Here is a 54,838-nt window from a genome sequence, read left to right on the forward strand (position 1 = left end):
TCAGGATCGCCACCACCGCTTCTGATACCGGCATCTCGATGCTTTGCGAAGATGCGAGCTCGATCAGCACGGGCGCGGTGAATTCGCCTTCGGCGAGCTTGCCGGCCGGCGGCGTCTCGCCGCGCCCGAGTGCGAGCCCGAGCGCGAAGTTGCGCGATTGCGGGCTCGAACAGGTCAGGATCAGGTCGCCGAGGCCGGACAGGCCTGCAAGCGTCTCGCGGCGCGCGCCGAGTGCGCGGCCGAAGCGGGCAAGCTCGGCAAAGCCGCGCGTGGTCAAAGCGGCCTGTGCGGAGGCGCCGAGCTTGCGTCCGACCGCGATGCCGACCGCGATCGCCAGCACGTTCTTGGCCGCGCCGCCGATCTCGACGCCGCGCACGTCAGTGGAGTGATAGGGGCGGAAGGTCGGCGAGCCCAGCGCCTGCACCAGGGAGCTGGCGAGCTGCTCGTCTTTCGCAGCCAGCGTCACGGCCGTCGGCAATCCGCGCGCGACGTCGTCGGCAAAGCTCGGTCCCGACAGGATCGCAGGCTGCGCGAGGGGCGCGGCTTCCGCGATCACGTCGGTCATGAATTTGTGCGTGCCGTGCTCGATTCCCTTGGCGCAGGCGACGACCGGAGTTGGCTTGGTCAAATGCGGCGCCAGCGTGTTGGCCGCGCCGCGCAGGTGCTGCGCGGGCGTCACGATCAACAGGATCTCTGCGCGCGCCGCGAGCGCCAGCTCGCTCGTCACCACGATGTCGGGAGACAATTTTACACCAGGAAGCCGCGGATTTTCGCGCGACGAGGCAATCCGGCCTGCGTGCTCGGCATTGCGTGCGCACAGTGTCACCGTTCTTCCCGCCCGTGCAGCGACCATTGCCAACGCCGTGCCCCAGGCGCCCGCGCCGATCACTGCGACGGACTGGAAGTTTGTCATCGCTAGAATCCCGCGCGCGTGTTGGCGTAGCCTTTGGGCGCCGTCGCGGATGCATCGAGCAGCCAGCGGGCGCGGGGCTGGGCGTCCATCGTGTCGGTCAGGCCGAGCGCGAGACGCTCGGCGCCGGCCCAGGCGATCATCGCGCCATTGTCGGTGCAGAGTGCAGGCGGCGGCATGATCAGTCGCGTCCCGGCTGCGTTGGCGACGTCCTGCAAAGCGCCGCGGATCGCCTGATTGGCGGCAACGCCGCCGGCGGCGACGAGCGCCTGCGGCGCGCCGAACTGTTCGCGGAACAGCCTCAGGCCCATGCTCAGGCGGTCTGCGGTCGAGTCCAGCACGGCGGCCTGAAAGCTCGCACAGAGATCGCTGATGTCCTGTTGTTCGAGAGGAACGATCCGGCTCGCTTCGTTGCGCACCGCCGTCTTCAATCCCGACAGTGAGAAATTGGCGTTCGGCCGCCCCTGCATCGGTCGCGGAAACGCGAATCGGGTCGCATCGCCATTCGCGGCGGCACGCTCGACCTGCGGTCCGCCGGGATAAGGCAGCCCGAGCATCTTCGCGACCTTGTCGAAGGCTTCGCCGATCGCATCGTCGACGGTGGTGCCGAGCCGAATATATTGTCCGACGCCGACCACCGCGACGATCTGGGTGTGGCCGCCCGAAGCCAGAAACAGGCAATAGGGGAATTCGAGGTGATCGGTCAGCCGCGGCGTCAGCGCATGCGCCTCGAGATGGTTCACCGCGACGAGTGGCGTGTCGTGCACCATTGCAATCGCCTTTGCCGTGGTGAGCCCGACGATCACGCCGCCGATCAGTCCCGGTCCGGCGGCCGCGGCGACACCCGACAATTCGGCGAAGCCGACGCCGGCCTCCTTCATCGCGCGGTCAATAATACCGTCGAGCAGGTCGACATGGGCGCGCGCAGCGATCTCCGGCACCACGCCGCCGAAGCGGGCGTGTTCCTCGATCTGCGAGCGCACGATGTTGGAGAGAATCCTGCCGTCGCCGTCGTCCGCGCGCGCGATCACGGCCGCGGCGGTTTCGTCGCAGGTGGTTTCGATGCCCAATACCAGCATTGGCGAATTGTTATCCAATTTGCGCCCTTGCGCTCTTCCGCAAAGCAGAGTTCTGGTACGTCCGGTAGCATTCCGGGGTCGCCGAAGGCAATCGCGCCTTGCAACGTTCCCGAAAGCATGGTCGCGGTGCGCCGGAGAATAGAGATCATGGCCATTCTTGTCACACGGCCGCATCCCGACAATGAGGCCACCGCGGCAGACTTGCGTGCCCTGGGCTATGTGGTGCTGCTGGCGCCGGCCCTCAAGTTCGAGCCGGTGGCGTTTCGCGACGAAAGCGAGGCAAGCTACAGCGGCATCATCGTTACGTCGGCGAACGCCATCCGCGCCATCGCGCCGCAATTGCGGGAGCTTCGTCTGTCGAAGCTGCCGCTGTTCGCGGTCGGCGAGCACACCGCGAGCGCCGCGCGCGAGGCCGGCTTCACCGAGATCATCGTCGCCGGCGGCGACGCGGCCGCGTTAAGGGACAAGGTGCTGCAAAGCGCGCGCGACAAGGTCGTGAAGAAAAAGAGCACGCTGCTTTATCTCGCGGGCGCGGATCTGTCGCGCGATCTGTCGGGCGAACTCGGCGCCCACGGGTTCGACGTGGTCACGCAAACCGTCTATCGCATGGTGCCGGTCAAGCATTTGCCCCGCGAGGTCTGCGAAGGCTTTGCCGCGCTTGGCATCCGGGCGGTGTTGCATTATTCGCGGCGCAGCGCGCGTGCCTTCCTGGATGCGGCGCGTGACGAGGGCGTCGAGATCTCCGCGCTGTCGATTCCGCAATGCTGCCTGTCCGAGAGCATCGCCGGCGTGCTCCGCGAGGCCGGCGCGACGCAGGTTGCGGTCGCGGCCACGCCGGACCAAAATGCCTTGTTCGAGACCTTGGCGCGTGCTTTGCGCACCCGTTTGGCGTAAGAGAACGGGCCGAATCCTTCAACTTTGGGGTCCGGTCCGAGTACGTCGCTTGCAAGTGTGAGGAAACGTCACGATGGCCGAAGACAAGCCTGAAGACGCAGGATTGGCCCCCGAGTCCGGTCGTGCCAAGCGCACTCCGCCCACCATCGATCTCGAGGCGACCGAGGTGTCCACCCAGCCGCAGCAGGCGGCCGACGAGCCGGAGCCGGCTGAGCCCGATGCGGCCAAAGCCGAACCGGTCGCGGCCGAGGCAGCCAAGCCCGAAGCAGCCAAGCCAGAAGACGAGCCTGAACGCGCCGAGGCCAAGGCCGCGGTGCCTCCGACGCCTACGCCAGTGTCCCCCTGGGTCATCGCGCCGCTGTCGGGCGCCGTCGCAGCCGCGCTCGTGATCGCGGTCGGCTGGATGCTGGGCTGGCCCCAAGTCGGCCAAGAACGTGTGCAGGCGCCATCAGCGGCGCCGCAGGTCACGACTGCGACGGTCGATGCATTGAGCGGGCGCCTCGCCACTGTCGAGACCAAGGTCAACAAGCCGGCGACACCTGCCGCAGATCCGGCCGCAGCGGCGAGGCTTGACGCGCTGGACAAATCCGTCACCGCCTTGCGCAGCGACATCGCGAGCCTGCGCACGCAATCGGACAAGCTCGGCAGTGCGCTGAACGACGTGAAGTCGGCGCCGCGCGACGCGGCTGCCACGCCGGATCTGTCAGATATCAACGATCGCATCGCGCAGCTTGAGCGCACCATCAAGGCCGAGCGTGCCGAGCTCGCGCAGCAGGGCGAGAAGATCGCCGATGCGAAGTCCACCGACGACAAGGCGCTGCGTCGCGTCGTTGCGGCGGCGCTGCTCGACGTCGCCGTCCGTCACGGCGATGGCTATGCAGCGCAGCTTGCGACAGCGAAATCCTTCGCGCCTGACCCGCAGGCGTTGAAGCCGCTCGAGACGTTCGCATCCGCAGGCGTTCCGAGCCCGGTCGCGCTGAGCCGCGAGCTCGTCAACATCGTGCCAAAGTTGTCGCCGCCGGCGGAGGCGCAGACCAGCGGCGGCGGCATTGTCGACCGTCTTCAGGCGGGCGCTTCGAAGCTCGTCCGCATCGAGCGCACCGACGGTGTCGGCAATGATCGCGGCGCGATCGTCGCGCGGGTGACCGCGGCGGCGCTGCGCAACGATTTCGACACGGCGCGGCGCGAGCTGAAGACGTTGCCGGAGGCCGATCGCGAAGCCGCAAAGGCCTGGCTCGACAAGACCGATGCGCGCGACGCCGCGCTCGCCGCGTCCCGCAAATTCGCCGACGATGCCATGGCGGATCTCGCCAAGCCTGCTCAATAAGGTTCGCGCAACAACTAGCGCGTAATAAGGGATCGCCATGCTTCGCATCGTCCTCTTCCTCTTTCTGATTGCGCTGGCGGCGGCCGGCGCGGCCTGGGTTGCCGACCAGCCCGGCGATCTCGTCCTGACCTGGGGCGTTTTCCGCGTCACAACGACGTTTCCCAGGTTCGTGTTTGGGCTTGGCGTCTTTGCCGCGGCGACCGTACTCGTCTGGAGTATCCTGACGATGATCTGGCGCACGCCGGGTCGTCTGCGCCGCCGCCGTCACGACAAGCGCCACGCCCGCGGCCGCCATGCCATCACCCACGGCCTGCTCGCGATCGGCCATGGCGACACCGCGCTCGCCCGCCGCCACGCGGATGCCGCGCGGCGGCACGCGCCGGACGATCCGCTGGCGCTGCTCCTGCATGCGCAGTCGGCGCAGCTCGACGGCAATCGCGACGATGCGCAACGTGCCTTCCGCGCCATGGCTGAGCGTCCCGACACCCGGCTCCTCGGCCTGCGCGGTCTCTTCATCGAGGCGCAGCGCGCCGATGACGCCGTTGCCGCGGTGATGATCGCGGAGGAGGCGATCAAGCTGGCGCCGTCCTCGACCTGGGCTTCGCAGGCGGTGCTCGGTTTCCGCTGCGCGCGCAGCGACTGGAGCGGCGCGCTTGCGATCCTCGATTCGAATCTCTCGGCAGGCCTGATCGACAAGAAGGCCTGGCGCCGGCAGCGCGGCGTGCTGCTCACCGCGCGCGCGCTCGAGCTCGAGACCATGGACCGCGATGTCGCGCGCGAGAGCGTGATGGAAGCGGTGAAGCTTGCGCCGACGCTGGTGCCGGCTGCAGCCCTCGCCGCGAAATTCGAGAGCGAGGCGCATCAGGTGCGGCGCGCCATGAAGCTCGTGGAGGCCGCCTGGCTTTCGCATCCGCATCCCGATCTTGCGGACGCCTATGCGCATGTGAAGCTCGGGGATTCCGCGCGGCAGCGCCTGCAGCGCATCGAGACGCTGGCGGCCAAGACGCCGGGCCATGTCGAGGGCCAGCTCGCGCTCGCGCGCGCCGCGATCGACGCATCCGAATTCGCCCGCGCCCGCGAGGCGCTGGCGCCGCTGATCAATGATCCGACCCAGCGGGTTGCGCTCCTCATGGCGGAGATCGAGCGCGCCGAGCATGGCGACAGCGGCCGGGCGCGGGCCTGGACCCTGCGCGCGGTGCGCGCCCGTCACGACCCGGCCTGGACGGCTGACGGCTATGTCAGCAACCGCTGGCGCCCGGTTTCGCCGGTCACTGGCCGGCTCGATGCGTTCCAATGGCAGACGCCGGTGGCGAGCCTGCCCTCGGACAGAGGCACGACGATCGAGGCCTCCCCGTTCGAGGAGGCCATGCTGGCCGCCCCGCCGCCGAAGCGGATCACCGTGAGCAGCGAGGCGCTGGAACCGGTCCAGCCGGCGCCTGTGCCAGCCGCGCAGGACAATCTGCCGCCCGCGCCGAAACCTTCGGAGGCCAAGTCTGCCGAGACCAAGGCTTCGGAGACCAAGGCTTCGGAAGTCAAGCCTTCGGAGGTCAAGGCGCCGGAAGCCAAGAGCGAAGCGAAGACACTCGACGTGAAGGCACCCGAAGCGCCCGAGCCGGTTACGGTGGCAACGGAGGCCAAACCGGCCCCCGAGCCCGCCGAATCGGCCCCCATAGCCGCGACGCCCGTGTTCCGCGCCCGTGCTGACCTCGGCAAGCCGGCGTCTTCGCCGATTCCCGCCGTGATTCCGATCATCCGCGCGCCAGATGACCCCGGAATCGATGACGAGGGGCCGAGCGACGAATTTACAGAACAAATCGGCACGCCCAAGGCCCAGGCCGGCGGCTGGCGCGGTTTCTGGTCCCGCTGGGGCCGCTGATCGCCAAGTTCGGCCCGGCTTGTCCTTGCCAATTCCGGCCATGCCCGATATCAGGGGCGCACGTATTTGGGGCCGCTCAGCCGGCCCCTCATTGGTCCGCCGCAATAGCTCAGTTGGTAGAGCACGTCATTCGTAATGACGGGGTCGGGGGTTCGAGTCCCTCTTGCGGCACCAGCCTGTTCATGGCGTCGTTCTCTGCTTTTCCTGGCGCCAGCGCCTTGAAGGCGCGACGGGTCGATCCATATGGTGGGACCAGCGCCAGGGAGATCAGGAGATCCACGTGCTTACGCTCGACAATCTGCCGAACACTGTCCCCTCCAAACATCAGGACAATGACCTCGGAGGGGCGCCCAATGCCGCTGATGGGTCTACCCGGAGCGACCGGGGCCCGGGCGAGCGCAGCGCTTATTTTGTCACGTGGCCCGCGCATGAGGGCACCCGCTTCGTACCTGTCAGGGTCGGCACCGAAGAGCTGGCGCGCATTTCGGGCGAGGCGTTCGTGATCAACAGCGAGAAGATCACGGCCTCGCTGGTGAAGCACCGCGCCCTTATCGAGCAGCGCGCTAACGAAAGGCTCGCGGCGCAGCCGGGCGCCAGCGAGATCACATTAGACATCGGCAGCCTCGGCTAAGGGCGTTACACTTTGCTCGCGTCCTACGCTGACTAGGGCCAAGCTGAAAACATAAGGCTGCCAAATCAGGAGCCTTTTACACTACTTGCCCGGAATGCCGAGCTTTTGCAGCTCGCTCTTGATGTAGCCCTTTGCGATTTCCTTCACAAATTCGAAAGTCCAGCTCCCGACCTTATCGGTGGCCTCTTTCGTCTTGTGCCAAATTTTGGGATCGCGAACCGCATCGAGACAGTCACGCCCCTGCCACGACCGCCGCGTAAACGTAATACCGATCATGGTGCGAGTCAGGCACCTCGACCAAACCGCGCTCCTGCAACAACTGCAGATGATAGGCGATGTCCTCTTCGGAATAGCCCTCGACTGCAATACGCGGATCGTTCGGCTGGATTGTTTCCGCGCCGTACATTTCCATCGGCAGGGCTTCGAGCTTCAGCAAGCAGCTCCCTCACCAATCCAAGATCGCGCTTCATCCGTTGCTCCTGTTATTCGTCGTAAACGAGCCGGTGCAGCCGATCTAGCGACAAGTTCAGCCGTTCTATGTGATCGCAAATCTGCCCGGCTCTGTGTTGCCGCTCTTCGTTCGTCAGCTCATCGTTCAGGAACAATTTTATTTCGTTCCTGATATTCTGCTTCCCGAAATCCTCGTGGTTGAGAACGTCGTCAATGGCTCTGGCGATCGCGCCGCCGCCGAGCTTGTTCCGTAGCTTCTTCAGCAAGACGATAGCGGCAGTGGCCTCGTCCTCGCTGTTGCGAAGTTTGCTGCGAAGCGATTTGTAAGTTTGTGACGTTCCTTTGCCATCAGCAAACACTCGCAATTGTTCCAGCATGCCGTCTTTCCAGAACCTCAGCCGCCCGGATTGTTTCGCCGCGCCTCGTTCGTCACGTGTGGCCCACAGCCCCATGACAAACTTCAGCAGCGCATTCACCTCTGCCTTGTCAGGCTCAGGCATTTCTAGCCCCCTTAAAATCCGACTTTCCGGGGATTGCACCATAGCTACCCGACAACTTACAAGGTTTTAAGCCGCTCAAACGGGAGGTTTTCGTGGGACGGATCGCTATCACTGCTATTGTTCTCGCAATTCTGCCGACCGGTATGGCCACATCCGCGGCGCCCCTGAACTCCTGCGCGAACCTCGACATTCTAGGCAGCTACGATCGAAGCGGGCTTCAAGAAAGCGACTACGGTATCTCGGCCGTCGGGACGTTCAGGATACAGAACGAACCGGACGAGAACTCGCAGCCCAACTTTAATCTCACCATGGTCAACTGCGATAAGCAGACCGATGAGAACGGTCGACAATCCCTTACATGCCACGTCGTAAAGGCCGTGACATGGGCCAAGGAAGAGAAGCCCAATACCGACAATCCCAACTGTTCTCTTGATCTAGACACGGCCGACTACGCCATGCACCAGCTGCAAAAAGGCGTATTGGTCGGCGCCGAAGATTCCACCAACTGCTTTCAGAGTATGCTCACGATCGATCGGAATACGAAGCGTGTGTACATGAATTTCACAAGAACGAAGTACGCGGACAACTTCGATAAGATAAAGCCGGGCACATGCGGTCAACCGCCACGCACGCAGGTCTTGATGAACTGCACCTATTGGGCGAAGTCTCGCAAGAACGTTGCGACACCGTCACGCTACTGCGACTTCAGCGGAGCGGGAGACAAATAAACGCCGTCACCGTTCTCTCGCGAGTGGTCGAATCCATTCGAGTAGGGGTGCGACCGTTGGCACAGGTTGCTCGCTGGGCTCCGCCGAGAAAAAAGAGCGGTGCAAGCGCCCTGTCCTTCATCCTAGCAGGCTGGGCCTGGGGCCACGGCTGAGAATGGTTCGACTCAGCTATAACGCCGCGATGCCGAAGGAGCCGAACCACCACTATATCCCCGAGTTCTATCTGCAAGAATGGGCTGACCCGCAAACGCGCCAGCTCATCGAATTTTGCCGCCGGCACAAAGGCGTAGTCGCCGCGCGGCCGACTGCACCGGCCGGTACGGGCTACGTGCCAGGGCTCTACAAGGACCGGGACGCGCCCAAGGGCGAAGAATACGTTATCGAAACGAAGCTCATGTCCTCGATCGACAATTGGGCATCCAAGGCGTTGCAGCAGTTCAGGACGATGGGCTCGCTGCCCGGTGCTCTCGAATCGCAGGAAGCGCTCGGCTGGTGCCGTTTTCTCTATTCGCTCATCGTCCGCAACCCCGACCATCTGGAGGTGATCAGGGAGAAGTTGCGAACCCTGGACCGAGCAGAAATCCTCGAATACGTACGCGACGACTACCCGCGCATTCGCCGGCCGGAAGACCCAGAGAGCTTCGACGAGTACAAGGAAACATTCCTCAAATCGCCGCCCGATCTGGACCCGGTTAAGGTGCTGCCCACGCTCATGAGGAGCAAGCGCGTCTTCCGCGTCATCGCGTCGTTCAAGTGGCACACGATGACGATGAATACGCCTAAGTATCCGCTCCTCACGTCCGACAGGCCAGTGATCATGACCAACGGCCTGGTGAGCGATGATGCGCATTTTGTTCTGCCGATTGCACCGCGTCGGCTCTTCATCGCGACCAAAACGATGTCGACGTTCGAATCGTTCAAACAACGACACCCCGAGGAGTTCGCAAGGGCGATCAATGATCGCGTTTGCTTGCAGGCCCGCAAGTACGTCTACGGCTCGGACAAGAGCCAGCTCCGTTTTGTCTCCAACCGGCTCGGTAAGAAGGTTTGGTCCAGCCCCGTCGGGTGATCGCCGTTGTCCACATGCGGATAACCGCATTGAAGACGTGCTGCGCGCCGCCAGAATCGCCGTGCACTCGATGTGTGATGCATATCACATAATCCGGTGCCAGCTTCTCCTAGCGTTCCTCCACGCTTGCAAACGGGAGACACCCACATGCGCAAGATCATTCTGGTTGCCGCCATGGTTCTGGCCTCCGCGTCCGCGCAGGCCGCTGGTTCGCGCGGCTTGACGCTCGCTTCCGCTGATGATCCGGCCCCGCAGCCGGCCACGACCACCGCGGCGCCGCAGGCCGCCAAGCCAGCTGAGGCTCCGAAATATGTCGACCGGCCCGCGGCGGTGTCCGCGACACCTGCGACGACGGCGACCACAGGCTCAACGCCCGCAACGACGCAGGCGCCTGTAGCCACGACCAAGACGACGGCGAGGGCCGACAAGCCGAAGCGCAAGCCTTACTGGACTGAAGGCCGCATCATCGGCGAGCTGCATCGCCACGGCATTTACTGGTAGGCGGCCGTCTCTCCGCTGGCCCGGTCATTCCGGGGCGATGCGAAGCATCGAACTATGGTGCGCAGTTGCGCACCTGAGAATCTCGAGATTCCGGGTTCGCCCTGCGGGCGCCCCCGAATGACGGAGCAAGAATACGAATGGCCGGGACAAGCCCGGCCATGACGTAAATCGTAGCGCTCAATCGGTGGCGAGAATTACTGCGAAACCGTCTGCACCACGCTCGAGATCGGGCGCGCGCTCGACGTCGGCACCTTCAGATCCTTGAGCAGTGCCTCGTCATATTCCGGCAGCGTCTGGAACGTCGTCTTGGCCTTGATCTGCACGACCTTGTAGCCACCGGCCTTCAGGCGCGCGAGCAGCGTCGGCAGGGCTTCCGCCGTGTGCTTCTGGAAGTCGTGCATCAGGATGATGCCTTTGCCGAGCTTGTCGAGCTTGGTCATCACGTTGCTGACGATCTTGTCCGGCGTGCTTTCCTTCCGGAAGTCGAAGGAGTCGAGATCGGTCGAGAACATCGCGACGTTGCGGGTGCCGAAATAGCTCACGATCGCCGGATTGTGCTGAAGCTGGGGAAAGCGGAAGAACGGCGCGGGGTTGGTGCCGAGCGCGAACTTCACCGCGCTAAAACCCTTCTCCACTTCGTCCTTGGCCTGTTGCTCCGTCATCTTCTTGCTGTTGAGATTGACGTGCGACCAGGTGTGGGTGCCGACCGTGTGGCCCTGGGCCAGCACCTGGCGCAGGATTTCCGGATGATAGGTGGCGTGCTTGCCGACCGCGAAGAACAGGCCCTTGGTGCATTCGTCGGCGAGCGCCTTCAGCACCGCGGGCGTGTTGTTCGGCCACGGACCGTCGTCGAAGGTCAGCACGACCTCCTTGTCGGCGAGGAAGTCGAACTGCTTGAAATGCTCGAAGCCAAAGCCCGGTCCGCCGGTGGTGTCGATCTCGACCACGCGGGCAACCCCAAGCGCATTCGGATTGGCACAGGTCGACTTCTGCTGAACCGGCATGGCCTGCGCCGATACAGCCGCAGGCGGCGCGGCAGATGCCGCAGCCGCGGCCGGCTTGCCGGACAGCGCCGCCGTGGTCTCGACGTCGTCCTTGGCCGCAAGCTTCGCCGAGGCCGGGAGGGGCTCCGGCGCGCGGGCGGCCATTGTCTTGGGAGCGGCCTGTTCGGCGCGCGAGGAATAGAAGAACCAACCTCCGGCGATCACGACCGCCGCAATCACACTGGCCACCATCAGGCCCAACGCATTACGCATGGCTACTCTTTCCAAATACGCAACCAAACAAGCGGTTTTTCCCCGCGCCGAGCCATTAATGCGAAGGAACAGTTAACGTGACACCAACACGACAGCGGTTGCGGTGGATTTTCAGTGGGTGCGCCAAAGTGACCCGTGTCACAGTCAGCGGGTCGGTCGTGACCGTCATCACAGTGGAAACGGTTTTGCCGGAGCATCGTAGCTCCCGTTAACAACGCACCCCGCCTGACGGCGGCGCCAATGGGAGCCTCAAATGACCACCTCGTTCTCGTCCAAAATCCGCGACGCTGGCCTGGCGCTGGGTTTTGCCGCTTTCGTTTCGATCCTGTCCTCGACGACAAGCTTTGCCTACACCGCCGAGGCGCAGCAGATGTGCACCGGTGACGCCTTCCGCCTGTGCTCGTCGGAAATCCCCAACATCCCCGCGATCACCGCCTGCATGATCAAGCACCGCACCGATCTCAGCGCCGGCTGTCGCGCGGTGATGGACAAGGACCTCGCCAAGGCGCCGTCGCGCAAGGTCGCCGACGTCCAGGAAAGCGCGCAATAGGACAAGCGCTGTTTGCGTGGTGATGATGCCATCATCGCGCGCTTGAGCTCCCTCGCGACGTGCCCCGGTGTCAGGCCGGGGCCGCTCGCCTCTCGCCGGCACCGTTCATCAACAAAGCCGTTGCGGCGCGGGAACCATCGCTTTAGCTTCGCCGCCTATCGTTTCGGGTATGAGGCATTACGCGATGAGCAGATTTCTTTTCATTCTTCCATTGGCCCTGATCGCATCGCGTGCGTCGGCGCAACAGCAGCCGGGACACGATGCCTGCGCCCGCGACGTCTCGCGCTTCTGCCGTTCCGTGATGAACAATGGCGATTCGGTCGTGCTCGCCTGCCTCAAGCAGAATCGCACCCGCCTCAGCAAGGCCTGCGACAAGGTGCTGACCGAGCACGGGCAGTAACGCCTTGTCATTCCGGGGCATCGCGCAGCGATGAACTATGGTGCGCAATTGCGCACCAGGGAATCCCGAAGTTGTGACGCGAGATTCCGGGTTCGCGCTTCGCGCGCCCCAATTGCGCAATGGGGAATGACGTGGTGAGATTTTACGTGCTGCTCCCCGCCGCGGTGGCAACGACCGGCAGCACCTCGCCGCTGCTGCGGTCCGGCGTCTCTTCCTTCCAGCGCACCGAGCCGAATGGACGCTCGAGCATGCGGCGGATCCGCACCGGCTCGGGGCCGATGTGGAAATCGATCGCCTGCTGATGCAGCGCGCGCTCGGACTGGGTCGAGCGGTTGCGCTGGCGCAAATAATCGAGCCAGGTCGGGCAGTGATAGCGCTCGGTCCACAATTCCGGATCGGCGATGTCGCGCGCGATCGACCAGCCATAGGCGCCGTTGCGCTGCCTGGAGAGCTGCACGTCCTGCATCACGTTGTGGAAGGCGCGCGCGTTCTCCTGCGCCACGCGATATTCGATCTCGACCACTAGGGGACCGCTGCGCCCGGTCAGCGACAGCCTCACCTCGGGATCGGCGAGCACCTCGGCGTCCTCGTTGCGCGCACCGACGCGCGGCATTGCCAGCCACAGGCCGAGCAGCGGCGAGACCAGCATCAGGCCGGCGGCCATCAGCAGCGCCGTCTCGACGCCGGCATAGTCGGTGAGATGGCCCCAGCCCCAGGCGCCGATCGCGATGCCGCCGGAGATCGAGGCCTGGAATGCGGCGAGTGAGCGGCCAGCGACCCAGCGCGGCGCCGAGAGCTGCACGCCGATGTTGAACAGCGCCACCGCTGCCATCCAGACCGCGCCCGCCAGCACCAGCGCGGCCGCGGTCAGCACCGGCTCGGAGCTGAGCGCAATCGCAGCCATCGCAAACGCCATCGAGATCGTGCAGGCGCGGATCGCCGATTCGCCGCTCATGCGCTTGCGCAATTCGTGGATGTTGAGCGCGCCGACCACGGCGCCCATGCCGAAGGCGCCCAACATGATACCGTAGGTCTGCGCGCCGCCATGCAGGAGGTCGCGCGCGACCAATGGCATCAGCGCCATGATGGCGCCGCCGATCAGGCCCATCACCAGGGTGCGCGTCAGCACGATCTTGATCGCCGGCGAATTGGTGATGTAGCGGAAGCCCGAGACCATGGCGCGATTGAGCTTCTCCCGCGGCAGGCGCGAGGGTTCGTTGGTACGACGCCACAGCAGCACCACCACGAGCAGCGGCAGATAGAGGATCGCATTGCAGGCAAAGGCGGCCACTGCGCCGAGCGCGGCGACGATGACACCTCCGACCGCGGGACCGAAGCTACGCGCGATGTTGTAGCTGATGCCGTTCAGCGCCACCGCCGACGGCAACGAGTCCGGCGGCACCTGCTCGCTGACCGAGGACTGCCAGGCAGGCCCAAACAGCGCATTGCCGCTGCCGACGACGAAGCAGAAGGCGAGCAGCGTTTCCGGGGTGATGAGCTTGAGCCCAGCCAGGATCGTAAGCGCGGACGCACCCGTCAGGGCGATCGCGAGCGAGACCAGGGTCACGATGCGGCGGTCATACATGTCGGCGATGGCGCCGGCCGGCATCGAGATCAGCATGATCGGCAGCATGAGTGCGGTCTGCACCAGCGCGACCTTGTCGGCCGAAGCCGCCATCTGCGTCATCGCCCAGGCCGCGCCCACGCCCTGGATCAGGAGCCCGAGATTGGAGAGCAGGCTGGCGAGCCAGATGCGCCGGAATACGGTATACCGCAGGGGTGCGGTGATGCCGTCATTGGCAAATTTCTGGCGTTTCGGCTGCTTGGTCATATCCCCTTCCAAATGACTTGCGAGAAATGGCTCGGCGATTCCTGCTGCCAAGTGATGCCTGCGAAAGTCCTTCGCTGTCCAGTGGTTAGACGGTTATAAGCGGTGCAACCAATTGGTTTGCCGGGGAGGAACGACATGAAACTATCGCGACGGACAATCTTGCAGGGCGCCAGCGCGCTGCCTTTCGCGGTTGCGAGCTTGCGGACGTCTGCATTGGCGCAGGGCGCCACAGCAGCGCCGCCCGCCGCAGAGGTGCCGCCGATCCTGTTCGTCCACGGCAATGGCGACTACGACGCGCTCTGGATGACGACAATGTGGCGGATGCAGTCGAACGGTATTCCGCGCGAGCGCATGTTCGCGATCAATTTCACCAATCCCAATGCGCGCGACGACAACTCGGTCGAGCAGGCGAATCGGTCTTCCACCGAGGACGAGCGCCGCGAGCTGGCCGCTGCCATCACCGAGCTGAAGCGCCGCACCGGCGCTGCGCGTATCGCCCTGGTCGGCAGCTCGCGCGGCGGCTACGTCATCCGCAACGTCATCAAGAACGGCGGCGCCGGCGATGTCAGCCATGCCGTGCTGTGCGGCACGCCCAATCACGGCGTGTTCGCGATCGACGATTTGCTGGGGAGCGAGTTCAACGGCCGCGGCGCCTTCCTGCGCGGCCTGAACGAGGGCGAGAGCGAGGTCACGCCGGGCCCCGCCTTCCTCACCCTGCGCAGCGACGGCATGGACAAATATGCGCAACCCGACGGCCGCTTCATCGGCAGGCCCGGCGTGCCCACCAATGTCACCGCCGAGGGCCCGGAGCTCAGAGGCGCTACCAATCTCGTGCTTGGCGCATTGGATCATCGCGAGGTGGCGTTTCATCCACGCGCATTCCGCGAGATCTTCAAGTTCATCGCGGGCCGCGAGCCGGACCGCATTGCGATCACGCCCGAGAGCAGCGTCAAGTTGAGCGGGCTGGTGACGGGAACGCCCGGTGGCGTGCCGACCAATCGCCCCGTGGACGGCGCGACCGTCGAGGTGTTTCGCGTCGATCCGGCGAGCGGCGAACGCCAGGGCGCCGCGCTGTACGGCGCGAAGACCGCCGCCGATGGCCGCTGGGGGCCGGTGCAGGCCGATCCGACCTGGCCGCTGGAATTCGTCCTGACCTCGCCGGATGCGCCCACGACGCACATCTACCGCTCGCCATTCCCGCGCTCGTCCGACGTGGTGCACTTGCGCGCGGCGCGCCCGCTCGGGCCGCCCGACGCCGGTGCCGGGGCAGTCCTGATCATGTCGCGACCGCGCGGTTATTTCGGCCTGCCGCGGGACGTCGTGCTGTTCGACGGCAAGGAGCCGGCCGACGTCAAGCCGGGCGTGCCCACGGATTCGGCAGCAACCCTGCGCCTTTCGGCCGCGGAGGCCGGGCGTAACGTTGTGGTTCAATTCAACGAAGAACGGATCGTGGCCCGGGCCTGGCCGGCCGCCGAGAACAGGATTGCGATTGCCGAGCTGACTTACTAGCTCTGTGGGTGCGGTGGATATGCGGGGAGAGAGCCCATGAATGTCGCCCAGATGCGCCGGCCCATCATTCCGCCGACCCCGCCGCGCGCGCCGGAGGGGATGTCGTTCCTCCGCCGCGTTGCGGTGATCCGCAAGAACATGATCGCGACGTGGGGACAGCGCGCCTACGAGGAAGACGTCATCCAGGGCCGCTTCTTTCTCCACAACAGCTTCATCCTCAACCGGCCGGATGCGATCCGGCACATCCTGCTCACCAATTACGAGAACTATACGCGCACGCCGGCCGGCATCCGGATGCTGCGCCCGGTGCTCGGCCAGGGTCTGCTCATCGCGGAAGGCCAGCCGTGGCGGCACCAGCGTCGAACGCTGGCGCCCGCGTTCACCCCGAATGCGACGGCCAATCTCGTTCCGCACATGACGGCGGTGCTCGACGAGACCATCGCAAAGCTCAAGACGAAAACCAGTGAGGTCGTCAACCTCCGCGAAATCATGCAGCGGATGACGCTCGAGATCGCCGGGCGGACGATGTTCTCGTTCGGCATGGACAAGCACGGCGCGACCTTGCGCAATTTCGTCATGGAGTACGGCCAGCGCCTGGGCCGGCCGTATTTCCTCGACATGCTGCTGCCGGTGTCCTGGCCGAGCCCGATGGATTTTGCCCGCGCCCGTTTCCGCAAGCGCTGGACCGCGTTCGTCGCGATGCTGATTGCCGAGCGGCGGGCCGCCGGCAAGAAGGAGGGCGCGCCGCCGCGCGATCTCTTCGACCTCATGGACGAAGCGCGTGATCCCGAAAGCGGCAAGGGCTTTTCGGACGAGCAGCTCATCGACGAGGTTGCGACCATGATCCTGGCGGGTCACGAGACGACCGCCACGGCACTGTCCTGGGCGCTCTATCTGCTCGCGCTCGATCCGGAAACCCAGGAGGAAGTCGCCTCCGAGACGCGCGGCGAGCACCTCGACAGCATCGCCGATATCGACCGGCAGAAATTCACCCGCGCCGTGATCGAGGAGACCATGCGGCTCTATCCGCCGGCCTTCCTGATCGCGCGCGCGGCACTCGACAAGGACAACGCCGCGGGTGTCGAGATCGGAAAGGGCGATATCATCATGATCGCGCCGTGGCTGCTGCACCGGCATGAGAAGCTCTGGGAGCAGCCCAACGCCTTCATCCCCAAGCGCTTCATGTCGGCGACCCCGTCCGACCGCTTCGCCTATCTGCCGTTCGGCGCCGGCCCGCGCGTCTGCATCGGCGCGCCTTTTGCGCAAGCCGAGTCGGTGCTGGCTTTGGCCCGGCTGATCGGAGAGTTTCGTGTCGAGCTGGTCGACACCGGGCCCGTCATTCCCGTCGGCGTCGTCACGACGCAACCGGACCATTCTCCGATGTTCCGTATCACGCCACGGTGACGAGCCGGTCCTTGGGATGGTCCTTGGGATCGCTGCGCCGACACACTAGATGAAGCGACATGACCGACATACAGGCCCAGTTTTCGGTTCTCAAGCAGACCGCCGAGCCCAAGGTGGTTGACCAGATTCAACGACTGATCGATGGCGGCGAGGATCACGAGCTCAATCGCATCAACGCGATCGATTTCTCCAGGCAGTACGGCTTCGACGAGGAGCGGGTCATCTCCGCCTTCCTGCATTCGGCGCGGCTCGGACTGTTCGATCTGAGCTGGAACGTCTTGTGCCCGGGGTGCGGCGGCGTGCTGGGCGCCCACACGACGCTGAAGGCATTGCGGCCCGACGACTATCACTGCGCGCTCTGCGCCTGCGGCTACAAGGCGTCGGTCGACGAGGCGGTCGAGGTCTCCTTCACCGTCAGTCCGCGCGTGCGGCGTATCGCGGCGCACGACCCCGACTCGCTTTCGGTGTGGGACTATTTCAAGCAGATGTTCTGGAGCTCGGGGATCGACTTCAACAAGGAATCGTTCGCGACGCTCGCCGATGAGGTCACGCTCGACACGCTCGAGCTTCCGGCCGGCGAAAAGGCGACGATGTCGCTACAGCTTCCGAACGATTTCGTCATCGTGTTCGAGCCGGTGACGCATGCCGCGCATTTCATCGATGTCCAGGGCGAGCCGACCAGGGAGCGCCAGCAACTCGCGATCATGTACAACAAGGTCCAGGCTCCGACGGGGACCACGACCTTGCGGCCCGGACCGTTGCGGCTGTCCCTGGACAACCAGGCCGGCGTGCGCGTGCTGCCGACCGTGTTCATCGCGGCCGAGGCGCTGCATCACCTGATCGGCAAGCGCAAGCCGTTCCTCACCGCGAAGCGGATGCTGTCCAACCAGACCTTCCGCGACGTCTTCAAGGCCGACAATCTCAACATCGATCAGCGCCTGCAGATCACCTCGCTGACCTTCCTGTTCACCGACCTGAAGGGCTCGACCGCGCTCTATGAGCGCGTCGGCGATCTCGCCGCCTTCGACCTCGTGCGCGCGCATTTCCATGCGCTGCTCGAGATCATCGCCTCCGAGAAGGGCGCGGTGGTGAAGACGATCGGCGATGCCGTGATGGCGACGTTCGTCAAGCCAGAGGACGCTCTTGTTGCCGGCTTGCGCATGCGTTCGGCAATGGAGGAATTGAACAAGAAGCGGGCCTCGGAAGATCTCGTTCTCAAGATCGGTATTCACGAGGGGCCTTGTCTTGCGGTCATGCTCAACGAGCGGCAGGACTATTTCGGCCGGACCGTCAACATTGCCGCGCGCGTGCAGAGCGTGTCGATGGCCCAGGAAATCCACATCACAGGTCCCGTGCTGGACGCGCCGGCGGTCGCCCGGATCCTGGAGCAGTGGTCGATCAAGCCGATCCAGAAACAGGCCGCGCTCCGCGGCATCGCCGACAAGATGGTGGTGTACGAATTGCCGTGAGGGGCAGGCGAGGGCGCTGCCATAATTTCCGTCATTGCGAACGCCGCAAAACGTTTCCCCAATGTCGTCCTGGCGAAAGCCAGGACCCATACCCACCGGCCGCGGTTCGCGCGAAGACTGGTAGTTGGCAGTTCCGCACAAGACTTCTCCCTGGGGTAATGGGTCCTGGCGTTCGCCAGGACGACTCGGAGAAGTTGCTCTGACAGATTGCCGAAACGTAATGCAGCGCGGGGCATAAGCGCGCATTGCGCGGTGCGAATTTCCCGCTCATATAAAGGGGAGAGGCCGCCGTGGCGGCGCCACCCATTGCGGCAGGATTTCATGCTCGACGGACTGCGCCAATTCATTGCCGACATCGTCGCCCCCGAGGCGCAGGACCGCGCCTTTGGCGACAGCGATTATCGCCTGGCGGCGACCGCGCTGCTGATCCATGTGATCTCGCTCGATGGTGAGCCGACGGAAGCTGAACGGCGCAAGCTGCACAGCCTGATCGAAAGCCATTTCTCGCTGGATCGCGGCACCGCGGACCGCCTGATCGCGTCGGCGACGCAGGTCGAGGGCGAGGCAGTCGACCTCTATCACTTTACCAGCGTCATCATGCGCTCCCTCAATGAAGACGGCCGCAAGCGCATCGTCGAGATGATGTGGGAGCTGGTCTATGCCGACGGCCAGGTGACCGAGTTCGAGGACAACGTCCTCTGGCGCGCGTCCGATCTGCTCGGCGTATCACAGCGCGACCGGATCGACCTCAAGCATCTCATCGCCAACCGCAGCACCGGTCAGGTCAAGGACGGCGTCGCCAGCACTTGAGCGCATCGGCGCGACAAGGTCGCTCGCGGCCACATGACGAAACTTTAATGTATCGGCCGACTACGGTTTAGCCGAATACCCCTGCAAATCAGCGTTTTTTCCGCGTTCTTGATCGAACGCGCGCCCCGCCTTGCACGCGTGCGGCTTGCGTCCCGCACGCGGCCTATGCTCTCGTCCTTTGGTTGTCGCCCTAATTCCGCTTGCATTGAAGAGACGTCGATCGTGGCTGAGCGTGTGACGCTGATTACCGGTGCCTCGGCGGGCATAGGCACAGAGCTGGCGCGCGTGTTTGCCGCGAACGGTCACCGCCTGGCATTGGCGGCGCGCCGCGCCGACCGGCTCGATGCATTGGCGAGCGAGATCGCAGCCAAGGGCGGCACGGCGCCGATCGTGATCGCCTGCGATCTGGAAGAGCCTGGTGCGGGCGAGAAGATCGCGGCGGCGCTGGCCGCTGCCGACGTCGAGCTCGACCATCTCGTCAACAATGCCGGCTTCGGGGTGTTCGGCGACGCGATCGAGTGCGATCGCGCGGAGCAGCTCGGCATCATCGACGTCAACATCCGCGCGCTGACCGATCTGTCGCTGCGTTTCGCGGATCAGCTCGTCAAGAACAAGGGCGGCATTCTCAACGTCGGCTCGGTCGCGGGCTTCCTGCCCGGCCCCGGCATGGCTGTCTATTACGCCTCCAAGGCCTACGTCATCTCTTTCACCGAGGCGCTGCGCGGCGAGCTCGGACCGCGCGGCGTCCGCGTCACCGTACTTTGCCCGGGTCCTGTGGCGACCGAATTTCAGACGCGCGCCGGTTTTACCCCGGGATTCGATTCCGCCGTTCTCGACGTCTCTGCCGCTGACGTTGCGCGCGTCGCCTATCGCGGGCTGATGGCCAATAAGCGGGCGGTGTTGCCTGGTCTCGGCATCAAGATCGTGCCTTTTCTGCTGCGCTTCTTCCCGCGCGGGTTCATTTTGGCCGCTGTCGGCCGATTCCAGAGGCGCCGGCGCTAAAGCATGATCTGGAAAAGTGCGAAGCGGTCTTCCGGAAAGATCATGCGTAAACAACAGCCTAAAGCGCGATGACGATTCGTCCTGTCTCATCGCGCTTTAGCCGTTCGCTGAGCGGCGATCTTGGCCCGGCGCTTGCTTTCTCTGCTTCAGTTCAGTGTGTGCGCAGACTCACGCGAAATTAACGATCGCTTAGTTATGCTGGCGGTCTGAACCGAAAGCTTTCGAAAAGGGCAATGTCGTTCCGGACGGACAGGTTTGGTGGCGCGGAGGTGGTCCCCTTCAGGAGAAGGGCGCCAGACGCCGCCGACCCCAAGCCGCCGCTGCCCGTTCTGATCGTCCTGCATCAGGAATCCTCGACACCCGGCCGGGTCGGCAATGCCTTGCGAGCGCTCGGCCATCGCCTCGACATCCGCCGGCCGCGCTTCGGCGATCCCTTGCCCCGGACGCTCGAGCATCACGCAGGTAGCGTGTTTTTCGGCGGCCCGATGAGCGCCAATGATTGCGACGACTACATCCGCCGCGAGATCGACTGGATCGAAATTCCGCTCCGCGAGCAGCGCCCGTTTCTCGGCATCTGCTTAGGTGCGCAGATGCTCGCGATGCAGCTCGGCGCCCGCGTCGCGCCGCACCCCGATGCGCTCACGCAGATCGGTTACTATCCGATCCGGCCGACAGCGGCGGGCCACGCGTTGTGCCCGGACTGGCCGGGCAAGGTCTATCACTGGCACCGCGAGGGGTTTGAGCTGCCCAGTGGCGCGGAGCTGCTCGCAGAGGGTGACGATTTTCCGGTGCAGGCGTTCTGTGCCGGCAATGCCTTCGGCTTCCAGTTTCATCCTGACGTGACCTACGCGATGATGCATCGCTGGACCACGCGTGGCTATGACGGCCTGAGCGCGCCCGGTGCGTGCGCCCGCCACCATCATTTCGCGGACCGCGCGGTCTACGACGTTGCCGAGCGCGCCTGGCTGAAGAATTTCGTCGACGGCTGGCTGGCGCGCAGGCCGGTCATGGCGCAGGCCGCCGAATAAGATTCAGCCTTGGCGCTTCCAACTATTTTTGACTTGAGAAAACAGTCCGTCTTCGCCCTTTGGGCTGCGCCGGACACCACGCTTCGCCCTTCAGGCTCCTTGCGTGGCTGCGCCACGCGTAGCCCGAAGGGCGAAGCGTGGTGGAGCCAGGCGGGATCGAACCGCCGACCTCGTCATTGCGAACGACGCGCTCTCCCAGCTGAGCTATGGCCCCGTCGCGGGCCGCTCTGGTAAATGCGGCCGACAACCGGGCGCCATTTAAGTCCCCGCCAAGGTCAAGTCAAGGACGGGCGTAGCCCGGTTTTCGCCCTGTGGGTGCTGGGACTTCCCTTGTTTGGGCCGGAGGGAACCGATATCTAGCAAAAGGCGTCCATCCCCACCGGAACCAGAGTTTTCACAGCCATGCGTGCCGTTCTCGACATCGTCATCATCGTGCTCGACCTCTACGTCTGGCTGCTGATCGCCTCCGCGATCCTGTCCTGGCTGATCGCCTTCAACGTGGTGAACACCCGCAACCAGTTCGTTTCGGCGGTGGCGGAGTTCCTGTTCCGCATCACCGAGCCGGTGCTGGCGCCGATTCGCAATTTCCTGCCCAATCTCGGCGGCATCGACATCTCGCCGATCATCCTGATCCTGATCATCATGTTCCTCGAGCGGGTGATCATGTACTACATCTACCCGAACGTGATTTAGGCGAAGCAGGCGGGCCTTGGCTTCGACAAAGCCCTCTACAGAACCTTGGCGCTATTCCACCTCGGGCATCAGTATCCCGCTGCGGGTGACGCCGCGCGGCGGCCGCGACGCCATCGATGGTGTCGAGACGCTCTCCGACGGCCGCACCGTGCTCAAGGTGCGGGTGCGCGCGATTGCCGATGGCGGCGAGGCCAACCGCGCGGTCTTGCAACTGATTGCGAAATCGCTCGGCGTGCCGAAGGCGAACGTGCGGCTGCTCTCGGGCGCCACCTCGCGGCTGAAGCAGATTGCGGTCGATGGCGACCCGGTACGCCTTGGTGAGGCGCTGCGCCGGCTCGCCGCGGCCAAATCGACGGACAAGGATTAGGACATGACGGCCAGGATCATCGACGGAAAAGTCATTGCCGCGGAGCTGCGCGCCCGTGTCGCGGACGAGGTCGCCCGCGTCAAGCGCGAGCACAATCTGGTGCCGGGCTTAGCGGTCGTGCTGGTCGGCAGCGATCCCGCCAGCGAAGTCTATGTCCGCTCCAAGCACACCCAGACGCAAGCCGCCGGCATGGCCTCGTTCGAGCACAAGCTGCCGGCCGACGTCTCGCAGGGCGATCTGCTGGCGCTGGTCGCCAAGCTCAATCGCGATCCCGCCGTGCACGGCATCCTGGTGCAGCTGCCGCTGCCGAAGGGCCTCAACACCGAGGCCGTGATCAACGCCATCGATCCCGCCAAGGACGTCGACGGGCTGCATCCGAACAATGCCGGCCGGCTCGCCGGCGGCTTCCAGGCGCTGTCGCCCTGCACGCCACTCGGTTGCATCATTTTGACCAAGAGCGTGCACGCCTCGCTCGAAGGCATGAACGCCATCGTGATCGGCCGTTCCAACCTGGTCGGCCGCCCGCTGGTGCAGCTGCTGCTGAACGAGAACGCCACGGTGACGATCGCGCATTCGCGCTCGCGCGATCTGCCTGGCCTCGTCAAACGCGCCGACCTCGTCTATGCCGCGGTCGGCAAGGCGGAAATGGTGCGCGGCGACTGGCTGAAGCCGGGCGCGACCGTGATCGACGTCGGCATCAATCGTATCCCGAAAGAAGACGGCAAGACGCGCCTCGTCGGCGACGTCGCCTATCAGGAAGCGCTTGGCGTCGCCGGCGCAATCACGCCGGTTCCCGGCGGTGTGGGCCAGATGACGGTGGCGTGCCTGCTGGTCAACACGCTGCGCGCGGCGTGTGCAATCGCCGGCCTGCCGAAGCCGGCGGTGTAACCATCCTCTCCTGTCCCGGACGCGTTGCGGCATGCAATGACGCGACGCAGAGCCGGGACCGATGTCTCCGGATGGACCCCGGATCAGCAGCGCATCACGCCGCAAGAGGCGGCGCGCTGCGCAGCATCCGGGGAACGCCGGAGGGATTGGGTAGAAAGATCAACCCGCCGTATTCTCGATCAGTCGCCGATAGAAGCGGATCATGTCGGCGTAGCCTTCGATGCTGAGGCGCTCGTTCGTGCCGTGAAACCGTTTCAGGTCCTCACTGTTGGCGCGCACCGGCGAGAAGCGGAAGATGTTGTCGGCGATGCCTGCGTAGTGGCGTGAATCGGTCGCCGCCACCATCAGGCCGGGCGCGACCACGACATCGGGGAAGATCTCGCAGATCGTGCGGTTCTGAACCCGCTCATCTCCGGCGCCAGCGTGTCGAACATCTCGGCGACCGCGCCGCGGATGTGCATCGGCAGCCGGTGATCCTCCAGCCGCGCCAGCGCCACGCTCATCATGCCGATCGCGGTCTCGCGGGGCGGCATCGAGGAATGGCTAGGCGTGGCGTGCGCCGTCAGCACCAGCGTCGCATAGCCTTCTTCTGAGAAACCGGCGCATCGAGGAGCCCCAAACCGATGCCCGTGCCCCGCACGCTGAATGCTACTTCGCTTTCTTCGCGCGCTCGATGCCTTCGAGGATCAGCTTGTGCGCGTCCTCCGGGCCGCCCCAGCGCAGCACTTTCACCCATTTGCCCGGCTCGAGATCCTTATAGTGCTCGAAGAAGTGCTGGATCTGCTGCAGCGTGATGTCGGGCAGGTCGCTATAGGCTTTGACCTTGTCGTAGCGCTGCGTGAGCTTTGACGACGGCACCGCCAGAATCTTTTCGTCGCCGCCGGCCTCGTCCTCCATGAACAGCACGCCGACCGGGCGCACGCTCATGACGGCGCCGGGGATGATGGCGCGGGTGTTGACGATCAAGACGTCGCAGGGGTCGCCGTCATCCGACAGCGTGTGCGGGATGAAGCCGTAATTCCCGGGGTAGCGCATCGGCGTATAGAGGAAGCGGTCGACCACCAGCGTGCCGGCTTCCTTGTCCATCTCATACTTGATCGGCTCGCCGCCAACCGGCACTTCGATGATGACGTTGACTTCGTTTGGCGCTTTGGTCCCGATCGAGACCGCATCGATACGCATAAAAGACTCCGTGTTTGCCGAAAGGGGATCTCGCCCGGCAGCGATTTCGCGCTGTCATACGCGGGCTTGATCCGCCGATCCATCGACTTTTCGCGCAATTATGAACCCCGGTTCTACCGGCGCAAATGGTATCAGCGGAAGGAAGAACGGCCGACCAAACGACGGCAGATCAATTGGTCCAGGCGAAAGCGACCTTGTCGAGCGATTTAGGTCCGAATCGCTCCGAGGAGCGCGCCACCATGCGGCCTCCCAGCGCCCGGTAAAACTCCGTCGCCGGATCGTTGTCGGACAGTGCCCAGACCACCATGCTCTTCAAATTGCTCTGCATCAGGTCGCGGCGGGCTGCGGCGAACAGGCGCCGGCCGAAGCCCAGCCCCTGGAATTCCGGACGCAGATAAAGCTCGTAGATTTCGCCGTCGAAATGCAGGCTGCGGGCGCGGTTACGGCCGTAATTCGCATAGCCGGCGATCTTGTCGCCGAACACCAGCACGCTGACGCGGCTGCCCTTGCGGATCGCGCTGTCCCACCATTGCGGGCCGCGGCGATTGATCAGCTTTTCCAGCTCGGCGCCGGGGATGATGCCCTGATAGGCTGAGCGCCAGGCTTCGTCATGGGTAGACGCCACCGCGGCTGCGTCAGCAGCTTTGGCCGGCCGGACCTCGATCAGGGTTGTGCTCATGGGCGCGATCAAACCAAGTCGCCGGGCCGGCGGCAAGAGCCATCGTTAATTATCGGTTAACCTGTGGACTTTCTGCATCAGTTTCCGAGCCGTGATGTACCGAAAGAGGACAGGAGTGCCGCCTTGAACGGCATTGGCCTGCCGCGTGCCGGTGCAAAACTGCTTTGTGACAAAGGTCTGCATGGTGGCAACGCGAGAAAAGTCCGCCCATGATGATTCGTTCCAGTTAGTCTGGCCTTTGTCGTTCGAATCCTGCTGCCGGCAGTTATGCGGTTCTCTGCGCTCATCGTTGCCCTTTTCGTCCTCGCCACGCCCGCACGCGCACAGAGCGCGTTGGGGGCGTCGGGCGCCGAAGGCGAACCGTTTCGCCGGCAAGACTGGCGCGTGCCCACGTCGGACGCCGGCATCGCGGCGCGCGCATTGCTCTTCCGCCCGCCGGGCGAAGGTCCGTTCCGCCTCGCGCTAATCGCGCATGCCTCAACGCAAAATGTGTTGCGTCGTGCGCAAATGCCGCAACCGGAGTATCGTGCGCTGGTCGCGTTGCTGGTCGCGCGCGGCTTCGCGGTACTGGTGCCGGAACGGCTCGGCCATGGCGCAACCGGCGGCCGCTATGTCGAGGACCAGGGCGGCTGCGACGAGGCGGACTATGCGCGCTCGGGCCGCGCCACCGCCGAGGAAATCTCGCGCGCACTGGAATTCCAGCGGACGCAGGATTTTGTTCGCAAGGATGGCGCCGTCGTGGTCGGTCATTCGGCGGGCGGCTGGGGCGCGCTGGCGCTTGCCCATGCCGACCCCAAGACGGTTGCCGCCATCATCGCCTTCGCACCCGGGCGCGGCGGCCACGCCAACGACTTCCCGAACCAGATCTGCGCGCCGCATACGCTTCTGGCGGCAGCAGGCGAATTCGGCAAGACGGCGCGGGTGCCGGTCACCTGGCTGGTCGCGGCCAACGACACCTATTTCGCGCCGGCATTTTCCCGACAATTGGCCGATGCGTTTCGTAGCAGTGGTGGCAAGGTCGATTTCCGCGCGCTGCCCGCCGTGGGCAGCGAGGGCCACTGGATGATCGAGACCGAAGCCGGCGTCAAAGCCGCCGGCGCCGAGCTCGAGCGCGCGCTGAAATCGCCAAAGCCGGTCGCAGCCAAAAAGCCATGACGCTGTATTTCCTGGTCAAATTTCTGCATGTGCTCGGCGCCATCGTCATTCTCGGCACCGGCAGCGGGATCGCGTTCTTCATGCTGATGGCGCATCGCAGCCACGATGCCGAGTTCATCGCGCGCACGGCCTCGGTCGTGGTGATTGCCGACGCCCTGTTCACGCTCTCGGCCGTCATTCTCCAGCCGGTCACGGGCGGACTATTGATGATGCTCTCGGCGACGTCGATCACGGAGCGCTGGCTGCTCGTCTCCCTCGCGCTCTATGCCGTCGCCGGGCTGTTCTGGGTGCCTGTCGTGTTCATGCAGATCGAGATGCGCGATCTCGCGCGCAAGGCTGCCGAGCAGCGCGTGGCCCTGCCGCCGCGCTATTTTACGCTGTACCGCCGCTGGTTCGCCTTCGGCTTCCCTGGTTTCGGTGCGACGATGCTGATCCTCTGGCTGATGATCGCAAAGCCGTTTTGAGTGACGCGATGAGGGAAGTGGTGCGCAATATTCTCCTGCTGGGAGCCTCCGGCCTGATCGGCCGGTTCGTGACCGACGATCTCCGCGCCCGCGGCTTTCGCGTCATCGGCGTGGCGCGACAGCTGTCGCCGGCGCAGAAGATGAGCGCGCTCGACATCGAGCTGCCGATCCTCATCCTCGATGCGGCGGCGCTGACGCGCCTTCTGAACGAGCATGCGGTCGATGTGGTCGTGAATTGCCTGGGCGTGCTCCAGGACAGCCCCGGCAGCGACACCAATGCCGTGCATCGCGACTTCGTCGCGCGCCTGTTGCAGGCGATTGGCGCCAGCGGCCGCGCGATCAGGCTGGTGCACATCTCGATCCCCGGCGCGGCGAACGAGGATCGTACCGCCTTTGCCACGACCAAGCGCGAGGCCGAACGCCTGATCGGGTCGAGCGGCATTCCGCATGCGATCCTGCGCCCCGGCTTCGTGGTCGCGACTTCAGCCTATGGCGGCAGCGCCATGCTGCGCGCCCTCGCGGCCTTTCCGCTCGACCTGCCGGCCAAGGAGATGGCGATGCCGTTCCAGCCCGTCGCGGCCTGCGACATTGCCGCCACGATCGCCTGGCTCGCGGCGCGCGAGATCGACGATCCCACCGTGAAAGCCGTGAGTTGGGATTTGATGCAGACGGAGCCGGTCACGATGGCCGGTGTCATCAAGCAATTCCGCAGCGGCTTCGGCATCGCCGGTTGGCCGCATTTCGCGATGCCGGCATTCCTGCTCGACGTTGGGGCGAAGCTCGGCGATTTCGCCAGCCGGCTCGGCTGGATGCCGCCGATGCGCTCGACCGCGATCGCCGAACTGCGCCGCGGCGTGACGGGCGACCCGCAGCATTGGATCGCGGCCACCGGGATTGCGCCGATGACGCTGGCAGAGACGATCGGACGCCATCCCGCCACCATCCAGGACAAATGGTTCGCGCGGCTGTTCCTTATCAAGGCGCTCGTTTTCGCGAGCCTTGTCGCGTTCTGGATCGTCTCGGGCTTCATCGCCCTGTTCGTCTCCTACCGTGCCGCGGCTGGCATCCTGACCGCGCACGGCTTCCCGCCCGCGCTGGTCGATCCCATCACCATCGGCACCAGCCTGATGGACATGTCGATCGGCGTGCTCATCGCGTTCCGACGCACCGCAGCGATCGGGCTCGTCGCGGGCATCGTTGCCTCGCTCGGCTACATGGCGGGCGCCGCGATCCTCACGCCGGACCTCTGGATCGAGCCGCTCGGGGCACTGGTGAAGACGGGCCCGGCGATCGTGCTGATGTTGGTCGCGCTGCTAATGTTGGACAATCGATGAGTAAATGGCCTGATGACGACGTGATCTTGTTCGACGGCGTCTGCATCTTCTGCTCGCGCTGGATTCGCTTCGTCGCGACGCGCGACACGGCAAGACGATTCCGCTTCACGCCGATCCAGTCGGAGTATGGAACGAAGCTCGCAGAGACCTTCGGCATCGATCCCGATGATCCCGACACCAACGCGGTCGTTCACGGCGGCGAGGTGTTCATGAAATCGGACGCCGCGCTGACTGTGCTGTCTCAGCTCCCGGGCTGGAGCTGGGTGCGCGTGCTATTCGCCGTGCCAAAACCGCTGCGGAACGCCGTCTACAATCTCGTCGCGCGCAACCGCTACCGCATTTTCGGCAAGTACGACGCCTGCTTCGTGCCGGGCGCGGATTTGCGGGCAAGGGTGATTGAAGAGTAGCGGCGGTGCTACGAATTCGGTGTCGTCCCGGCGAAGGCCGGGACCCATAACCACAGGGCGAAGTTTGGCGAAGACTGGTAGTTAGGGGATTAATCCGCGGTACGACGACGGCAATTTGCCGAGAGATCACGCGGTATGGGTCCCGGCTTTCGCCGGGACGACGTTGAGGATGGTACGTCGTAATAGGGATCTCCGATCAACGTTTCGCCATCGACGCCAGCACTTCCTTCGCCGCCCGCTCGCCGCTGTCCCGTGCCCCGTGCGCCGTGGTGAAGAAATTCGGCGAGGTCGCTTCCCCTGCGAAGAACAGACGGCCATCGACTGGCGCGGCCAGCACGGCGCGGTCGCCGGCGTGGCCGGGCAGCGCATGGGAATAGGCGCCTCGCGCGAACGGATCCTTCCCCCAGCGGGATTCGTACAGCGGCTTCAGCTTGCGGCGGATGTCGTTGCCGAGGAAGCCAGCGATCTCGTCGATGCTCTCCGCGGCGATCGCGCCGTCGCCGGCGTCTTCCAGTTCGCGCGCAAAGCTGCCGCCGAAGAAACCTTCGATGCAGGGCTGACCGAACGGGCGGATATGATAGGTGCCCATCGCGGTGCGCATGGTGGCGCCGCGCAAGTTCGCTTCCTTGGGGAAGGCTTCGGCATCCGCGAGCGCCAGCGTCACCTTGTCGTCGACACCGAGCGGCAGGCCGCGCGCGGCATCGAGCTTGGCGGGCTGCGCGGGTGAAAAGCGGATCGCTTCATCTGCGATCAGATTGGTCGGCACGGTGACGATCACCTTTGCCGCATCGAGCGTGCCGAGGGAGGTTTCGAGGCGGATGCGCTTGGCCGAATGATCGATCAGCGTGACGTTGCAGTTCAGCGCCACCGGGCAGGGCGCGCCATAAGCCGCGATCAGCGCGCCATAGCCGCGGCGGATGCGCCAGTTGAGGTTGCTGTCCTCATAGGCGTCCCAGTCCAGCGTCGACATCTCCGCAAGCTCGCAGCCATTGATGTAGGTCGAGATCGCGTCGATCATCGGATTCCAGCGATTGCCGGGCTCCAGGCTTTGATTCGCGGGAGCGTCGTCACCTTTCTGGGCGGCTTCCCAGAGGCGCTCATAGAACGCATCCATCGCGCGCATGAAATCGTCGCGCTCGGCCTGCGGAAAGGCGTTGCCATAGGCGCGCTCGCGCCACGGCGGGAGATCCCTGTTGATCTCGAATTCGAGTTGCCGCGCGATCGGAACGAAGGAGTTCTTGTCCGCCGAATGCAGCCAGCCGCAGCCGACGTCGAAGATTACCTCGGGCGAGGCCTGCACCGTCCAGGCGCGGCCGCCGAGCCGGTCGCGCGCCTCCAGCACGATCACCGAGAGCCCGGAATCCATCAGCGCATGCGCCGCGCCGAGGCCCGCGGCGCCAGCGCCGATGATCGCGACGTCGACCGAGGAGGGGAGGGAGGTCATGGGTGGGCTCTAGCACGTTCGCTGGGTGTGCTGAAGCCGGACAGATATGCAGCTCTCGTGTCCCGGACGCGCTGCAGCGTGCAACGCTGCCGCGCAGAGCCGGGACCCACGGGAGCGATTGAGCGCGGTAAAAGTGCTGGGCCCCGGCTCAGCAGCGCATCACTCCGTGCTGCGCTGCGTCCGGGGCACGAGACGGGGCCTTACGCCACCGCTTCCTTCGACTTCTCCGCGCGCTTGCGCTCGTTCGGATCGAGATGCTTCTTGCGCAGGCGGATCGACTTCGGCGTCACCTCGACGAGCTCGTCGTCCTCGATATAGGCGAGCGCCTTTTCCAGCGTCATCCGGATCGGCGGGGTCAGGCGCACCGCTTCGTCCTTGGACGTGGTGCGGATGTTGGTGAGCTGCTTGCCCTTGAGCACGTTGATCTCGAGATCGTTGTCGCGGGTGTGCTCGCCGACGATCATGCCGCGATAAACCTTCCAGCCGGGCTCGATCATCATCGGACCGCGGTCTTCCAGCTTGAACATGGCGTAGGCCACCGCGTCGCCCTGGTCGTTGGAGATCAGGACGCCGTTGCGGCGGCCCTGGATCTCGCCCTTGTAGGGCGCGTAGCCGTGGAACAGGCGGTTCATGATTGCGGTGCCGCGGGTATCGGTGAGCAGTTCGCCCTGATAGCCGATCAGGCCGCGGGTCGGTGCGTAGAACACCAGGCGCAGGCGGTTGCCGCCGGAGGGTTTCATCTCGATGAGCTCGGCCTTGCGCTCGCTCATCTTCTGAACGACGACGCCGGAATGCTCCTCATCGACGTCGATGACGACTTCCTCGATCGGCTCCATGGTGGCGCCGGTCGCCTCGTCCTTCTGGAGCACGACGCGCGGACGCGACACCGAGAGCTCAAAGCCCTCGCGGCGCATGGTCTCGATCAGGATCGCGAGCTGCAATTCGCCGCGGCCCGACACTTCCATCGAATCCTTGTCGTCGGCCTCGACCACGCGCAGCGCGACGTTGCCCTCGGCTTCGCGCAAGAGACGGTCGCGGATCATGCGGCTCGTGACCTTGTCGCCTTCGGTGCCGGCGAGCGGGGAGTTGTTGACGATGAAGGACATCGACACGGTCGGCGGATCGATCGGCTGCGCCGGCAGCGGCACCTCGACGGTCGGATCGCAGAAGGTGTCGGCGACGGTGCCCTTGGTCAGGCCGGCAATGGCGACGATGTCGCCGGCTTCGGCCTCATCGAGCGGCGTGCGCTCGAGCCCGCGGAACGCAAGGATCTTGGTGATGCGGCCCTGCTCCACCAGCTTGCCGTCGGCGTTGAGCACCTTGACCTGCTGGTTCGGCTTGAGGATGCCGGATGAGATGCGGCCGGTGATGATGCGGCCGAGATAGGGGTTGGCCTCCAGGATGGTGCCGATCATCTTGAACGGGCCTTCCTCGACCTTCGGCGCCGCGACGTGGCGCAGGATCAGGTCGAACAGCGGCTCCATGCCCTTGTCCTTCGGACCCTCGGGGCTTTCGGCCATCCAGCCCTGCTTGGCCGATCCATAAAGAATCGGGAAGTCGAGCTGCTCCTCGCTCGCATCGAGCGCGGCGAACAGGTCGAACACCTCGTTGATGACTTCGGTCGGGCGCGCGTCGGGACGGTCGACCTTGTTGATGACGACGATCGGCTTCAGTCCGACCTTGAGCGCCTTGGAGACCACGAACTTGGTCTGGGGCAGCGGGCCCTCGGCGGCGTCGACCAGCACCAGCGCGCCGTCCACCATGTTGAGGATGCGCTCGACCTCGCCGCCGAAATCGGCGTGGCCGGGGGTGTCGACGATGTTGACGCGGGTGTCCTTCCACTGCACCGAGGCCGCCTTGGCCAGGATGGTGATGCCGCGCTCGCGCTCCAGATCGTTGGAGTCCATGGCGCGCTCGGCCACCTTCTGGTTCTCGCGGAAGGTGCCGGATTGCTGGAGGAGACGGTCGACGAGGGTCGTCTTGCCGTGGTCGACGTGGGCGATGATGGCGACGTTACGAAGGTTCATGAGTGAGCTTCTTTGCGGTCGAACAATGGGTTAGCGCGATCTCGCCGGTCAGACCGGGACCTCTTTTCGAAACAACGCTTCAAACCTGATAAAAACGGGGCGCTTTCGGCCCAAAAAGGAAGCCCGGCCTAGCGCGCCGGGCACCTCAATGCGTTTGCAGCGCAATATAGGCAAAAAACGCCAAAAAACAATGCGTTCTTTGCACGTTGGTTGACTGAATTTTGTCCGGGAATCCCCGGGGGTTAGGTGGTGGCCCGGGCCTTAAGCGCTCCGCCCCTTGATGGCGGCCCGGATCAGCATCACCCCGGCGAACCTGATCGGGAGGCCGAACAGCACCATGAAGACCGTAGCGCAGCCACTTCGCTGTGGCAGTTACGCGCCGGGAGGAGGTGTTGGCGGTTCAATGTCGCTCATGTGCGACGGCTATTGCCGAGGCTTGGGCGGGCTCGCGGCGCGGATGAAGAGGAAGATCGCAGCTCCGATCAGGGCCAATCCAATCAGTGCCAGCGGGACGCCCTGGCCGGAGAACGCAAGAAAGCAGAAGCCCGGGAAGAGCAGCACGATGCCGCTGACCGCCATGAAAGCGGTCATGCAGCCGCTCCGCGGCTCCGGTGGCGGGGAGGCCGCGGGAGGGGCAGGCGGCAACGGCGTCGGCTCGGGCGGCGGAGTGCTCTCGTCGCTCATCGCGGTACCTCCTCGCCCTGCCTTGCTTCCCGATAGGTCTGCCCGGCGAGCGCGGCGCGGATGCCGTCGATCTTGCCGTTGCGGTAGAACAGGTTGTAGGTGTCGAACGGAATGATCGCGCCGCTCTCGGTCACGAAATGGATGCAGCTTCGCTTGACGTTGCCGACGCAGAAATTGAAGCGATCGAGGAATTGCACGATGGTGACGCGGAAGACGTTCTCGTAAGTGAGTCCTTGCGGCACATCGAAGCTCGGCAGGCAGCACAACAATTCGCAGACGCGCTCGGAGGTGTTGAGCGGGCCCGACGACAGCGAGAACAGATCGATGAATTTCTCCTTCAGTACCGGATATTTTTCCGGGCTGATGGTGTTGGGCATCACCGCGATCAATTGCTCCTGCGGGATCAGCGAGGTCAGCGGCAGCACTTTCTCGCCGTTGCGCAGGCCGTAGCCGATCGAGATGCTTTCGGGATTGCAGGGCAGCGGAATCATGTCCTTGTCGCCGAACACGCCGGTCTCGACCACGCGCCTGCGGATCTCCGACAGCATGATGCGGTCGGTCTCCTTGTTGAAATTCTCGTTGCGGCCGGCGTCCTGTACCGGCTGCAGCGTGACGCCGCGGACGCATTTCCAGGTCAGCGCGTGGCGGACGATGTCGCCGATCTCATGATCGTTGACGCCGCGCTTGATCGTGGCGACCAGCGTGGTCGAGACGCCGTAATGCTCGAGATTTTCCAGCGCCTGCTGCCGGATCTTTCGCAAGTCGGCGCCGCGCAAATTGATCAGCGCGTCGCGCTCCAATGAATCGAACTGGAGATAGACCTCGAGCCCGCGCCTGTTCTCGGCGAGCCGCGCCACAAAGTCCTTTTCGCGGGCGATCCTGAGGCCATTGGTGTTGATCATGACGTGGCGGATCGGGCGAGCGCGGACCGCATCGAGGATTGCGAAGAAATCCGGATGCAGCGTCGGCTCGCCTCCGGATATCTGCACGAGATCAGGCTCGCCTTCGCTCGCGACCAGCGCATCCAGCATCTTCTCGATCGTCGGCAGCGGCGTGAATTGCATCCGCGCCGGCGAGGATTCGGCAAAGCAGACCGGGCAGGTCAGATTGCAGTGCTCGGTGATCTCGATCAGGGCCAGGCAAGAATGCTGCTCATGGTCGGGACAGAGCCCGCAATCATAGGGGCAGCCGAATTCGGTACGTTGCTGGAATTGCAGCGGCCGGTCACCGGGCTTGATGAAGTCCTTGCACAGGCGCCAATAGGCCGCGTCGGTCGAGACCAGCGTCGACTGCACGCCGTGCTCCCTGCAGCGCTTCTCGTACCAGACCTCGTTGTCGAGGATCTGGATCTTGGTCGGTACCAGCTTCAGGCAGGTTTCGCAGAGCGACTGGGTCTGGCCCCAGAAAACATAGGGGCGCGACCTACGCAACGGCGCGTTCATGCACGGGGCTCACTTTCGGTGCCGTCGCCAGCATGGCGGCGGCGTAGAGGAGGATGACGAGCGACAGCAGGTGGAACAGCGTGAGAGGGCCGATCAGCGCGCCATAGGGCTTGAGGAATTCCCACAGGAAGCGCTGCAGCCCATAATAGACGAGAACGAGGTAGAAGCCATTGACGGTCACAAACGCATTCCGGGTCAGGACGACAGCGACATAGAAGGCGGCAAAGGCCGCCATGGCGGCGCTTTCATAGAGCTGCACGGGATGGCGCAAGATGCCGTCGCCGAAATCATGGCCGAAGGGCAGCGTCGTCGGCGTGCCATAGGTGAAATCGTCAAGTCCCGCGTAGTAGCAGCCGAGCCTGCCGACCGCGATACCGAGTGCCAGCGGTAGAGCAAAGCGCGCGCCGGTGCGCAAAGAAATGCCGGCAGTCCATTTGTAGAACTCGATCGCGACGATCCCGCCCGCAAGTGCGCCCTCGACCGAGCGTGCGATGCCGCTCTCGCCCGAGAGCCACAGGTTCAGTGTGCCGAACAGATAGGCACCGAGACCCGCGCCGAACACCAGCGCGGCGATGTAGGTCAGCTCGAAGGATTGCGAGGGAAAACGCAGGCCGCGTCGCGACAGCCAGTAACCCGCGGCGCCCGCCACCAGCCATGCCGCGATATCGAAGATGGTGTGAAGGAAAGCCCCGCTCATGTGAGGCGAATATAGCACGATAAATGGTCAACAGAACGCGCTACGCGTTGCTGTGCCCTCTCCCCTTGCAAGGGGAGAAGGAAGATTATCCCGGGCCGCTATCCGCTTCCTCTGTCGGGTAGACCCCGCGCAGCACCTCCTCGAAATGGTCCTTTACCGCCTCGTTGCACAGGCAGGCCCGCGATTTCAGGCCGTCGCGGTTGCGCACCAGGATCGAGCCGCGCCGCGTCTCGATCAGGTCTTGCGCCTTGAACGACTGGATGACGCGGCTGGCATAGCTGCGCCCGACGCCGAGCAGGGTCGCGAGCTGCTCGTGGGTGAGCGGCACGCTGTCGTTGCCTTCGATCCGCTCCATCGCGGCCAAAATCCATTTGGCAGTTCGCTGCTCGATCGAGTGGATGGCGTTGCAGGCCGTCGACTGGAAGATCTGCGCCAGCATGCAATCGGCGTAACGCGCAAAGATGTTGCGCAGCGACGGCGAGCTTCGCTTGGCGGCCTCGAGCTTGCCGACATGGATGCGCACGAAGGGACCGCCGAACTTCACGACGATCCGCGTATAGGCCGGCAGATAGCCCTCGCTGACGATGCCGCCGACGGCGCCCTCGCGGCCGACCAGAATGGTCTCGACGTCGCGGCCGTCCTCATTGGGAACGAGAAAGGTCGCAAGCGATGGCCCGCAGGGAAAGTGCACGACCTGGACGTCGTCGCCGGGATTGTAGAGCAGCTCGTTCGCCGATGTCGCCTCGGTCGTCAGATGCGGCGCGATCAGCGCGTAGTCGGCCTGGTTCAATCGCCGCAGCAGATTGTTGTAGGGCCGGCTCGCAATCTCGGTTGTCTTGCTGCTTCGCGCATCCATCCCAACGCTCTCCGATCCCCCCTCGACATTAGCTGGTTCCGCCCGCCGCTTGTGTGCACATGTGGACAGACGGGGAAACGGTGATGTGGTGCGTTTCGTTCCTGGAACACCGATGCGGGGGCGCAGGTATCGGGTTCGAGGCCCCGTCCTGATTGGAAGATCATGCAGCCCTCAATCGACGAGATCATGCAACGCCCCTCATTCGACGGCAGTGATGTCCCCGACGACGTGCTGATCGTTGAGGACGATCCCATCATCGCGATCGATTTCGAGGACCGCCTGCTCGGCTTCGGCGTGAAGCACGTGCGTACCGTTGCTTCGGTCGTGCGTGCGCTGGATGCGATCATCGACCGCATGCCCGACTTCGCGCTGCTTGATGTCGAGTTGGTGCGTGAAAAGAGCTTTGCGATCGCCGAGCGCCTGGTTGCGCTGAAAATCCCGTTCGTCTTCGTCACCGGCTACGGTGCCGAGACGCGGATTCCGCCTGAGTTCGCCGGCGTACCGCGATTGCAAAAGCCCTGCTCGAGTGATGCCTTGGAGGCCGCGCTGCGCGCGCGGGCCTCCAGGTAGCAGTGGGTTCTAAAGCGCGATGAGATCAGGATGAATCGTCATCGCGCATCAGGTTGTTGTTTGCGCATGATCTCCGCGCAAACGCGTTCCGCGTTTGTCGCGAGGGAAAACCGCTTCACACTTTTCCGGATCATGCTTTAGGCAAGCTTCGGATCGAGCGTGGTCGACCACAGCGCGACGTCGGCGCGGTCGCGCAATGTCACCGTCATCTGGCCGCTGGCGCCGTCGATCTTGACATGACCGAAGAACTGCATGCCGGCGGATGGCGGCAGGTTCTGCTTGTCGAGGCCGGGCGCCTTGACGAAACGCACCTCGGGTCCAAACGTGTTGTCCATCTCACCCGGTCCGAACGTTCCGGCATGCAAGGGGCCCGAGACGAATTCCCAGAACGGCTCGAACTCCTGGAACTGCGCCTTGTCCGGATTGTAATAGTTCGCAGCCGTATAGTGCACGTCGGCGGTCAGCCACACCGTGTTCCTGATCGGCGCCATCTTGATGAAGCGCAGGAGGTCGGCGATCTCGAACTCTCTCCCGCGCACCGGGCCGTCGCCTTGCGCGAAGGCTTCCGACCCCTTCTTGTTCGCAGCATCGTCGTAAACCAGGATGCTGAGCGGCATGTCGGAGGCGATCACCCTCCAGGTCGCACGCGAGTTGAGCAGGCCGCGCTTCAGCCAGGCCATCTGGTCCGGGCCGAGGAAATAGGATGCGGGGCCGTATTCCGTTTCCAGGTTCGGTCCGTTGGGGCCGCGATAGCTGCGCTCGTCCAGCATGAAGACGTCGAGATGCGGGCCGTAGGAGATCTGGCGATAGACCCGGCCCGGCTCCACGATGCTCTCGCGCATCGGATACATCTCATGGAAGGCGCGCGCCGCGCGGGCGGCGAGCAAGGTGATGTTGCGCTCCTTGTAGGCGGCGGGCAGATCCTTCGAGGCCGACCAGTTGTTGGTCACCTCGTGGTCGTCCCATTGCACGAAGATCGGCACCTCGGCATTGAAGGCGCGGACATTGTCGTCGGTGAAATTATATTTGTGCGCGGCGCGGAACTCATCGAGCGTCTCGGCGACCTTGGCCTTCTCGGGGATGGTGACGTTCTTCCAGGTCTTGCCGTCGGCAAGCTTCACCTCGGAGGGGATCACGCCGTCGGCATAGATCGTGTCGCCGGAATGCAGGAAGAAGTCCGGGCGGTGCTTGTGCATGGCCGAGAAGGTGAACATGCCGCCGTCATCGGGGTTGATGCCCCAGCCCTGGCCGGCAACGTCGCCGCCCCAGACGAAGCTGACGTCGCGGCGGTCAGTGGGCGCGGTGCGGAAGCGGCCGACCACCGGCTCGCTCTCGACCGCGGTATGGGAGAGGTCGCGGAAGCGGACGCGGTAGAAGATGTCCTGACCGCCGGGCAGATTTTCGACCAGCATCTTCGCTGTGAAATCGCTCTCGGGCAGCGCCGCGATCGGCGGCAGCGCGCGGGCATTCTTGAAGCTATCGGTTGTCGCCACCTCGACCAGCATCTGCGAGGGACGATCCGCGCGCGCCCAGACCACGCCACCGTCGACCGTGACGTCACCGGACTGCACGCCGTGGGTGATCACGGGCCGGTCGGCCGCGCGCGACACATAGGGCATCGCGATCGCGCCGAGCGCACCGGCGCTGGTGGAGAGGAATTGGCGGCGGGAGAATTTGATTTTCATGGGGAATCGTCTCGAGATCGGTCGGGACGACTGCGGAGGCAGCCGTCACTGCGAAGCCAACGCTATATTGAGACAATGTGACGCAGCGATTACGCGCGCGGGCAATTAGGCGTTGCCGGCGGCGCGGAATTGGGCGCCTGCGCGCTGCAGGTTCTGCGGCAGGCTGAGCAGAACCGCCTTGCGATCGGCGATCGCGGTGTGGAACTGCTCCAGCGCGATGTTGAAGGCCGTCAGCGCGCCTTCCTCGATGGCGCCGTGGTCGAAGCACCGCAGCGTGTCGCGCAGGATGTCGTCGGCCTCGCCTTGCATCTGGTCGAGCTCGTCGACGGTCTCCGAGCGCCGTGCCGCCGCGATCATGTCCAGCAGCCGCTCGCGCAGATGGCTGTTGTTGTCGCGCTCGTCCTTCTTCAGATAGCCGGCGAACCAGGCGCCGATCGAGCCCATCGCCGAGAGCGCCATCAGGCTCCACCAGATGTAGTCGCTGTATCTGTCGAGGAAGGTCTTTTCCTCGCCGTCGACGAAGGCGGCCGCGCCCGGATGTACCGGGATCACGGCGTCCTTGTCGGTGTCGGGCGTCTCGATCTTCGCCGCCAGCGGGAATTCCGTCACCAGCTGCTGGCGTATCGCGAAGAGCTGCCGGGTGAAGGCGGCGACGGTGGTTTCCGACAGGCCTTTGCGCGCCACGATGTGGTGGGCGAAGCTGATCGTCTTGACCTCGTCATCGGGTCGGTCGGGCGAGCCGCCAAAGGTGCCGGCGGGGATCTCGGCGGCTTCATAGACCGGATGGTTCTGCGCGATGGCGTCGGCCGAATCGATCGCGAGGAAGGTCGGCGTGCCGCCGTCCTTGGTGGAGGCGGCGATCGCATCCGCGGTGATCTTGCTGTTGACGGGGCCGGCCGCGAGATAGACGTCGGCCTTCTGGGTGCGGATCGCTTCGGCGGCTTCATTGGCCGGGAATTGCACGATCTCCACCTTGGCCGGATCGACGCCATATTGTTGGAGGATCACCTTGAGGAGATTGACGTTGGCCTGGGTGCGGCCGACCACGCCGATGCGATGACCGGCGAGCTGCGCGATCTTGGTGATCTTGGCGCCCTTCTTCTTGCCCTTGCCGGCCGGTGGGACCCACAGCACGACGACGTTCTTGCGCAGGGTGGCGACGGCCTGGGCGTTCTTCGGCACGTCGAGATCGCCGCGGATGATGGCGAGGTCGACCTTGTTCTCGGCGAGCGCCTCGGCGCTTGCGGTGGCGCCGTCGGTCTGGACCGGACGCAGCCGGACATAGCCCTTGCTCTGGACGAAGGCTTGGGTCAGCGCCTGCACGACCTTGACGTCGTCGCTGTTGGCCGGGCCAACGGCGACCTTCAGCGTCACCGGGCGCATAGCGAAATAATAGCCGCCGACGAGCGCGCCGACGATGGCGAGCACGAACGCGAGCGAAACGAGCATGGTCTTCCGCGCCGCCGATCGGGGCGACGTCGGTGTGGGTGTTTCGGCCAGGTCGAGGTCCCCGGTCATCGATCTCCCATACAGGCGCTTCAGGCTCGGCTTCATCTTGGCCTGGTTATTAGGCCCGCAATTGTAGCAAATTTCTTGCCCGTCAGGGTTACAACTGCGTCATGGTTAGCGGATGGAGGACAACCCTGTATGAACCCGGGTGTCAGCACGGTGTTAGGGTAAAGTTCCCCTGAAAATGGAGGCGACCATGACGGAGCGGCTGTCGGCGGAAGCACGCAAGCAGGCCTTGAGCGGACTATCCGGCTGGGCCGAGACCCCCGGCCGCGAGGCGATCGGCAGGACGTTTATCTTTGGGGATTTCAACCAGGCCTTCGGCTTCATGACGCGCGCGGCGCTGGTGGCCGAGAAGATGGACCATCATCCCGAGTGGAAGAACGTCTACAAGACGGTCGAGGTGGTGCTTTCGACCCATGATGCCGGCGGCGTCACCGCGCTCGACATCGAGCTCGCCAAGGCGATGAACGCCTTCGCGAGGTAGCTTGCGCCACGGTCGACGCCTTGTTGCTGTGCCGGCGCATCCCCATCTTGTGATCGGCATCGGCTGGGACAATCGGCCGCGCCGGCCTGAACGGGGAGTTTTGGACCATGGCTGCTGCCGAACACAGCGTCGGCTTTGAGCCGGCCGATCGGCTGGCGGAAGACCGCGAGACCGTGCGCCGGCGTTTCTGGCGCAAGCTGAAGCGCGTGGTCGCGCACCTGCCGTTCGCCGAGGATCTGCTCGCCGCCTATTACTGCGCGTTCGACAAGCAGACGCCACGCCATGTGCAGGCATCGCTGCTCGGCGCGATCGCCTATTTCATCCTGCCGTTCGATATCGTGCCTGACATGCTGCCGATGCTCGGCTTCACCGATGATGCCGCCGTGCTCGCGACCGCAATCAAGCTGGTCGCCAGCCACATCACGCCAGACCACCGCGAAGCCGCCCGCGCTGCGCTGAAGCGCGGTGTGGGGGAGGCAGAACCGGAAGCCGAAGCAGCCTAGTCGCGCGAGCCAAGCAACACCTTCCGCCGTCATGCCCCGCGAAGGCGAGGGCGTGCAGTACGCCGCGGCCTCTCCGTATCCTCGCACTGTCTCTGGAATACTGGATCGCCCGCTCCAGTGCGCAATTGCGCACAAGGCGGGCGATGACACCGGATTTGCGGCGAGAACCCACCGCAATGTCGTCCTGGCGAAAGCCAGGACCCATTACCCCGTCATGCAGTTGTTGCGGACGCTGGTCGCCACGCAGGCCAACAAGGTAACTGGCACTGGCAGTCTTCGCCAAATATCTCCCTGTGGTCGTCCTGACTTTCGCCCGGACGACCACAGGTGAGAAATGCAGCCGCTACTTCTTGTTCTGCGCTTCCCAGGCCTGGAATTGCTTGAACAGCGCTTCCTTGTCGGTCTCGGACACCTTCGCCGCCGCGGGGTTCTGCTTCAGGAACGTCTCGAAGCGTTGGCGCGCCACCGGCTCGACGCCGTGGCTGTCGAGCCATTGCTGCGCCACCGGCAGTCTGTTCCAGCCCGACAAGGGAGCAGCGAGCGAGACCTCTTTCCATTTCGGATGGAAGGGCGGGTTCTGCAGAGTCGGGAATTTCGTGAAGAACGCGTCCACGAACAGCGCGATCTTGCGGTAACGATCCGTCTTCGGCCCCCAATTATAGGCGGCGAGCACGGCCGGCACGGCGATCGTGTCGACCGTCTCGCCCTCCTTGATCAGGTTCGGATAGTCCTTTGCCGTCAACGTTGCCGGCAGATAGTCGCTCTGCAGCGGCTTGGCGTAGTCCACGCCCGCAAGGTGGAAGCGGCCGTCATTGGTGAAGGTCGAGACCGATTTGTAAGGCTTGCCGCCGACCACGATCACCGCGTCGATCTCGCCGGCCTTCAGCTTCTCCATCGCGATGCGCTGCTCGATATAGACGAAGTTCGCCTTGATCCCGAGCCGCTCGAACACCGTGAGCGCGGTGACGAAGGTGCCGCCATTGGGCAGGTCGACGCTGACCTTCTTGCCCTCGAGGTCTTTCAGCGTCGCGATCGATTTCGGCGCGATGACCTGCATCTCTTCGTTGTAGAGCTTGGTCACATAGGTGAACTGCTTCTTGATGTCGCTCGCAAAACCCTTGCGCTCGAGGTAGTCGAGCGTGTCGGCGCGAACGATGCCGAGATCGACGCCCTGGAGGAACAGGATGTCGGCGACGCTCTGTACCGAGCCACGGCCGACGATCGGCAGCACACGCAGCTTGTTGCCGTCGTCGAGCACGGAGGCGAGATCGGCGCCGAATTGCACATAGGTGCCGCCGATGGTGCCGGTGATCAGCGTGACAGTGTTGGCGTTCAACGCCTGCTTGGTCGAGACCGATCCGAACTGGAAGATCGCCTTCAGGCTGTCCGAGACCTTGCTCGGGTCGTATTCGGTCTGCTCGGCCTGCGCCGACAGGCCACACATCGTTATCATGGCGGCAAGCGCCATTCTCAAAGCGTTACGCATGATGTCCCCTAATTATTAATTGAGGTCTTCTTAGTCTTGAAGTTGCGTGAGGCGCGCTCGCGCCTCCGCGGAGCCGAGAGCGGCGGCCTTCTGGTACCAGCTCCGTGCAGCGGCGGGATCCGCGGTGATGCTGCGCGTATCCTTGGTGCCGAGCACGGCCGGGTCAAAAGTCTGTGCCAGGACGAACGCCGCTGTCGCGTCCTGCGCATTCGCCGCGCGCTCGAGCAGCAGCCGGGCGGCGGCGAGATCGCCGATCGACATCAGGCTCCTGGCGCGCGTCATCAGCCCGGCCAGCGTGTCGGCATCGAGCGTCTTGGCTGGAGCAGGAGGTGGCGCCGGTGGCGGCTGCGCCGGCGCGACGGCGGCCTGTGCCGGCGCGACGGGTGCGACGGCGGCCTGTGCCGGCGTCTGCGCCTGCAGCGCGTTCTGGTAGGCGGTGGCGATCGCCTCGCGGCTCGGTGTCGCCGGCGCCATCACTTCCTTTGCTTCTGCGCTCGCAAGCTGCATCGGGTTCGACACGCGGGCCGGATCCTTCAGCGGCGTCTGGCGCGCGACCGGCGTCGGAGGTTCCGCCGGCTGCTCTGCTGCGAGGCTGCCCATCCAGGCCTTGGCATTGACGGCGAACAGGCGGCTGACGTCGGAGTGGAACAGCACGACCAGCACGGCGATCGCGGCTGCGGCCAGCACGCTGGCGACGATCTGCGTCGCGGCGCCAATGCGCCGCACGCGGCGGGGCGTAAACTCCCGTGGATCCGGCGTGCCCAGCGGATCCGACAGAAACAGCGGGATCGGATCGTGCGGTGAAAGATCGGTCCGGTCAGCCTGTGCCAGGTGATAGGGCATGGCGTTCGGATCGGTCGTGAGTTGCTCGATGTCGAACGCCCGCGACGTGTTGGGCAGACGGTAGGCCGTCGACTCCATGGTCTGATGCTCCCCAAATACTAAACGCAACGCGCTGGGGCATCTCGGGTGAAGTCTTCTTATTGTTGTCCAGAGCAGCCCCGCAAACTGGAACCGGTAAATCGCCGTCCGATTCAGCCCAAAAGACGACGGCGGTTGGCGCGAATCAGGAAAGATTTGGGTTTGATTGAGGCAACAGCGGGAAGTGCACCGCAATTTTGATCGCAGTGGTTGAGGGAACCTTTACCTTAAATCCGGCGGTCCGCGGCGTGAGAGAGGCGCGTTGCCTGCGCCACATTCTGCGCTGTCATCCCTGCGACCCGGCTACGCCAAGGCCTCGACGAGGCTTCGGCGCGGCGTGAGGTCTTGGCCCGCCGATGCTTCAGCGAAGGCGGCAGGCGGGGAATCCTGTACGCCGCGGCTTCTCGATATGCGTCTGACATCGCTGGAATACTGGATCGCCCGCTCCAGTGCGCGATTGCGCACAAGGCGGGCGATGGCGGCCAGGTTTGTGGCGAGCAACATTTCGCAACATCCGCGCGACGTCAGGGATGCAGGATCACCTTGCCCATCGCCTGACGGCCGGCCAGCACTTTCAGCGCATCCGCGGTCTGCGCCAGGGGGAAGGTGCGGTCGACGTGGGAGGAGATCTTGCCTTCCGCCGTCCACTTCACGAGCTTCTCCAGATTGGCGCGGTTCTTCGCCGGGTTCAGCCGGGTCCAGGCGCCCCAGAACACGCCGCGGATATCGCAGCCCTTCAGCAGCGCGAGGTTGAGCGGCATCTTTGGAATGTCGCCGGCGGCAAAGCCGATCACCAGGAAGCGGCCTTCCCAGGCGATCGAGCGCAGCGCCTGCTCGGCATAGGTGCCGCCCACGGGATCGAAGATGATGTCGACGCCCTTGCCGTCGGTGAGCTTGCGCAGGCCTTCCTTCAGATCTTCCTTGCCGTAGTTGAGCGTCAGCTCCGCGCCGTGCGCCTTCGCGAAGGCAAGCTTCTCGTCCGAGGAGGCGCAGGCGATCACCTTCAGCCCCATCAGCTTGCCGAGCTCGCAGGCCGCAAGGCCCGTGCCGCCGGCCGCGCCGAGCACCGCGAGCGTCTCGCCCGGCTTCGGGCTCGCGCGATCTTCCAGCGCATGCAGCGCCGTGCCGTAGATGATGATGATGCCGGCCGCGCGGTCATAGTCGAGATTGTCCGGGATCTTCACGATCGAAGCGGCCGGCAGCGCGATCTTCTCGCGCGCACCGTTGTGGCCGCATGAGGCCACCACGCGGTCGCCCACTTTCAGATCGGTCACGCCGGGGCCGATGCTCTCGATCACGCCGGCGACTTCGGCAGCCGGTGAGAACGGGAACGGCGGCTTGACCTGGTACTTGCCCTGAATCATCAGGATGTCGAAGAAATTCAGCGCCGCCGCCTTGATCGCGATCACGGCTTCGCCGGGCCCTGCCACCGGATCCGGCACATCGGCCAGGACGAGATCGTCGGGTTGGCAATATTGCGAGCAGAGGATGGCTTTCATGGCGACACCTTCTTGAGACACGTTCATAGACGTGCTTGGCGTTTCGAGATCGGAATTATAGTTGGGCTCGTTTCTGCCGGATTTGAAGCCGGCCGACAATCCGGTTTCTGATCCTCATGGATGAGGATCGACGACGGGAGGATTCAAACGATGTTTGAAACAGGCCTGCTCAGGGACAAGCGCATCCTGGTCACCGGTGGCGGCTCCGGACTTGGTGCTGCGATGGCGCGCCGCTTCCTCGCGCTCGGCGCCGAGCTCGTGATCTGCGGCCGCAAGTTCGATCGCCTCGAGGCTGCCGCCAGCGAGATGCGAAACGAGACCGGCGGCAAGGTCACAACCATCGCCTGCGATATTCGCGACGGCGCAGCGGTCGACGGTCTGATGGATCAGATCTGGCGTGAGGCGCCGCTCGATATCCTCGTCAACAATGCGGCCGCGACCTTCATCGCGCAGAGCGAGCATCTGTCGTTCCGTGCGGCGGCCGCGATCCTGGCGCCGACGCTGCATGGGGCGATGTATTGCACGCTTGCGGCGGGCCGCCGCTGGATCGAAGGCGCGCACAAGGGCGTCGTGCTCTCGATCCTCTCGACCTCGACCATCACCGGCCGCGCCTTCACTGTGCCTTCCGCAATGGCGAAGTCGGCCGTGCTGGCGATGACCAGGAGCCTCGCCGTGGAATGGGGGCCGAAGGGCATCCGCACCGTGGCGATTGCGCCGGGTCCGTTCCCAACCGCCGGTGCCTCCGGCCAGCTGCGCCCGGAGGGCCGCGATGAGGGTTGGGCGTCGCGCAATCCGCTGGGCCGCACTGGAGAGCATGCCGATCTCGCCGATCTCGCCAGCTTTCTGGTCTCGGACCGCGCCAGCTATATCAATGGCGAGATGGTGGTGATCGACGGCGGCGCCCATTTGCGCAGTTCCGGCGCCGAAGACCTGCTCGGCTGGACCGAGGCGCAATGGGCCGCGCAGCGCGCCGCAAGGTCCAAGGGTTAGGCGGAGAGGCTAGGACTTTCTTCCCTATAACCTCGTTCCGAATCAGGCTCTTACCGGTTATTTTCGCCTTGGGACAAAGTCCGGCCGGGCCATCTTCCAGTCACAATATTGAGGGAACCACTCCAGCATGTGGCGGGTGCTTTTTTTATCCTTGATGGCTGGCGTGGTGGCGTGCGGGACGGCCGATCTTGCGCGCGCGCAGACGGCGCAACCAGCGCAATCAGCGCCGAAGGCAGCGGCTAAGCCGGCCGCGGCCGCCAAGACCGCGGCAAAGCCCGAGAGCAAACCGGTGACGCCGCCCCCGGCCATTGCGGGCGGTGCGGAGCCGACCCTGATCGGCCAGTTCGGCACCTGGGGCGCCTATTCGGCGACGCCCAACGGCAAGAAAGTCTGTTTCGCGCTGGCAAAACCGTCATCCTCGAAGACCAATCCGCCGAACCGCCCGCGCGATCCGGCCTATGCCTTCGTTTCCACCCGGCCGTCGGAGAAGGTCAGCAACGAAGTCTCGGTCATGATCGGCTATGCGCTGAAACCGGGCTCCGAATCGACGCTGGAAGTCGGGGGTGCGTCCTACGCGATGTACACGCAGGGCGACGGCCTCTGGATCAAGAACGCGGCCGAGGAGGAGCGGATGGTCGAGGCCATGCGCAAATCCGCCGATCTCGTGGTCAAGGGCGTCTCGGCCAAGGGGACCGAGACCTCCGACACCTTCTCGCTCAAGGGCCTGGCGCAGGCTCTCGATCGGATCGCGCAGGACTGCAAGCGGTAGGGTGCGTTTCGCGCTAATTTGGCGTTGTTTGGGGCCTTTCAAACGCCTATTTGAACATTGTTTCCCCTCATGGTGAGGAGGCGCGCAAGCGCCGTCTCGAACCACGAGGCCGAGGTGCCTGATCCGGGCCTTCATCCTTCGAGACGCGCGCGACGCGCGCTCCTCAGGATGAGGGGTGAGAGTTTTTCTCAAGACAGAATGACGATGACCGTTCAATCGACCGACACCATTGCCGCGGGGCACCCTCTCGAGAAGACTCCGCTCGAAACCTATGTGCCGCCGGCGAGGCCCTCGCTCATCGGCCTGTCGCGCAGCGAGCTTGCCGATCGCCTCGGTGAGATCGGCGTAGCGCCCGCGCAGCGCAAGATGCGCGTGCAGCAATTGTGGCACTGGATCTATTTCCGCGGCGCCAAGAGTTTTGACGAGATGACCTCGATCTCGAAGGACATCCGCGCGGAGCTCGCCAAGCACTTCACCGTCGACCGACCCGAAGTCGTGGCCGAACAGATCTCCAACGACGGCACCCGCAAATGGCTGCTGCGCCTGCCGAGCGGCGACAATGTCGAGAGGGCGCACGAGGTCGAGTGCGTCTATATTCCTGAGACCGATCGCGGCACGCTGTGCGTCTCCTCGCAGGTCGGCTGCACCTTGAACTGCTCCTTCTGCCACACCGGCACGCAGCGGCTGGTGCGCAACCTCACCGCCGGCGAGATCGTCGGGCAGGTCATGGTGGCGCGTGACCGCCTGAATGATTGGGCCGATCGCGAGAACGGCACGCGCCTCGTCACCAACATCGTGATGATGGGCATGGGCGAGCCGCTCTACAATTTCGATGCGGTGCGCGATGCGCTGCTCATCGTCGGAGACAATGAGGGCATCGGCATCTCCCGCCGCCGCATCACGCTGTCGACCTCGGGTGTGGTGCCGAACATCGTGCGTGCCGGCGACGAGATCGGCGTCATGCTCGCGATCTCGCTGCACGCGGTGCGCGACGAGCTGCGCAACGAGCTGGTGCCGCTCAATCGCAAATATCCGATCGCGGAATTGTTGCAGGCCTGCCGCGATTATCCGGGCGCCTCGAATGCGCGTCGTATCACCTTCGAATATGTGATGCTCAAGGGCGTCAACGATTCGCTCGACGATGCAAAACTGCTGGTGAAGATGCTCAATGGCATTCACGCCAAGATCAACCTGATCCCGTTCAATCCCTGGCCCGGCACGGCCTATGAATGCTCGGACTGGGACCAGATCGAAAAATTCTCCGAATATATCTTCAACGCCGGCTATTCCTCGCCGGTGCGTACGCCGCGCGGCCGCGACATCCTCGCCGCCTGCGGCCAACTCAAATCGGAGACGGAAAAGCTTTCGGTTCGCGAGCGCCAGGCGCTGCGCGCGATGGCGATGACCGATTGACATGAAGCGGCCATCAACGTGCGTCATGGCCGGGGGTCGCTATTTCCAGGCACTCATTCCGGGGCGGCTCGAAGAGCCGAACTATGGTGCGCGGTTGCGCACCTGAGAATCTCGAGATTCCGGCTTCTCGCTTCGCGAGCCCCGGAATGACGGTGGGGGACGTTGTGTTACATTCGGTCAACGATGATGGATGCATCCGATGGCGCTGATCGGCCGCCTCGTCGTGATCTTTCTCGGCTTTCTGGCCTCGTGCCTGGTCGGCGGCATGATCGTCGTGGCTGCGCTGCTGTTTCCGGAATTCTCCGATCTCGGCGCCGGTCCCGTCGATGAGGGCACGATCGACATCCTGCTCGGCTTTGGCTTCATCTTCGTCTCCGGCTTTGCGCTCCTGCCGGCGATGGTCATCGTCGTGATCACCGAGGCGTTCTATATCCGCAGCGCGCTCGCCTATGCGGTCTGTGGCGGGCTCGTCGGGCTTGCCTGCTATCTCGGCCTCATTCCCTTCCATCCCGAGACGCTGCAGTTCGAAGGCATCGTGCGCCGCCATCTGGAAATCATGACCGGCGCCGGCATCGTGGCCGGTGTCGTCTACTGGATGATCGCCGGCCGCAATGCCGGCGCCTGGCGCCATCCGCCGCCCGCGCGCAAGCCGCCCCCGCCGCTGCCGTCGAATTCGCGACCCGATGTGCTGTAACGAGGTTCGTCATTCCGGGGCGATGCGCAGCAACGCGCTACATCTTCGGTGTCGTCCCGGCGAAGGCCGGGACCCATAATTCGAGGGAGAGGTTGTGGCGCGACGCTCTTAACCTACAGTCTTCGCCAAACTACTCCTTGTGGGTATGGGTCCCGGCTTTCGCCGGGACGACATTGTTGAAGCATCGTGCTTTGACAAAGTCGGCGTTGCTTGCGTCGGTAGCTGCGGCCGATTCCGGGGTTTTCATCCTCTCTCCTCTCGGCTAAACCGCGCGCCATGAACCGGACTGGCCTCCTCATCGCGCTGGCGCTGTGGCTCGTGATCGGCGTCGTCTTCGGCGTCTTTCCCGAGCTCGATCTCAAGCTCGCCGCGCTGTTCTTCGATCCCGAGACGAAGAGGTTTCCGCTCAAGCTGAATGGCTGGGCCGGCTTTGCGCGCGATGCGGCGATGTGGATCGCCTGGGCGTTCGCAGCTCCGTCGATCGTGGCGCTGGTGGTCAAGCTGATCAGGCCCGATCGGCCGCTGATGGTCTCGGGGCGAACCATCGTCTTCCTGCTGGTGACGTTGACGCTGTCGGCCGGCATCCTCACCAATCTCGCCTTCAAGTCCTATTGGGGACGGCCGCGCCCGGTGGTGGTGAGCGAGTTTGCCGGCGACCTGCCATTCGTGCCGTGGTGGGATCCGCGCGGCGGCTGCGGGCGCAACTGCTCGTTCTTCTCCGGCGAGGGCGCGACCGCGTTCTGGACATTGGCGCCGGCGGCGCTGGCACCGCCCGCCTGGCGGCCGCTCGCCTATGCCGGGGCGGTGGTGTTCGGCGCTGTCACCAGCGGCCTGCGCATGGCCTTCGGCGGGCACTTTTTCACCGACGTCTCGATCGCCGGCCTCGTCACCTTCGTGGTGATCTGGTTCGCCTACGCCCTGATTTACCGCTGGCCGCGGACACGGTTTTCCGACGAGGCGGTCGATGCCGCCCTGACCCGGCTGGCCTGGCCGGCCTATCGGCTCCGGCAGCGCCTGTTCGGCCGCAAAACCGGCCCGGCGGCGTCGATGTGAGCCATTAAAGGCGTGCCCATGCGCGCGAAATTTGATAATCGCGCAAGGCAAACCGAAAGACGACATCCGCCCCTTAAGATCCGATTGGAAGCGCCATGACTACGATTCTGAAGAGCCTGCCCAAGGGGGAAAAAGTCGGCATCGCTTTCTCCGGCGGTCTCGACACCAGCGCAGCGCTGCTCTGGATGAAGCAGAAGGGCGCGCGCTGCTACGCCTATACCGCCAATCTCGGTCAGCCGGACGAGGCCGACTACAACGAGATCCCGCGCAAGGCGATGGAGTTCGGCGCCGAGAAGGCGCGGCTCGTCGATTGCCGCACGCAGCTCGTCCACGAAGGCATCGCCGCGATCCAGTCGGGCGCCTTCCACATCTCGACCGGCGGCATCACCTATTTCAACACCACGCCGCTCGGCCGCGCCATGACCGGCACGATGCTGGTTGCCGCGATGAAGGAAGACGGCGTCAACATCTGGGGCGACGGCTCGACCTTCAAGGGCAACGACATCGAGCGCTTCTATCGCTACGGCCTTTTGACCAATCCGAGCCTGCGCATCTACAAGCCCTGGCTCGACCAGCAGTTCATCGACGAGCTCGGCGGTCGGGCCGAAATGTCGGCGTTCATGACGGCGCAGGGTTTTGCGTACAAGATGAGCGCGGAGAAGGCGTATTCGACCGACAGCAATCTGCTCGGCGCCACGCACGAGGCAAAGGATCTCGAGAGCCTCGACAGCGGCATCAAGATCGTCAATCCCATCATGGGCGTGCCGTTCTGGCGCGATGACTGCACCGTCAAGGCCGAGAAGGTCGTCGTGCGTTTCGAGGAGGGCCAGCCCACGGCGCTCAACGGCCAGACCTTTGCCGACCCCGTCGCGCTGTTCCTCGAAGCCAATGCGATCGGCGGCCGCCATGGCCTCGGCATGAGCGACCAGATCGAGAACCGCATCATCGAAGCCAAGAGCCGCGGCATCTATGAGGCGCCCGGCATGGCGCTCCTGCACATTGCCTATGAGCGCCTCGTCACCGGCATCCACAACGAGGACACCATCGAGCAATACCGGATCAGCGGTCTGCGCCTCGGCCGTCTGCTCTATCAGGGCCGCTGGTTCGATTCGCAGGCGCTGATGCTGCGCGAGACCGCGCAGCGCTGGGTGGCGCGCGCCGTCACCGGCGAGGTGACGCTGGAGCTGCGCCGTGGCAACGACTATTCGCTCCTGAACACGGAAAGCCCCAACCTGACCTATGCGCCGGAGCGGCTGAGCATGGAGAAGGTCGAGGACGCCGCGTTCACGCCGGAGCATCGCATCGGTCAGCTCACCATGCGCAACCTCGACATCGCCGACACCCGCACCAAGCTGAAGCTCTACACCGAGAGCGGCTTGCTGTCGGGCGACGAGGGCGCGCAGATCTTCAGGCTCGAGAGCGACAAGGGCTAAGCGTCTGCTCGTGTCCCGGACGCGATGCATCGCGAAGCGGTGCGTCGCAGAGCCGGGACCCAGAATCTCAATCCTAGTGCATCGATAGTAGATGGGCCCCGGCTCAGCAGCGCATCACTTTCGTGCTGCGCTGCGTCCGGGGCACGAGATTGCAAGAAACAAAAAATGGCCGGGATCGCTCCCGGCCATTTTGCATTTGTGCGTGCCGTTACCGCGGCGGCGCGGTGCCGGGCGGGGGCGGCGGCAGCGAGGCCTGGCCGCCGTTGAGCAGCGGCGTGATGCGGCGGATGGTGACACGCCGGTTGATCAGGCTCGGCCCCTGCGTCTGCTCCTTCAGATACTGCTCGCCGTAGCCCTGCGAGGTCAGGTTCTCCGCCGGCACATTGAACTGCTGGGTCAGCAATTCGGCCGCGGCCTGCGCACGGCGGTCCGACAATGACAGATTGTCGACGTCGTTGCCGACCGCGTCGGTGTGTCCCTCGATCAGGAACACCTCGCGCGGGTTGCGCTGGATCGCCCGGTTGAGACCGTCGGCGATCACTTGCAGCCTCGCAGCCTGGTCCGGCGGGATGGTCCACGATCCCGTCTCGAAGTTGATCGTGTTGACGTCGATGCTCGGCATCTGCATGCGAACATTCGGGCTATAGCGGATCTCGTCGAGCGAGTAACGCCGATCGATCCGCTGCACCGGCGGTGCCTCCATGGTCTCGTAGATCACGTCCGGCGACGCCTCCTGGGCGTCGACGATGTAGCGATCATAGGGAATGTTGACGACCGGCGGCGGCACGTCGACATAGAAGCCGCCGACCGACCGTGGATCGCGGTAGCTGTTGTCGATGATGACGATCTCGCGCCCGCCGGGATCCCTGCGGATTCGCCGCAGCAACGAACCGTCCGCGCCGACTACGGTGATCACCTCGCTGCCGTCGGGACGGATCACGACGGTGCGGGTTTCGCCGCCGATGGTCTCGCTGCGGATGTCGCGGGCCCCATAGCGGAAGCGATAGAGATCGTTGCCGCGGACGTATGCCTGCCCGCCCGGGTCGCGGATGATGATGCGGTCCGGCTCGGTGTAGACGGTGCGGCCGCCTTCGATGACCTCATGTCGCTGGTTGCGGTAGTCGGCGATGGTGGCGCCGATCACGGCACCGGCCACCACGCCCGCACCGATCGCGAGTGGCGTCAGATCACGCTGTGGCGGACGCGGCGGCGGCGGCAGCGGTGCTGCGACCGTCGGCGCGGCGCGGAAGGCCGGCGCAACCGTCGGCGGCGCGTATTGCGCCCTGTTGGGCGGTGGCGCTGCGGCTGGCGTGCCAGGGACGACAGTTGGCGCTGCGGCTCCGGCGGGAGGCATGGGCCGGGCCGGGGCACCCGCCTGCGGCGGCACAGGCGGAGTTCCGGCAGCGGGCGCGCCCGCAGGCGGCGTGCCTGCTGGCGGTGTTCCACCCTGACGGCCGGCTGGCGGCGTGGCACCGCCGGGAGCGGGTGATGCGGTCGGTGCTGGCGCTGGCGCCGCACCCGGCGCGGGGGTCGGGGCCGGGCCCGTACGCCCTGACGGCGGTGGGGTCGGCGTACCGCCCGGGGCTGGCGTAGCGGTCGGCGCAGGTGTCGGCGTGGCGCGAATCGTTGGCGCTGCCGGTGCAGGCGTTGGAGCGGGCGTTGGCGCCGGCAAGGGCGCGACCCGTCCCGGCGGCGCGGCCGCCGGAGGAGGAGGTGGTGGAGTCGGTGTCGCCCGCGTGGTTGGGGGCGGTGGCGGTGGCGGTGGCGGCGTTGGCGTGGGCGTCGGAGCCACGCGCGAGGGCGCCGCGGCCGGAGGCGGCGGTGTCGGAGTCGGCGCGTGCTGTTGCGGAGCCGGCGCCGGGGGCGCTGAGGGTTGCTTCGGGGCCGCAGACGGCGGCGGAGGAGGTGGCGGCGTCGGCCGCGCGGGCGCCGGCGGAGGAGGTGGTGGTGTCGGGGCGTGCGGAGGCGCAGCCGTCGGTGGCGGCGCACTCGGACGCTGGGGTGCAGCCGGCGGTGGCGGCGGAGGGGCCGGCGCGGGGCGAGCGGCCGGCGGTTGTTGCGGCGGCGCCTTCGGCTGCTCGCGGGATGGCTGCTTCGGTTTTCCGTCAGGGCCGACTTCGCCCTGCGCCTGCGCGATCACGATGGGAGCGTTTTGCGCGTGCGATGCGGAGCTTGCGAATGGCATCGCGGTCAGAGCCGTCGTGGCAAGCAGCACGAAGCGAAATTGAGTCATGTGGTGAGATCCTAGGAAAGGTTCTTGTAGCGGAAGCTCTTGGAGAGTGAGCGTTGCGATCAACGGATACGCGTTAGGCCGGATTGTGGCGGGCGAAGCAGCCGCGTCTCGATTTATTTCTGCATGCAAATCACTTCAGAACATCGACGTTCATTGCGCATTCAGGCCCATCTTGCAATCGCCTCGAATGTGAGGTTGCGACAAATTCGCATCCGTTGCGGGATTGGGCGTGCGCGGCCCGTTCGGTCCGCGCGGTGGAATCTCGTCCGGCCTCTTGCCCGGCAGTTCGTCGGCCGCGGTGATTCGCCGGGCTCGCGCACCGGCGGCGCGATATCCGGCTGCGGACTGCCCGGCGGCATTTCCGGTGGCGGCTCACTCGGTGTGCCCGGTGTTGCCGGTGGAATCTCCGGCGGTTCGATCGGCATCATCCATCATCGACTTGTCGTTGCTCGAACGACGATAACGTTGCCGATGCGTCGATGTTCCCGTCCATCGCGACGATGGAACAGGCCTATTCGGGCGCGTGACAGACGGCTTCGATGTTGTGACCATCGGGGTCGAGCACGAATGCGCCGTAATAGGTCGGATGATAATGCGCGCGAATGCCAGGCGGTCCGTTGTCGCGCCCGCCGGCCGCGATGGCCGCCTTGTAGAACGCATCCACGGTGGCGCGGTCTTTTGCGAGAATCGCGACATGGACCGGCTTGTTCAACGCGCCTTCGCCGCCGATCCAGAAGTCCGGCTTGCCGTCGGCGCCAAAGCCCGCGGCGGGATCGTGGCCGGTCTGCTCCTGCGTGACCTCCATGATCAGGTTGTAGCCGAGCGGCGCCAGCGCCTTGGCATAGAACGCCTTGGCGCTCTCGTAATCGGAAACCGGGAAACCCAAGTGATCGATCATCGGAATCTCCGTCGTTGATTGTCGTCAGCGCGACAGGAAGGTGTTGCTGCGCGTCCTGCGCGCGATGGCAAAGCCGCGCGCGACCATGTCTGCAATACAATCCTCGCGCCATTCGTTTTGTGACAGATGCTCGATCACGACAGCGCCGGGCCAGAGCGATGGCGGCGCATCGCGGAAGAAGCCGATCAGCACGCGGTCTTCGAAACCCTCGACGTCGATCTTGAGGGCATCGACCTTTGTCACGCCGGCCTCGTCGAGGATGCGTGTCAGCCGCAACGACGGCACTTTGATGGCCTTTGCCGTCGCGGTGCCGGTCACGACATGGCTGGCGCCGAGATTGTCGCCGTCGGTCTCGATCATCAGCTCGCCGTCGGCGTCGCCGGCCGCAGCCTGCACGAGGCGGACCTGCGTCGCTCCTTGGATAGATCCCGACGCCGCGTTGTTGAACGAGAGTCGCGCGAAGGTCGTGGGATGCGGTTCGATCGCGACGACCTTGCCCTGCGCGCCGACATGGCGCGCCATCACCAGCGCGAATGTGCCGACATTGGCGCCGACGTCGACGAACACGCCGCCCGCGGGCGTGTGCTGGCGCAGGAAGTCGAGCTCGTCGAGATTATAGTCGGGGTTGAACAGCGCGCCGCGCTCGGTCGCGCTCGCCTGGTGATGGAAGCGGAACGAGGCGCCCTGATATTGCACGTCGACGGGACCTGCGCGCAGCAGGTTGACCAGCCGCGACAACCACGGGCGGAACGCGCCGCGCTTCAGCCCGGAGCGGTGCGCGAGCGAAATGATCGCAGCCTGCGCCGCATTCGGCGCGAATGCGCCGAATGGCGCGGGCGAGGGGTCGGTGTCGGGCGTCAAGCAGAAGTCCTCGTTGCAAGCGGCGCATGCATAGCCGGTTTTGCGTGCAACTCCAATCTCGGGGAGGCATGTGGCCCGGATGGAGCTATTCGGCGGCGCCATCCCGCACCCGGCGCAGCCGTGCGGCCTTGTACAGCATGCGCGACAGCGCCTCGATCGAATAGGGCTTTTGCAGCAGCTCGAAGCCGAAACTGCCGTCCTGCGCCAGCACGTCGCTGTAGCCGCTGGTGAGCACGATGGGCACGTCGATGCCGCGGTCGCGGATCGCGTGCGCAAGGTCGAGCCCGGTCA

Annotated in this window: 56 protein-coding genes, 2 tRNA genes and 2 pseudogenes (2 of these 60 only partly in view); 32 read left to right on the forward strand and 28 right to left on the reverse strand. The window is 64.8% G+C overall.

Features of this window, described 5'->3' with window-relative positions; all coding sequences use genetic code 11:
• Nucleotides 1-913, reverse strand: the 5' portion of a protein-coding gene (locus NLM33_RS30310; RefSeq protein WP_254101649.1) for an NAD(P)H-dependent glycerol-3-phosphate dehydrogenase. It extends 68 nt beyond the left edge of the window; the window shows 913 of its 981 coding nt (coding positions 1-913); its start codon is at nt 911-913; the stop codon falls past the left edge of the window.
• Between the two features lie 2 nt (nt 914-915).
• The gene (gene tsaD, locus NLM33_RS30315) at nt 916-1,989 is read right to left on the reverse strand and encodes a tRNA (adenosine(37)-N6)-threonylcarbamoyltransferase complex transferase subunit TsaD (protein WP_254101651.1); all 1,074 of its coding nucleotides are present in this window, start codon (nt 1,987-1,989) and stop codon (nt 916-918) included.
• A gap of 147 nt (nt 1,990-2,136) precedes the next feature.
• On the opposite strand from tsaD, the gene NLM33_RS30320 reads away from it, so the two are divergent.
• The 5 genes from NLM33_RS30320 (at nt 2,137) to NLM33_RS30340 (ending at nt 6,717) form a co-directional block, all read left to right on the forward strand.
• Nucleotides 2,137-2,883 (forward strand): uroporphyrinogen-III synthase, encoded by a 747-nt coding sequence (locus tag NLM33_RS30320; protein ID WP_254101653.1) that lies wholly within the window; start codon nt 2,137-2,139, stop codon nt 2,881-2,883.
• 73 nt (nt 2,884-2,956) lie between these two features.
• On the forward strand, nt 2,957-4,210 hold the full coding sequence (locus tag NLM33_RS30325) for a COG4223 family protein (RefSeq protein ID WP_254101655.1): 1,254 nt from the start codon (nt 2,957-2,959) through the stop codon (nt 4,208-4,210).
• A 37-nt stretch (nt 4,211-4,247) separates the two neighbouring features.
• The gene (locus tag NLM33_RS30330; RefSeq protein ID WP_254101657.1) at nt 4,248-6,086 is read left to right on the forward strand and encodes a heme biosynthesis HemY N-terminal domain-containing protein; all 1,839 of its coding nucleotides are present in this window, start codon (nt 4,248-4,250) and stop codon (nt 6,084-6,086) included.
• 98 nt (nt 6,087-6,184) lie between these two features.
• A tRNA-Thr gene (locus NLM33_RS30335) sits at nt 6,185-6,260 on the forward strand.
• 106 nt (nt 6,261-6,366) lie between these two features.
• Nucleotides 6,367-6,717, forward strand: a complete 351-nt coding sequence (locus tag NLM33_RS30340; RefSeq protein WP_254101659.1) for a hypothetical protein — start codon at nt 6,367-6,369, stop codon at nt 6,715-6,717.
• An 81-nt stretch (nt 6,718-6,798) separates the two neighbouring features.
• Here the strand turns inward: NLM33_RS30340 and NLM33_RS30345 are convergent, their stop codons facing one another.
• From NLM33_RS30345 to NLM33_RS30355, 3 genes are read right to left on the reverse strand one after another with little or no spacing between them, the layout of a single operon-like run.
• Nucleotides 6,799-6,993, reverse strand: coding sequence for a DUF2513 domain-containing protein (locus tag NLM33_RS30345; RefSeq protein ID WP_254101661.1), 195 nt, complete (start codon nt 6,991-6,993; stop codon nt 6,799-6,801).
• Nucleotides 6,950-7,153, reverse strand: coding sequence for a DUF2513 domain-containing protein (locus NLM33_RS30350; RefSeq protein ID WP_254101663.1), 204 nt, complete (start codon nt 7,151-7,153; stop codon nt 6,950-6,952). Before NLM33_RS30350 ends, NLM33_RS30345 begins: the two co-directional genes overlap by 44 nt.
• Before the next feature lie 46 nt (nt 7,154-7,199).
• On the reverse strand, nt 7,200-7,667 hold the full coding sequence (locus tag NLM33_RS30355; protein ID WP_254101664.1) for a hypothetical protein: 468 nt from the start codon (nt 7,665-7,667) through the stop codon (nt 7,200-7,202).
• Between the two features lie 92 nt (nt 7,668-7,759).
• Here NLM33_RS30355 and NLM33_RS30360 point away from each other — a divergent pair, with 92 nt between their 5' ends.
• From NLM33_RS30360 to NLM33_RS30370, 3 genes are all read left to right on the forward strand, one after another.
• Nucleotides 7,760-8,395, forward strand: coding sequence for a hypothetical protein (locus NLM33_RS30360; RefSeq protein ID WP_254101665.1), 636 nt, complete (start codon nt 7,760-7,762; stop codon nt 8,393-8,395).
• A gap of 154 nt (nt 8,396-8,549) precedes the next feature.
• Nucleotides 8,550-9,464, forward strand: a complete 915-nt coding sequence (locus NLM33_RS30365; RefSeq protein WP_254101666.1) for a DUF4238 domain-containing protein — start codon at nt 8,550-8,552, stop codon at nt 9,462-9,464.
• Nucleotides 9,465-9,611: 147 nt separating this feature from the next.
• Nucleotides 9,612-9,965, forward strand: coding sequence for a hypothetical protein (locus tag NLM33_RS30370; protein WP_254101667.1), 354 nt, complete (start codon nt 9,612-9,614; stop codon nt 9,963-9,965).
• A 194-nt stretch (nt 9,966-10,159) separates the two neighbouring features.
• Here NLM33_RS30370 and NLM33_RS30375 read toward each other — a convergent pair whose 3' ends face one another.
• Nucleotides 10,160-11,221, reverse strand: coding sequence for a polysaccharide deacetylase family protein (locus tag NLM33_RS30375; RefSeq protein ID WP_254101668.1), 1,062 nt, complete (start codon nt 11,219-11,221; stop codon nt 10,160-10,162).
• 253 nt (nt 11,222-11,474) lie between these two features.
• On the opposite strand from NLM33_RS30375, the gene NLM33_RS30380 reads away from it, so the two are divergent.
• A complete protein-coding gene (locus NLM33_RS30380) occupies nt 11,475-11,771 on the forward strand; it encodes a hypothetical protein (RefSeq protein WP_254101669.1) in 297 nt (98 codons plus the stop codon).
• A 184-nt stretch (nt 11,772-11,955) separates the two neighbouring features.
• Entirely contained in the window at nt 11,956-12,171 is a 216-nt protein-coding gene (locus NLM33_RS30385; RefSeq protein ID WP_254101671.1) for a hypothetical protein, read from the forward strand.
• Between the two features lie 142 nt (nt 12,172-12,313).
• Here NLM33_RS30385 and NLM33_RS30390 read toward each other — a convergent pair whose 3' ends face one another.
• Nucleotides 12,314-14,002: an MFS transporter gene (locus NLM33_RS30390; protein ID WP_254101673.1), complete on the reverse strand. Its 1,689-nt coding sequence runs from the start codon at nt 14,000-14,002 to the stop codon at nt 12,314-12,316.
• Nucleotides 14,003-14,137: 135 nt separating this feature from the next.
• Here NLM33_RS30390 and NLM33_RS30395 point away from each other — a divergent pair, with 135 nt between their 5' ends.
• From NLM33_RS30395 to NLM33_RS30420, 6 genes are all read left to right on the forward strand, one after another.
• Complete coding sequence (locus NLM33_RS30395; protein ID WP_254101675.1) at nt 14,138-15,511, forward strand: hydrolase; 1,374 nt, start codon at nt 14,138-14,140, stop codon at nt 15,509-15,511.
• A 36-nt stretch (nt 15,512-15,547) separates the two neighbouring features.
• Nucleotides 15,548-16,915, forward strand: coding sequence for a cytochrome P450 (locus NLM33_RS30400; RefSeq protein ID WP_254101677.1), 1,368 nt, complete (start codon nt 15,548-15,550; stop codon nt 16,913-16,915).
• A gap of 59 nt (nt 16,916-16,974) precedes the next feature.
• Nucleotides 16,975-18,384, forward strand: a complete 1,410-nt coding sequence (locus NLM33_RS30405; RefSeq protein ID WP_254101679.1) for an adenylate/guanylate cyclase domain-containing protein — start codon at nt 16,975-16,977, stop codon at nt 18,382-18,384.
• Between the two features lie 321 nt (nt 18,385-18,705).
• On the forward strand, nt 18,706-19,194 hold the full coding sequence (locus tag NLM33_RS30410) for a TerB family tellurite resistance protein (RefSeq protein WP_254101680.1): 489 nt from the start codon (nt 18,706-18,708) through the stop codon (nt 19,192-19,194).
• Between the two features lie 222 nt (nt 19,195-19,416).
• Complete coding sequence (locus NLM33_RS30415) at nt 19,417-20,196, forward strand: SDR family oxidoreductase (RefSeq protein ID WP_254101681.1); 780 nt, start codon at nt 19,417-19,419, stop codon at nt 20,194-20,196.
• Between the two features lie 233 nt (nt 20,197-20,429).
• Nucleotides 20,430-21,224: a glutamine amidotransferase gene (locus tag NLM33_RS30420; RefSeq protein WP_254101682.1), complete on the forward strand. Its 795-nt coding sequence runs from the start codon at nt 20,430-20,432 to the stop codon at nt 21,222-21,224.
• A gap of 138 nt (nt 21,225-21,362) precedes the next feature.
• Here the strand turns inward: NLM33_RS30420 and NLM33_RS30425 are convergent.
• A tRNA-Ala gene (locus NLM33_RS30425) sits at nt 21,363-21,438 on the reverse strand.
• 188 nt (nt 21,439-21,626) lie between these two features.
• Here NLM33_RS30425 and NLM33_RS30430 point away from each other — a divergent pair.
• From NLM33_RS30430 to NLM33_RS30440, 3 genes are read left to right on the forward strand one after another with little or no spacing between them, the layout of a single operon-like run.
• Entirely contained in the window at nt 21,627-21,917 is a 291-nt protein-coding gene (locus NLM33_RS30430) for a YggT family protein (RefSeq protein ID WP_254101683.1), read from the forward strand.
• A 16-nt stretch (nt 21,918-21,933) separates the two neighbouring features.
• The gene (locus NLM33_RS30435) at nt 21,934-22,284 is read left to right on the forward strand and encodes a DUF167 domain-containing protein (protein WP_254101684.1); all 351 of its coding nucleotides are present in this window, start codon (nt 21,934-21,936) and stop codon (nt 22,282-22,284) included.
• 3 nt (nt 22,285-22,287) lie between these two features.
• The gene (locus NLM33_RS30440) at nt 22,288-23,172 is read left to right on the forward strand and encodes a bifunctional methylenetetrahydrofolate dehydrogenase/methenyltetrahydrofolate cyclohydrolase (RefSeq protein WP_254101686.1); all 885 of its coding nucleotides are present in this window, start codon (nt 22,288-22,290) and stop codon (nt 23,170-23,172) included.
• A 159-nt stretch (nt 23,173-23,331) separates the two neighbouring features.
• On the opposite strand, the pseudogene NLM33_RS30445 reads toward NLM33_RS30440, so the two are convergent.
• From NLM33_RS30445 to NLM33_RS30455, 3 genes and pseudogenes are all read right to left on the reverse strand, one after another.
• Nucleotides 23,332-23,771 (reverse strand): annotated as a pseudogene (locus tag NLM33_RS30445) (hypothetical protein); the annotation flags it as partial.
• 49 nt (nt 23,772-23,820) lie between these two features.
• Nucleotides 23,821-24,354: an inorganic diphosphatase gene (gene ppa, locus NLM33_RS30450; protein ID WP_254101688.1), complete on the reverse strand. Its 534-nt coding sequence runs from the start codon at nt 24,352-24,354 to the stop codon at nt 23,821-23,823.
• A gap of 169 nt (nt 24,355-24,523) precedes the next feature.
• A complete protein-coding gene (locus NLM33_RS30455; protein ID WP_254101691.1) occupies nt 24,524-25,033 on the reverse strand; it encodes a GNAT family N-acetyltransferase in 510 nt (169 codons plus the stop codon).
• A gap of 267 nt (nt 25,034-25,300) precedes the next feature.
• On the opposite strand from NLM33_RS30455, the gene NLM33_RS30460 reads away from it, so the two are divergent.
• From NLM33_RS30460 to NLM33_RS30475, 4 genes are read left to right on the forward strand one after another with little or no spacing between them, the layout of a single operon-like run.
• On the forward strand, nt 25,301-26,188 hold the full coding sequence (locus NLM33_RS30460) for a S9 family peptidase (RefSeq protein WP_254101693.1): 888 nt from the start codon (nt 25,301-25,303) through the stop codon (nt 26,186-26,188).
• A complete protein-coding gene (locus tag NLM33_RS30465) occupies nt 26,185-26,652 on the forward strand; it encodes a DUF2269 domain-containing protein (protein WP_254101695.1) in 468 nt (155 codons plus the stop codon). The genes NLM33_RS30460 and NLM33_RS30465 overlap by 4 nt, the downstream gene beginning before the upstream one ends.
• An 8-nt stretch (nt 26,653-26,660) precedes the next feature.
• Entirely contained in the window at nt 26,661-27,986 is a 1,326-nt protein-coding gene (locus NLM33_RS30470) for an SDR family oxidoreductase (RefSeq protein WP_254101697.1), read from the forward strand.
• Nucleotides 27,983-28,393 (forward strand): thiol-disulfide oxidoreductase DCC family protein, encoded by a 411-nt coding sequence (locus NLM33_RS30475; protein WP_254101699.1) that lies wholly within the window; start codon nt 27,983-27,985, stop codon nt 28,391-28,393. Before NLM33_RS30470 ends, NLM33_RS30475 begins: the two co-directional genes overlap by 4 nt.
• Nucleotides 28,394-28,589: 196 nt before the next feature.
• Here NLM33_RS30475 and NLM33_RS30480 read toward each other — a convergent pair whose 3' ends face one another.
• From NLM33_RS30480 to NLM33_RS30505, 6 genes are all read right to left on the reverse strand, one after another.
• A complete protein-coding gene (locus NLM33_RS30480; protein ID WP_254101701.1) occupies nt 28,590-29,837 on the reverse strand; it encodes an NAD(P)/FAD-dependent oxidoreductase in 1,248 nt (415 codons plus the stop codon).
• 200 nt (nt 29,838-30,037) lie between these two features.
• A complete protein-coding gene (gene typA / locus NLM33_RS30485; RefSeq protein ID WP_254101703.1) occupies nt 30,038-31,864 on the reverse strand; it encodes a translational GTPase TypA in 1,827 nt (608 codons plus the stop codon).
• 423 nt (nt 31,865-32,287) lie between these two features.
• Nucleotides 32,288-32,548, reverse strand: a complete 261-nt coding sequence (locus tag NLM33_RS30490; protein ID WP_254101705.1) for a hypothetical protein — start codon at nt 32,546-32,548, stop codon at nt 32,288-32,290.
• Nucleotides 32,545-33,990, reverse strand: a complete 1,446-nt coding sequence (locus tag NLM33_RS30495; RefSeq protein WP_254101707.1) for a radical SAM protein — start codon at nt 33,988-33,990, stop codon at nt 32,545-32,547. The genes NLM33_RS30490 and NLM33_RS30495 overlap by 4 nt, the downstream gene beginning before the upstream one ends.
• Complete coding sequence (locus tag NLM33_RS30500) at nt 33,971-34,687, reverse strand: prolipoprotein diacylglyceryl transferase family protein (RefSeq protein WP_254101709.1); 717 nt, start codon at nt 34,685-34,687, stop codon at nt 33,971-33,973. The genes NLM33_RS30495 and NLM33_RS30500 overlap by 20 nt, the downstream gene beginning before the upstream one ends.
• A gap of 85 nt (nt 34,688-34,772) precedes the next feature.
• Nucleotides 34,773-35,543 (reverse strand): Crp/Fnr family transcriptional regulator, encoded by a 771-nt coding sequence (locus NLM33_RS30505; RefSeq protein WP_254101711.1) that lies wholly within the window; start codon nt 35,541-35,543, stop codon nt 34,773-34,775.
• A 162-nt stretch (nt 35,544-35,705) separates the two neighbouring features.
• Here NLM33_RS30505 and NLM33_RS30510 point away from each other — a divergent pair, with 162 nt between their 5' ends.
• Nucleotides 35,706-36,113: a response regulator gene (locus NLM33_RS30510; protein WP_254101713.1), complete on the forward strand. Its 408-nt coding sequence runs from the start codon at nt 35,706-35,708 to the stop codon at nt 36,111-36,113.
• Nucleotides 36,114-36,250: 137 nt separating this feature from the next.
• Here the strand turns inward: NLM33_RS30510 and NLM33_RS30515 are convergent, their stop codons facing one another.
• Entirely contained in the window at nt 36,251-37,798 is a 1,548-nt protein-coding gene (locus tag NLM33_RS30515) for an alkaline phosphatase (RefSeq protein ID WP_254101715.1), read from the reverse strand.
• Nucleotides 37,799-37,903: 105 nt separating this feature from the next.
• On the reverse strand, nt 37,904-39,352 hold the full coding sequence (locus tag NLM33_RS30520; RefSeq protein WP_254101717.1) for a TAXI family TRAP transporter solute-binding subunit: 1,449 nt from the start codon (nt 39,350-39,352) through the stop codon (nt 37,904-37,906).
• Between the two features lie 151 nt (nt 39,353-39,503).
• Here NLM33_RS30520 and NLM33_RS30525 point away from each other — a divergent pair, with 151 nt between their 5' ends.
• Entirely contained in the window at nt 39,504-39,794 is a 291-nt protein-coding gene (locus tag NLM33_RS30525; RefSeq protein WP_254101718.1) for a 4a-hydroxytetrahydrobiopterin dehydratase, read from the forward strand.
• Nucleotides 39,795-39,901: 107 nt separating this feature from the next.
• Nucleotides 39,902-40,297, forward strand: coding sequence for a YkvA family protein (locus tag NLM33_RS30530; RefSeq protein ID WP_254101719.1), 396 nt, complete (start codon nt 39,902-39,904; stop codon nt 40,295-40,297).
• Between the two features lie 343 nt (nt 40,298-40,640).
• Here NLM33_RS30530 and NLM33_RS30535 read toward each other — a convergent pair whose 3' ends face one another.
• From NLM33_RS30535 to NLM33_RS30550, 4 genes are all read right to left on the reverse strand, one after another.
• A complete protein-coding gene (locus NLM33_RS30535) occupies nt 40,641-41,783 on the reverse strand; it encodes a TAXI family TRAP transporter solute-binding subunit (protein WP_254101720.1) in 1,143 nt (380 codons plus the stop codon).
• A 30-nt stretch (nt 41,784-41,813) separates the two neighbouring features.
• Nucleotides 41,814-42,704 carry a hypothetical protein gene (locus tag NLM33_RS30540; RefSeq protein ID WP_254101721.1) on the reverse strand — a complete coding sequence of 297 codons (891 nt, stop codon included), beginning with the start codon at nt 42,702-42,704 and terminating at the stop codon, nt 41,814-41,816.
• Between the two features lie 303 nt (nt 42,705-43,007).
• Complete coding sequence (locus NLM33_RS30545) at nt 43,008-43,208, reverse strand: hypothetical protein (RefSeq protein ID WP_254101722.1); 201 nt, start codon at nt 43,206-43,208, stop codon at nt 43,008-43,010.
• Between the two features lie 20 nt (nt 43,209-43,228).
• Nucleotides 43,229-44,203 (reverse strand): NADPH:quinone oxidoreductase family protein, encoded by a 975-nt coding sequence (locus NLM33_RS30550; RefSeq protein ID WP_254101724.1) that lies wholly within the window; start codon nt 44,201-44,203, stop codon nt 43,229-43,231.
• Between the two features lie 150 nt (nt 44,204-44,353).
• On the opposite strand from NLM33_RS30550, the gene NLM33_RS30555 reads away from it, so the two are divergent.
• The 6 genes from NLM33_RS30555 (at nt 44,354) to argG (ending at nt 50,555) form a co-directional block, all read left to right on the forward strand.
• Nucleotides 44,354-45,193, forward strand: coding sequence for an SDR family oxidoreductase (locus NLM33_RS30555; RefSeq protein ID WP_254101726.1), 840 nt, complete (start codon nt 44,354-44,356; stop codon nt 45,191-45,193).
• Nucleotides 45,194-45,320: 127 nt separating this feature from the next.
• Entirely contained in the window at nt 45,321-45,962 is a 642-nt protein-coding gene (locus tag NLM33_RS30560) for an invasion associated locus B family protein (RefSeq protein ID WP_254101729.1), read from the forward strand.
• A 204-nt stretch (nt 45,963-46,166) separates the two neighbouring features.
• Entirely contained in the window at nt 46,167-47,375 is a 1,209-nt protein-coding gene (gene rlmN / locus NLM33_RS30565) for a 23S rRNA (adenine(2503)-C(2))-methyltransferase RlmN (protein ID WP_371930001.1), read from the forward strand.
• A 199-nt stretch (nt 47,376-47,574) separates the two neighbouring features.
• Nucleotides 47,575-48,069, forward strand: a complete 495-nt coding sequence (locus NLM33_RS30570) for a hypothetical protein (RefSeq protein ID WP_254101733.1) — start codon at nt 47,575-47,577, stop codon at nt 48,067-48,069.
• A gap of 276 nt (nt 48,070-48,345) precedes the next feature.
• Complete coding sequence (locus NLM33_RS30575; RefSeq protein ID WP_254101735.1) at nt 48,346-49,122, forward strand: phosphatase PAP2 family protein; 777 nt, start codon at nt 48,346-48,348, stop codon at nt 49,120-49,122.
• Between the two features lie 95 nt (nt 49,123-49,217).
• Entirely contained in the window at nt 49,218-50,555 is a 1,338-nt protein-coding gene (gene argG, locus NLM33_RS30580) for an argininosuccinate synthase (RefSeq protein ID WP_254101737.1), read from the forward strand.
• 208 nt (nt 50,556-50,763) lie between these two features.
• Here argG and NLM33_RS30585 read toward each other — a convergent pair whose 3' ends face one another.
• The 5 genes and pseudogenes from NLM33_RS30585 to NLM33_RS30605 form a co-directional block, all read right to left on the reverse strand.
• Nucleotides 50,764-52,788 carry an OmpA family protein gene (locus tag NLM33_RS30585; protein ID WP_254101739.1) on the reverse strand — a complete coding sequence of 675 codons (2,025 nt, stop codon included), beginning with the start codon at nt 52,786-52,788 and terminating at the stop codon, nt 50,764-50,766.
• A gap of 150 nt (nt 52,789-52,938) precedes the next feature.
• Nucleotides 52,939-53,213: pseudogene (locus NLM33_RS30590) on the reverse strand (hypothetical protein).
• An 86-nt stretch (nt 53,214-53,299) separates the two neighbouring features.
• Nucleotides 53,300-53,686, reverse strand: coding sequence for a VOC family protein (locus tag NLM33_RS30595; RefSeq protein WP_254101741.1), 387 nt, complete (start codon nt 53,684-53,686; stop codon nt 53,300-53,302).
• Between the two features lie 24 nt (nt 53,687-53,710).
• A complete protein-coding gene (locus NLM33_RS30600; protein ID WP_254101743.1) occupies nt 53,711-54,547 on the reverse strand; it encodes an FkbM family methyltransferase in 837 nt (278 codons plus the stop codon).
• An 85-nt stretch (nt 54,548-54,632) separates the two neighbouring features.
• Nucleotides 54,633-54,838, reverse strand: the end of a protein-coding gene (locus NLM33_RS30605; protein ID WP_254101745.1) for a hybrid sensor histidine kinase/response regulator. It continues 1,933 nt past the right edge of the window; the window shows 206 of its 2,139 coding nt (coding positions 1,934-2,139); its start codon lies off the right edge, out of view; the stop codon is at nt 54,633-54,635.

Source organism: Bradyrhizobium sp. CCGUVB1N3 (assembly GCF_024199925.1).
Taxonomy (GTDB): Bacteria; Pseudomonadota; Alphaproteobacteria; order Rhizobiales; family Xanthobacteraceae; genus Bradyrhizobium.

What these genes read in the sequence shown, in the direction of transcription:
- NLM33_RS30535 (WP_254101720.1), bottom strand. Translation starts at nt 41,783, where the DNA reads ATGCGTAACGCTTTGAGAATGGCGCTTGCCGCCATGATAACGATGTGT.
- NLM33_RS30505 (WP_254101711.1), bottom strand. Translation starts at nt 35,543, where the DNA reads ATGGATGCGCGAAGCAGCAAGACAACCGAGATTGCGAGCCGGCCCTAC.
- NLM33_RS30495 (WP_254101707.1), bottom strand. Translation starts at nt 33,990, where the DNA reads ATGAACGCGCCGTTGCGTAGGTCGCGCCCCTATGTTTTCTGGGGCCAG.
- NLM33_RS30320 (WP_254101653.1), top strand. Translation starts at nt 2,137, where the DNA reads ATGGCCATTCTTGTCACACGGCCGCATCCCGACAATGAGGCCACCGCG.
- argG (WP_254101737.1), top strand. Translation starts at nt 49,218, where the DNA reads ATGACTACGATTCTGAAGAGCCTGCCCAAGGGGGAAAAAGTCGGCATC.
- NLM33_RS30460 (WP_254101693.1), top strand. Translation starts at nt 25,301, where the DNA reads ATGCGGTTCTCTGCGCTCATCGTTGCCCTTTTCGTCCTCGCCACGCCC.
- NLM33_RS30555 (WP_254101726.1), top strand. Translation starts at nt 44,354, where the DNA reads ATGTTTGAAACAGGCCTGCTCAGGGACAAGCGCATCCTGGTCACCGGT.
- NLM33_RS30530 (WP_254101719.1), top strand. Translation starts at nt 39,902, where the DNA reads ATGGCTGCTGCCGAACACAGCGTCGGCTTTGAGCCGGCCGATCGGCTG.
- NLM33_RS30490 (WP_254101705.1), bottom strand. Translation starts at nt 32,548, where the DNA reads ATGAGCGACGAGAGCACTCCGCCGCCCGAGCCGACGCCGTTGCCGCCT.
- NLM33_RS30470 (WP_254101697.1), top strand. Translation starts at nt 26,661, where the DNA reads ATGAGGGAAGTGGTGCGCAATATTCTCCTGCTGGGAGCCTCCGGCCTG.
- NLM33_RS30345 (WP_254101661.1), bottom strand. Translation starts at nt 6,993, where the DNA reads ATGATCGGTATTACGTTTACGCGGCGGTCGTGGCAGGGGCGTGACTGT.
- NLM33_RS30570 (WP_254101733.1), top strand. Translation starts at nt 47,575, where the DNA reads ATGGCGCTGATCGGCCGCCTCGTCGTGATCTTTCTCGGCTTTCTGGCC.
- NLM33_RS30585 (WP_254101739.1), bottom strand. Translation starts at nt 52,788, where the DNA reads ATGACTCAATTTCGCTTCGTGCTGCTTGCCACGACGGCTCTGACCGCG.
- NLM33_RS30475 (WP_254101699.1), top strand. Translation starts at nt 27,983, where the DNA reads ATGAGTAAATGGCCTGATGACGACGTGATCTTGTTCGACGGCGTCTGC.
- NLM33_RS30500 (WP_254101709.1), bottom strand. Translation starts at nt 34,687, where the DNA reads ATGAGCGGGGCTTTCCTTCACACCATCTTCGATATCGCGGCATGGCTG.
- tsaD (WP_254101651.1), bottom strand. Translation starts at nt 1,989, where the DNA reads ATGCTGGTATTGGGCATCGAAACCACCTGCGACGAAACCGCCGCGGCC.
- NLM33_RS30370 (WP_254101667.1), top strand. Translation starts at nt 9,612, where the DNA reads ATGCGCAAGATCATTCTGGTTGCCGCCATGGTTCTGGCCTCCGCGTCC.
- NLM33_RS30375 (WP_254101668.1), bottom strand. Translation starts at nt 11,221, where the DNA reads ATGCGTAATGCGTTGGGCCTGATGGTGGCCAGTGTGATTGCGGCGGTC.
- NLM33_RS30410 (WP_254101680.1), top strand. Translation starts at nt 18,706, where the DNA reads ATGCTCGACGGACTGCGCCAATTCATTGCCGACATCGTCGCCCCCGAG.
- NLM33_RS30595 (WP_254101741.1), bottom strand. Translation starts at nt 53,686, where the DNA reads ATGATCGATCACTTGGGTTTCCCGGTTTCCGATTACGAGAGCGCCAAG.
- NLM33_RS30390 (WP_254101673.1), bottom strand. Translation starts at nt 14,002, where the DNA reads ATGACCAAGCAGCCGAAACGCCAGAAATTTGCCAATGACGGCATCACC.
- NLM33_RS30355 (WP_254101664.1), bottom strand. Translation starts at nt 7,667, where the DNA reads ATGCCTGAGCCTGACAAGGCAGAGGTGAATGCGCTGCTGAAGTTTGTC.
- NLM33_RS30405 (WP_254101679.1), top strand. Translation starts at nt 16,975, where the DNA reads ATGACCGACATACAGGCCCAGTTTTCGGTTCTCAAGCAGACCGCCGAG.
- rlmN (WP_371930001.1), top strand. Translation starts at nt 46,167, where the DNA reads ATGACCGTTCAATCGACCGACACCATTGCCGCGGGGCACCCTCTCGAG.
- NLM33_RS30365 (WP_254101666.1), top strand. Translation starts at nt 8,550, where the DNA reads ATGGTTCGACTCAGCTATAACGCCGCGATGCCGAAGGAGCCGAACCAC.
- NLM33_RS30575 (WP_254101735.1), top strand. Translation starts at nt 48,346, where the DNA reads ATGAACCGGACTGGCCTCCTCATCGCGCTGGCGCTGTGGCTCGTGATC.
- NLM33_RS30400 (WP_254101677.1), top strand. Translation starts at nt 15,548, where the DNA reads ATGAATGTCGCCCAGATGCGCCGGCCCATCATTCCGCCGACCCCGCCG.
- NLM33_RS30430 (WP_254101683.1), top strand. Translation starts at nt 21,627, where the DNA reads ATGCGTGCCGTTCTCGACATCGTCATCATCGTGCTCGACCTCTACGTC.
- NLM33_RS30550 (WP_254101724.1), bottom strand. Translation starts at nt 44,203, where the DNA reads ATGAAAGCCATCCTCTGCTCGCAATATTGCCAACCCGACGATCTCGTC.
- NLM33_RS30545 (WP_254101722.1), bottom strand. Translation starts at nt 43,208, where the DNA reads ATGTTGCTCGCCACAAACCTGGCCGCCATCGCCCGCCTTGTGCGCAAT.
- NLM33_RS30395 (WP_254101675.1), top strand. Translation starts at nt 14,138, where the DNA reads ATGAAACTATCGCGACGGACAATCTTGCAGGGCGCCAGCGCGCTGCCT.
- NLM33_RS30480 (WP_254101701.1), bottom strand. Translation starts at nt 29,837, where the DNA reads ATGACCTCCCTCCCCTCCTCGGTCGACGTCGCGATCATCGGCGCTGGC.
- NLM33_RS30420 (WP_254101682.1), top strand. Translation starts at nt 20,430, where the DNA reads ATGTCGTTCCGGACGGACAGGTTTGGTGGCGCGGAGGTGGTCCCCTTC.
- NLM33_RS30520 (WP_254101717.1), bottom strand. Translation starts at nt 39,352, where the DNA reads ATGAAGCCGAGCCTGAAGCGCCTGTATGGGAGATCGATGACCGGGGAC.
- ppa (WP_254101688.1), bottom strand. Translation starts at nt 24,354, where the DNA reads ATGCGTATCGATGCGGTCTCGATCGGGACCAAAGCGCCAAACGAAGTC.
- NLM33_RS30385 (WP_254101671.1), top strand. Translation starts at nt 11,956, where the DNA reads ATGAGCAGATTTCTTTTCATTCTTCCATTGGCCCTGATCGCATCGCGT.
- NLM33_RS30510 (WP_254101713.1), top strand. Translation starts at nt 35,706, where the DNA reads ATGCAGCCCTCAATCGACGAGATCATGCAACGCCCCTCATTCGACGGC.
- NLM33_RS30465 (WP_254101695.1), top strand. Translation starts at nt 26,185, where the DNA reads ATGACGCTGTATTTCCTGGTCAAATTTCTGCATGTGCTCGGCGCCATC.
- NLM33_RS30515 (WP_254101715.1), bottom strand. Translation starts at nt 37,798, where the DNA reads ATGAAAATCAAATTCTCCCGCCGCCAATTCCTCTCCACCAGCGCCGGT.
- NLM33_RS30525 (WP_254101718.1), top strand. Translation starts at nt 39,504, where the DNA reads ATGACGGAGCGGCTGTCGGCGGAAGCACGCAAGCAGGCCTTGAGCGGA.
- NLM33_RS30455 (WP_254101691.1), bottom strand. Translation starts at nt 25,033, where the DNA reads ATGAGCACAACCCTGATCGAGGTCCGGCCGGCCAAAGCTGCTGACGCA.
- NLM33_RS30540 (WP_254101721.1), bottom strand. Translation starts at nt 42,704, where the DNA reads ATGGAGTCGACGGCCTACCGTCTGCCCAACACGTCGCGGGCGTTCGAC.
- NLM33_RS30330 (WP_254101657.1), top strand. Translation starts at nt 4,248, where the DNA reads ATGCTTCGCATCGTCCTCTTCCTCTTTCTGATTGCGCTGGCGGCGGCC.
- NLM33_RS30380 (WP_254101669.1), top strand. Translation starts at nt 11,475, where the DNA reads ATGACCACCTCGTTCTCGTCCAAAATCCGCGACGCTGGCCTGGCGCTG.
- typA (WP_254101703.1), bottom strand. Translation starts at nt 31,864, where the DNA reads ATGAACCTTCGTAACGTCGCCATCATCGCCCACGTCGACCACGGCAAG.
- NLM33_RS30560 (WP_254101729.1), top strand. Translation starts at nt 45,321, where the DNA reads ATGTGGCGGGTGCTTTTTTTATCCTTGATGGCTGGCGTGGTGGCGTGC.
- NLM33_RS30440 (WP_254101686.1), top strand. Translation starts at nt 22,288, where the DNA reads ATGACGGCCAGGATCATCGACGGAAAAGTCATTGCCGCGGAGCTGCGC.
- NLM33_RS30325 (WP_254101655.1), top strand. Translation starts at nt 2,957, where the DNA reads ATGGCCGAAGACAAGCCTGAAGACGCAGGATTGGCCCCCGAGTCCGGT.